This is a genomic window from Lentilactobacillus raoultii, assembly GCF_900411375.1.
GTDB lineage: Bacteria > Bacillota > Bacilli > Lactobacillales > Lactobacillaceae > Lentilactobacillus > Lentilactobacillus raoultii.
The window spans coordinates 115,344-173,014 of record NZ_LS422986.1 but is presented as its reverse complement, the minus strand read 5'-3'; the positions used below and the strand labels follow the sequence as shown (position 1 = coordinate 173,014).

The following is a 57,671-nucleotide window of genomic DNA, read 5'->3' as shown; positions in this document are numbered from 1 at the left end:
CACGTCTTCAAGAGCACTTTTAGCTTGATTTAGTAAACCGATATGTCGGGCATTCGTGACAATCACATCATTTCGACTGCTTGAAATCCCCTCATTGAAAAACATTTTCGAAATTAATAATTCTAAATTCTTTAATCCGTTTGCTTTAATTGCTGACGTCGAAATCAAGTGATCCGTTTTCGCAAGCCGTTTAACTTCATCCAAATTTAACTTCATTGGTAAATCCGTTTTATTCAAAACCACGATCCGTTGTTTATGATTCGTTACTTCAATCAACTGGCGATCTTCTTCAGTTAGTGCCTCACTGGCATTTAAGACAAGTAGCACCAAATCAGCGCTGTTAATTGCCTTACGAGACCGATCAACCCCGATTTTTTCAACCTTATCCGTTGTATTACGAATCCCGGCAGTATCAACCAGCTTCAGCGGCACTCCTTGAACATTGGCATACTCTTCCAAAACATCCCGGGTCGTGCCCGGAACATCGGTTACAATTGCCTTATCTTCATGCAATAAGTGGTTTAAAAGCGAGGACTTACCGACATTGGGTCTGCCAATAATTGACGTTGCCAGTCCGTCACGCAAAATTTTTCCCTGTTTAGCGGTTTGTAGTAGTTGAACAATTCTTCGATGAACATCCGTTGCTTTTTCACGAAGTAATTTACTGGTCATCGTTTCAACATCATCGTATTCAGGATAATCAATATTAACTTCCACCTGAGCCAAGACATCCAAAATATCTTGACGTAAGTGTTTAATTAAGTGTGATAAATTACCGTCTAATTGACTGATGGCCGCTTTCATGGACCGATCCGTTTTGGCTTCGATCAAATCCATTACTGCTTCGGACTGTGATAAATCGATCCGGCCGTTTAAAAAGGCCCGCTTGGTAAATTCGCCGGGCTCAGCCATTCGAGCCCCATTACTTAAAACTAATTGTAAAATCCGGTTAGTTGCCACAATGCCACCATGACAATTTATTTCAACAATGTCTTCTTTTGTGTAGGTGTGTGGTGCCCGCATTACCGACAACATTACTTCATCAACTTCTTGATTTGTAGAAGGATCGACAATATGGCCATAATTGATTGTGTTGGTAGCAACTTTATCCAGGTTCTTACCTCGATAAAGTTTTTTAGCGACATCTAACGCCTCTTCACCACTAACCCGAACAATTGAAATCCCGCCTTCACCAGGTGGTGTCGAAATAGCCGCAATTGTGTCAAATTCAGTTGTTGTCAAAACCATTTTCCAGTTTCCTCCCGCGTAAAATACAGTCGTATCCAAACCATTAAACCATAAAATGCTTTTAAAAGCACAAAAAAAGTGCCTACTCCATGCGTCAAAAGCATGGATAAAGCACTTTGACTACTTTACCTAGTTAAGATAAGAATGATTACCTTCATCATATTTTAAAGTGGGCCATTTGTCAACGCTAAGTTTTTACCATTTACGGCAACCAACTAGAGAAATTTCTCGATTTACACAGTCCAAACAAATTTCTCCTCGTAAACCCAAGCTGGTGACTTTCCAGCAGCCAAAATTATGTGCCTATTAAGTTTCGCGAATAACAATATATTCTTTACCATTCATTAAAAACCGATCACAAAACTAACTGCTGCACCTGATTAAAAACAGCTCACCAGAAAATTGTTTTCACTCTTAATGGTTATCGTTAGTTTTCGATTTGATTTATTTTGGCGCTACAACGATGACTCGATGTGGCTCCTTACCCGTTGAATAGGTGATAACATGCTCATTATCTGCAAGTGCATTATGAATCTGTTTACGTTCAAAAGATGGCATCGGATTTAAATAAACCGGCTTGCCGTTTGCGATTGCATTTCGGGCTGTTTTATCTGCCAACTGAATTAACGCTTCACTTCTTCGATGCCGATAATCGGCAGTATCGAGTTCTACATTGACGTTATTGGCACCTGACCGATTAACGTAAATTTGGCCAAGATTTTGCAGCGCATTAATTGTTCGCCCATGGCGACCAATTAAGCGGCTCTCTTGTTCAGTATCAATATCAATATAAATTGAATGCCGACTTCTAATGTCAAGTTTTAAGGTAAACGAAAAACCCATGGCTTCAAGGACATCGTTTAGATAATCAGCCAACTGTTGTGAAATTTTATCTAAATCAAGGTTTTCGCCTATCTTTTCATTTTTAACTACATCGTTAGGTTTTGAAACCATCTGATCATCGGTTCTCGTTGATTGAGTTGATTTTTTTTGATGAAGCGAGACCCTAGATTGGTTTGTGGTTACTTTTTTAATTAATTCGACTTTAGCCAGTTTTCGACCGATCCCAAGAAAGCCGTTTCTTGGTTGTTGAAGGACTTTTACTTCAACTTGGTCCTCATTGAGTGATAATTCGGCTAAGCCTTCATTTACTGCGTCTTGGATAGTTTTACCAGAGTAAATTGTCATAATAAACTCCCTTTAATGGATTTAACTGATTTATGATAGCATAAATCATTACATTTATAAATGGTTTAAGCAAAAAAACGCAAACTAAACGCAAACCTTAATGATTTTGTGATATTTGCAACCTCCATTTAACACTATTTTGATAAAGCCGATATAATAAACATTGAGGCCCTAATTTGCTCAGTTAAAAGAAAATCCAAAAATTATCAAGTTCTCGTTTTGGGAGGTGAGGACATTGGCAAATATTAATCAATATGATGCTGGCCGAAACATTATTATCGACCGCCAACATCGGCTAAACAAACTAGAGGAAGCTCAGAAAATTACGTATGCTAATCTGAGCGCTTACGCAGCCATTATGACGGCTGAATTAATTATTGGTTATTGGAATCACATTACAGTTTTAATTGCCGATGGACTCAATAATCTAACCGGCGTTTGCGGGGCAGCCATTCTAATTACCGGACTGAAAATTTCCCGGCGACCACCAGATTCAAATCACGTGATGGGTCACTGGCAATACGAGAATATTGCCGCCTTCCTCTCCGCAACCATTATGTTCGCGATTAGTCTTCAAATTTTAGTTGACGGTGCTTTTGCAGTTCGTCGATACTTTGAAGGGATTGCCGTTCAGCCGAACTTTTGGTCACTCGGAATTAGCCTCATTTCAGCACTCACTATTTCAATTTTGGCAAAATATAACGCCATTAAAGGAAACCAACTCAATAATCAGGCCTTAGTTGCTTCTGGGCAAGATTTAAAAAGTGATGCCTGGACCAGTTTTGGGACTTTCTTATCAATTGGTGGCGCTTATTTAGGCGCTCAGTGGCTGGATGGTGCAGCAACAATTATCGTGGGATTCTTGATTCTTCACGCTTCTATCACCATCTTTAGAACGACTATTATGAGACTTACTGAGGGATTTAGTCCAAAGGTCATTGCAGACTATTCCGAAACAATTAACGAAATTCCGGGTGTTTTAGGTGTTCAGGGAATCGAACCCCGTTGGCTTGGCGATCAAATCGTCATGAAGGTTGGCGTTTATTTGGCTGACGATACTTACGTAGCCAAGGCATATGCAATTGGTGAAAAGGTTGAGCATGCATTGATGAAAAAATATGATATTTTAGATGCGGATGTGATGGCTTACCCCGTTAGTTTAAAGAACGATCCACACCATGTTGATTAAATCGTCTAATAGTTCTTTTCTTTATACCGCCATTTCGATAAATAATAATTTTTCTCACCGACTCTCACTTTTCGAGAGCTTTTTTTAATTTACAAGAACGACTATCTTTGCTACTTCAACTATTACTAACTTACAGGTTGTTTATTTCACAGGAAATACTTATACTAAAACCAAGGCTGGGTAACCGCCCTTTTATTAACAACCTCATCATTTAAAATTAGAATAGTCTAAGGATCGCTTCAATTAAGACGATCATCTTCAACTTCATTTAATTTAAATTGATTGGTGACTATTACTACTCAAGAGGTTAATTAACTTAGGAGGCATTAAAATGTCAAGGAAAATCGGAATTATTGGAATGGGAAACGTTGGTGCTGCTGCCGCTCATTATATTGTCTCAACGGGACTTGCCGACGACTTGGTGTTAATTGATTTGCGAGAAGATAAGGTTAACGCAGACGCGTTGGATTTTCGCGATGCGTTAGTCAATCTTCCCTGGCATATCAATATCACAACTAATGATTACAGTGAACTGAAAGACGCTGATGTGATCATTTCAGCCATTGGTAACATTAAATTACAGGATAATGCAAATGATGATCGGTTTGCCGAATTGCCATTTACCAGCAAGCAGGTTCCTCTGGTTGCCAAACAGATTAAAGATTCAGGCTTTAATGGCAAAATCGTCGTCATTACCAATCCAGTCGATGTCATCACTTCCATTTACCAGGAAGTTACCGGTTTACCGAAAGCCCACGTCATTGGAACCGGAACGTTACTTGATTCAGCTCGAATGCGAGCTTCTGTCGCTGATAAGCTTGGTATCGATTCACGTTCTGTCACTGGCTATAATTTAGGAGAGCATGGAAATTCACAATTTACAGCTTGGTCAACGGTTCGTGTGTTGGGTAAACCAATTACTGAGATCGCTAAAGAAAAAGCTTTGGATCTTGATGCGCTTGATCATGAAGCTCGAGTTGGTGGTTATACCGTCTTCCATGCTAAAAAATACACAAACTACGGTGTTTCAACAGCAGCTGTCCGATTAGCTTATACCATCATGAGTGATGCTCGGACAGAATTGCCAGTTTCAAACTACCGAAAGGAATATGGTACTTATCTTTCATATCCGGCAATTGTTGGTCGCGACGGTATTTTGGAACAGCTTCAGCTGGACTTAACAGATGAAGAACTTAAAAAGCTTCAAACCTCGGCTAACTATATTAAAACTAAGTATGCAGAGAGCCGCCAAAACTAAAATCATCAACCTATCATCATAAAAACCCCCACACCGACTTTTAGGTCAGTGTGGGGGTTAATTTTTCAAGTTAAAATCAATTTATTTCCGTTTACTGCGTTTAGCTTTTCGAATCGCCTTTTTAATTGCACGTTGACGCTCACGTTCTGCTCTTTGCTTTTGTTCACGTTCACGACGGATCTTCCAAGGATTTTGAATGACCAAGGTCTGCCCCACTTGAAAGGCATTGGTGATCACCCAATAAAGTGACAAAGCAGATGGCAGACTGACCGCCATAATTAAAATAAAGATCGGCATTCCAATTGTCATCATTGTTGTCATCGAATTAGATTCCGGCTGGCCCTTCATTGCCAACCAAGAAGAAATAAAAGTAAACAGAGCTGCCAGAATCGGCAAAATAAAGATTGGATCCGGATGACCTAGCTGCAACCAGAAGAAAGTCCCACTTCTTAAGATATCAGTTCGCCAGATTGCCTGATACAAGGCAAACAAAATTGGCATCTGGACAATTAATGGTAAACAACCGGCAAGCGGATTGATTCCAGCTTCAGCGTACAATTTCTTTTGTTCAGCCTGAAGCTTTTGCATCGTTTCAGCATCCCTTGAGGAATACTTCTTCTGCAACGCTTTTAATTGTGGCTGAACTTCCTGTGTTTTACGCATACTGCGCGTCTGGTAAATCATTAAAGGTAAAATCACAATTCTCACCAGAATCGTAAAAATAATGATCCCCATGCCATAATTATCACTAAAGAATTTCGATAACCAGATAATTGCCCGTGAAAAGTTTAAAACAACCCAGCCATCCCAAATTCCGGTACTGTGTTCGGTAATCGGTGCATTACTACAAGCAGATAAAATAATTGTCAAACTCAGTAATGACAGCAATACCGATAGTTTCTTTATTCTTTTTTTCAATGTTTCTCCCCACCATCGTAGTTGGAATCTAATAATCCAGCCAGTTTAAATACATGAATCAAACTGGATTTAACCTTCTGCATCGACATCTGATCAGTTGACGGACGTGCTATTACAATGAAGTCGACATCTTGACGTAAATCAGGTTTTAACTCAAAAATTGCCTGTCTAATTCGCCGTTTGACCCAATTTCTATGTACCGCATTTCCAATCTTTTTTCCAACAGAAATCCCGACGCGAAAATGTAATTGATTCGGTTTATCCAACGTATAAACAACGAATTGACGATTAGCAACCGAGTTATGAGTTTCAAAAACTTTTTGAAACTCAGCCTCTTTTTTTACACGATACGATTTTCGCATGATCCATCTCCACACAACTAAAAATAATGAAAAAGACCACTGAATGGTCAGTGGTCTATGCAGACAATACTTTTCTACCTTTTTGACGTCGGCGTGCTAACACTTTACGACCATTGCTGGTACTCATTCGTTTACGGAAACCATGAACACGAGCGCGATGACGCTTCTTTGGTTGATAGGTTCTTTTCATCAGAAATCCTCCTTATCAGATTAATTAATTAGCGTTTAAGCATTGATTTCGGATGTTCAAATGCATTTCCTTAACATACTAACATATTTCTTCGACAAATGGAATATCCATTTCTTGTTTTGCTAAAAAAGACGCCATCTAAAAAATTTGTTTCATGAACAAAAACTGTGGATAAGTCACCCGTTCAATATACTGAACACAGCAAAAATTCACAGGGATATCCACAGGTTCACAGCTTGTTCTTTAAGTTATCCACAGGCTGGGGATAAAATTATTGAGATCTTCCAAAAACTTGATAATATCGGCTTTAGTTATCCACAGTAAGCTGTTAATTCAACTAATTTTTTACCCTTTTTTCCACTTATCCACAAGTTACTTATCCTCACTGTCCACCCCTGTGAAACAATTATACACAGGCAGATTCTGCCTGTGGAAAACTTTGATTTAGAATGCTAGAATTAATTTGCATTTCGAATAACGACTATTTAATTAGGGGGGACATTTAACGTGTTAACAAAAGAGTCACTGTGGCAGAAATTGAGCGCAGAGTTTCGAAAGAACACCACTGATCTTACATATGATACGTGGATTAAACCTGTAACACCTGTTGATTTTGATGGATCAACGCTAACTTTATCCCTTCCTTCCGAGTTACACCGAGATTACTGGAAAGAACAACTGGCACCAAATTTAATCGAATACGCATTCATCATCACCAAGGGGAATATTGAACCAAAATTTGTCTTGGATTCTGATATCAAAAAAGAAGCACCAAAAAAAGAGCCGGTTAAAGCCGACTCTAGCGATGATAACGATGATAATCAGGGCGAAACCTTTTCGTTTAGTAAGGAAAATCATTTAAATCCCAATTACACCTTCGATAATTTTATCATTGGCAAAGGAAATCAAATGGCTCACGCAGCTGCCTTGATTGTTTCCGAAGAACCCGGCAAATTGTATAATCCGCTATTTTTCTACGGCGGCGTTGGCTTGGGAAAAACTCATTTAATGCAGGCAATTGGTAATAAACGACTTGAAGATCATCCCGAAACAAATGTTAAATACGTTACCAGTGAGGCCTTTACCAACGACTTCATCAACGCAATTCAAACCAATCGAACTGAAGAATTTCGACGTGAATATCGAAACGTTGATTTGCTAATGGTGGATGATATTCAATTCTTCGCCCAAAAAGAGGGAACCCAAGAAGAGTTCTTTCACACTTTCAATGATTTGTACAATAACGACAAACAGATCGTCTTGACTTCTGACCGTGTCCCACAAGAGATTCCTAAACTCCAGGAACGCTTAGTATCCCGGTTCGCCTGGGGACTACCAGTAGATATAACGCCCCCAGATTTAGAAACTCGAATTGCCATCTTAAAAAGTAAAGCAAAACTAGATCATCTATCAATTCCAAATGAAACTTTATCCTATATCGCCGGACAGATTAACTCAAATGTCCGGGAATTAGAGGGCGCGCTTTCACGAGTCCAAGCATATTCAAAACTTAAAAATGAGCCCATTACTACCGATTTGGTTTACGAAGCTTTAAAGGGCCTGAAGCTTGCCAAAGCCAATAACGAATTATCAATTATGGACATTCAAACCAAGGTTGCCAGTTACTTTCATGTCACTATCAGCGACCTTAAAGGAAAAAAGCGAATGAAATCAATTGTTATCCCAAGACAAATTGCGATGTACCTTTCAAGAGAGATGACCAGTAATTCACTACCAAAAATTGGTAAAGAATTCGGGGGCAAAGATCACACAACCGTCATCCATGCTTGCGATAAAATTGCAGAAGTTATTAAAATTGATGCTGACATTCGCAAAGAAATCACCGATATCAAAACTGCGTTAAGCTAAATGGTATAATGGGCTGTGGATAAATGTTAAAGAAGCCAGTGAGTTATACACAGTTTTATCCACAGATCTTTTCCTTGCTGGTAAAAGCAGTTTAAATAGTTATCCACAAATCCACAGGAACTACTATTACTGCTTTTTTTATTTTTTGCTTTATTCTTTATATATAACATTCTGGGAGGTCAGCCAACAGTATGAAATTCACAATTAGTAGAACGGCATTCACAAAAGCACTAAACACAGTTTCAAGAGCAATTTCAACCAAAACAACCATTCCAATTTTGACGGGATTGAAATTACAAGCAACTCAGTCAGGACTAATCCTGACTGGTAGCGATGCGGATATTTCAATTGAAACCACCATTAAAACTGAAAACCCAGATAATCTTTTAGCAATTGAATCAGAAGGTGCCATTGTGTTGCCTGCACGATTTTTTACAGATATTGTTAAGAAATTACCGGAGGAAACTTTAACCATTTCAGTCGGCGAGAACTTTCAAACACTAATTACTTCAGGACAGTCCTCATTCACCATTAACGGACTCGACGCAAATAACTATCCACATTTACCAGAAATTGAAACAACCAATTCAATTCCATTAGCTGGAGATCTTTTAAAACAAATAATCAGCCAAACGGTTATTGCCGTATCAACTCAAGAAAGTCGGCCTATTCTAACGGGTGTCCATTTTATTCTGTCAGAAAATAATTTTTTGGCAGTTGCGACTGACAGTCACCGACTTAGTCAACGTAAAGTCACCTTAGAAACGCCCATAAACGGTTCCTTTGATTTTGTGATTCCAGGAAAAAGTTTAACAGAGCTTTCCAGAATGATTGAAGACAACAAAAAAGACATTGTTCTGTCAATCACAGAAAATCAAGCTCTCTTCACTATTGGGGACACATTATTTTATTCACGACTTCTTGAAGGAAATTATCCGGATACCTCACGCCTAATTCCTGATACACATGACACTAGAATTTCATTTGACGCACCAGATTTGTTAGCTTCAATTGAACGTGCCTCTCTGTTATCTCATGAATCTCGAAACAACGTTGTTAAAATTACCGTCAAACCTGAAACTAAAACCGTCACAATTTACGGTAACTCTCCAGATGTTGGTAACGTTGAAGAAGATATGAAACCAAAAACAGCTGAAGGCAACGAATTGGAGATCTCTTTTAACCCTGATTATATGAAAGATGCCTTACGATCATTCAGTCAGGCAACGATCAATATTGATTTCACTTCTTCTTTGCGGCCATTTACATTAACACCAACCGAAGACAGTGACAGCTTTGTGCAATTGATTACGCCAATTAGAACTTTTTAAAACACGTCCACATAACGTTAACTTGATTAATTCACATACCATAAACCGCACGGTTGCTTCAAAAATGCCGCCGCGGTTTTTATTTTTGACTTTATTTGCAAAATTCATGGTTAAAAATCAAACCAAATTACTTAAAAAGAATATCCTTGTAAATTGCCAGTCAGAATTATAAAAACGAGGAGATCACAACATATTTGTCCATATACGTGTTTCTTAGAAGATTTCAGTCCCTTTTAACAAAAGTGCCGAAAAATCAAAAAACAGCTCAGAATGCATATAAACCCCCAAGATCATATACTTTTAAACGAAAAAAGCGTATAATAGATATGTGCAAAAGGTGGGTGAAATTGTGAAAAAAGAGATTTTCATTGATAGACCTTATATAACACTTGGTCAATTACTTAAAGAAGAATCAGTTATTGATAGTGGCGGCCAAGCAAAATGGTACTTAAAAGAACACGTCGTTAATGTTAACGATGAACCGGATAACCGCCGGGGCCGTAAGCTCTATGCAGGCGATCATGTGGAAATTCCAAAGGTCGGCTTATTTTTTATTCGCTCAAAGCAGGGTTCTAAATGAGATTGGAAGACATTTCATTACGTAATTTTCGTAATTACATTGATCAATCACTTAAATTTTCTGCAGGAATTAACGTTTTCTTAGGTAAAAATGCACAGGGCAAGACAAATTTACTTGAAGCTATATATGTATTAGCGCTGACTAGAAGTCATCGAACATCAAATGAAAAAGAGCTGATCAATTGGCAAAGCCAAACAGCGCAGTTAAAAGGCACTATTCAAAAACAGCTGGGAAAGGTACCAATTGAACTGGACCTTGGCCTTAAGGGAAAACGAGCCAAAGTGAATCATTTAGAACAGGCAAAATTATCCAGCTATGTTGGTCAATTAAATGTCATCTTATTTGCACCCGAAGATTTATCTATCGTTAAGGGTGCTCCACAGATTCGGCGTAAATTCATGGATATGGAATTTGGGCAAATGAGTAATCGCTATTTATATAATTCTGCTCAATACAAAAAAATCTTAAAACAGCGAAACCGATATTTACGGGATCTTCAGCATAAAGCTCAATCAGATAGAATCTTTCTGGATGTTCTATCAGATCAATTATCCGCCTATGGTGCCGAAATCATTTATCAGCGAATTAAACTACTAAGAAAACTGGAGCACTTTGCTAAAATCATCCACACAGAAATATCTCAAGGGAAAGAGCAATTGACTTTTGTCTATCAAACGGCTGTTTCAAATAAGCAGCTAGTCTCTGTTGAATCAATTTATCACAGCCTGTTAAGCAAGTTTTCTGATATTAAAGAAAAAGAGATTCAACGCGGAACAACACTTTTGGGACCTCATCGCGACGATCTTAAATTTGCTATTAACCAAAAGGAAGTTCAGTCATTTGGGTCACAAGGCCAACAACGGACTACGGCGCTTTCTGTTAAATTAGCGGAAATTGATTTAATGAAAGAGCAAACAAACGAATATCCAATTTTACTTTTAGATGACGTTTTGTCTGAATTGGATGCTTATCGACAGACCCATTTACTAACAGCTATTCAAAATAAAGTTCAAACATTTTTAACAACAACGAGCTTAAGTGATGTTCAACAAGAACTACTCAGTAATCCAAAAATATTTAAAATTACAAACGGTAAAGTTAGCTTGGAAGAATCGTAAAGGAGATAAAGTATGGCTGATCAAAAAGAAACTAAAAAAGAACTTGCAAATGAATATGATGCCAGTCAAATTCAAGTTCTTGAAGGCCTGGAAGCGGTTCGTAAACGTCCAGGAATGTACATTGGAACGACTTCCTCACAAGGCCTGCACCATCTTGTATGGGAAATTGTTGATAACGGAATTGATGAAGCATTAGCTGGCTTTGCCACTAAAATTACGGTTACGGTTGAAAAAGATAATAGCATCACAGTTACTGATGACGGTCGCGGTATTCCGGTTGATATTCAAAAGAAAACCGGCAAACCGGCTCTGGAAACCGTTTATACAATTCTTCATGCAGGTGGAAAATTTGGCGGTGGCGGCTATAAAGTTTCCGGCGGCTTACACGGGGTAGGTGCGTCAGTTGTTAACGCGCTTTCTAAAGAGTTAGATGTCTCGGTTACTCGAAACGGCAAAGTTTATTACATGGATTTTTCTCGTGGACACGTCACGACCAAAATGAAAGTAATTGATCATGTATCAGATGATTTACATGGGACCAAAGTACATTTCTTGCCTGATCCGGATATCTTTAGAGAAACCACGACTTTTGATATTAAAATTTTAACAGCTCGGCTAAGAGAGTTAGCCTTTTTGAATAAAGGGTTACGAATTATCATTCGAGATTTGAGACCTGAGAAGCCAACTGAACAAGACTTCCTTTACGAAGGCGGTATTCGTCATTACGTTGAGTACCTTGATAAAGATAAAGAAACATTGCTCAAGGAACCAATCTACGTTGAAGGCGTTGAAAATGGTATTACGGTTGAAGTCGCCATTGATTATTCTGAAGATTATCATAGTACATTAATGACCTTCACAAATAATATTCATACGTATGAAGGCGGTACTCATGAAGAAGGCTTCAAACGAGCTTTAACTCGAGTGGTAAATGACTACGCTCGAAAAAACAATTTGCTTAAGGATAATGAGGCTAACCTTTCTGGAGAAGATGTCCGTGAGGGAACCACGGCGGTTGTTAGTATCAAGCATCCCGATCCTCAATTTGAAGGTCAGACCAAAACCAAGCTTGGAAATTCGGATGCCCGGACGGCAACGGATCGAATTTTTAGTGACCATTTTTCAAAATTCTTAATGGAAAATCCTAAATTAGCAAGAAAAATTGTTGATCGTGGGTTATTAGCGTCCAAGGCAAGATCTGCTGCCAAGCGGGCTCGAGAAGTTACCAGGCGTAAAAGTGGTTTGGAAATCAGTAACTTACCCGGTAAACTTGCCGATAACACGAGTAAGGATCCAAATATCTCGGAATTGTTCATTGTCGAGGGTGATTCCGCCGGTGGCTCTGCTAAGCAGGGACGCTCAAGATTAACGCAAGCCATTTTACCAATTCGTGGTAAAATTTTGAACGTTGAAAAAGCCAGCATGGATCGAATCTTAGCTAACGAAGAAATCCGGTCGCTCTTTACCGCAATGGGGACAGGTTTTGGTGAAGATTTTGATCTATCCAAAGTCAATTATCACAAGTTGATTATCATGACCGATGCGGATGTTGATGGGGCCCATATTCAAACGTTGTTGCTGACACTGATTTATCGCTATATGCGGCCCTTAATTGACGCCGGATATGTTTATGTTGCCCAACCACCGCTATACCAGGTTCGACAAGGTAAGATGCAGCGGTACATTGATTCAGACGAAGACCTTAACCAATTTTTAGGGACGCTTCAGCCATCACCAAAACCGGTTATTCAACGATATAAAGGATTGGGTGAAATGGATGCTGAGCAACTTTGGGAAACGACTATGAATCCTGAAAATCGCCATTTATTAAGAGTTGAATCATCAGATGCGGCAGAAGCTAATCATGTTTTCTCCATGTTAATGGGCGATAAGGTTGAACCAAGACGTGAATTTATCGAAAAAAACGCGACATTTGTTGAAAACCTGGATGTATAAAGTTAAAAAACAAAATGATAAGCAAAGAAATAAGACTCGTTTAACTGCTTAAATGTTTCATATGAAACATTTGGGTTCCTTAATTTTGAATGGAGGTAAAAAAGTTTGGCTAATGAAACCAACCAAAATGGAGATTTTCCTGGTCGAATAACTAATGTCGATTTATCCAAGAAAATGCGCACGTCTTTTTTGGATTATGCGATGAGTGTGATTGTTTCACGAGCACTTCCAGACGTTCGTGATGGATTAAAACCGGTTCATCGACGAATCTTGTATGATATGAATGAACTGGGAGTGACCCCTGATAAACCCTATAAAAAGTCAGCCAGAATTGTTGGGGATGTTCTTGGAAAATATCATCCACACGGTGATACGGCTGTTTACGAATCAATGGTCCGAATGGCTCAACCCTTTAGTTATCGTTACATGTTAGTAGATGGCCATGGTAACTTTGGTTCAGTCGATGGTGACGGAGCTGCCGCTATGCGTTACACGGAAGCTCGATTAAGCAAAATTGCGATGGAAATGCTACGGGATATTAACAAAGACACAATCGACTTTGTTCCAAACTATGATGGGACTGAACGCGAACCAAGTGTCTTACCATCTAGATTCCCCAATTTATTGGTAAATGGGGCCTCCGGCATTGCGGTTGGAATGGCTACCAATATTCCACCTCATAATTTATCAGAAGTTATTAGTGCAATTCACGTTTTGATGAATAATCCCGAAGCAACAACTGCAGACTTAATGGAAGTCCTGCCAGGACCTGATTTTCCAACTGGTGGAGTGGTAATGGGTAAATCAGGAATTCGCAAGGCTTATCAGACTGGCCGCGGGACAATTATTTTACGGGCAAAAGTAGAAATTGAAGGTGAAGCTAACGGCAAGCAACGGATTATTGCTACTGAATTGCCTTACATGGTTAACAAAGCCAAGTTAATTGAACGAATCGCTGAATTAGCCAGAGATAAACGGATTGAAGGCATCACGGATATTAATGATGAGTCAGATCGAGAAGGTCTGCGAGTTGTTATTGATGTTCGTCGGGATGCCAGTGCGGAAGTCATTTTAAATAATTTGTACAAACTTACATTAATGCAAACATCGTTTAGTTTTAACATGTTAGCAATTGTAAAAGGAACACCACGGATTTTAAGCTTGAAAGAAATCCTTCAGTACTACTTGGAACACCAAGTTGAAGTAATTACCAGGAGAACCAAATATGAGTTAAAAAAAGCGCAAGCTAGAGCTCATATTTTGGAAGGCTTAAGAATTGCCCTTGATCATATTGATGAAATTATTAAGATTATTCGTGGGTCGCAAACCGGTGAAATTGCTAAGAACCAATTGATTGAAGGATTTGGTTTGAGCGATAAGCAAGCCCAAGCTATTCTGGACATGCGACTGGTTCGTTTAACTGGTTTGGAACGTGAGAAGATTGATAAAGAATATAATCAATTGATGAAAGATATTGAAAACTTCAAAGCCATTTTAGCGAGTCGTGATCGGATCAACCAAATCATTTATGAGGAATTATTGGAAATCCAAAAGAAATTTGGTGATCCGAGACGAACTGAACTTCTAGTCGGTGAAGTTTTGAGCCTAGAAGATGAAGATTTAATTGAAGAAGAAGACGTGATCGTTTCACTAACTCACAACGGCTATATCAAACGGTTACCAACAACTGAATTCAAAGCTCAAAACCGCGGTGGCCGTGGCGTCCAAGGAATGGGTGTCCACAATGATGATTTTGTGGAACAATTAGTTTCAACGTCGACTCATGATGTTTTACTATTCTTTACGGATGCCGGAAAAGTATATCGAATGAAAGGTTATGAAATTCCTGAGTATGGGCGATCAGCCAAGGGAATTCCAATTGTTAACCTGTTGAACATTAATTCCGGCGAAAAGATTGAAGCGGTCATTAATATTTCTGATCGTAAGAATGACGTTCAGAAAGATCTATTGTTTGTGACGCTAGATGGTACTGTTAAGCGAACACCGGTTTCTGAATTTGCAAATATTCGAAGTAATGGTTTGATTGCCATTCATCTTAAAGATGGCGATCAATTAATCAATGCGCTGATTATTGACCCGGATCAAAATATTATTATTGGGACTCATTTAGGATATGCAATGAGTTTTAATGCTTCAGATGTTCGATCAATGGGCCGCTCTGCAACCGGTGTCCGAGGCATTCGATTACGGGATCATGATTATGTTGTCGGTGCAGATGTTTTAAAGCCTGATAATGAGGTCTTTGTGATTTCGGAAAAGGGATTTGGAAAGCGAACACCGGCAGCTGATTACCCAATTAAGGGTCGAGGTGGTAAAGGTGTTAAAACAGCCAATATCACTAAAAAGAATGGTCCACTTGCCGGCTTAACAACGGTTAATGGTAACGAGGACATTATGTTAATCACCGATAAAGGGGTCATGATTCGGTTTGGAATTGAAGATGTTTCGCAAACCGGTCGGGCAACCTTGGGAGTTCATTTAATTAAGATTGATGAGGATTCCAAGGTATCGACAATGGCTAAGGTTGAAAAACAAACAACTGAAAATGAACAACAAACTGATGATCAATCTACATCTGATAATCAATAAGCTGTTCAAGATAAAAGAATTTAATTCAAGTTAGTGGCCGGGACATAAGTCGAAAAATGGTCGCAAATCAAAGGAATCCCGTGTAATCAGCATGATAAATTGTTGATTACATGGGATTTTATTTTTAATATAGATCAAAATTTGAGTGACACCCTTATGTCCCAGCCTCTTTGTGCTAGCTGGTTTTAAAATTAGTCATCTTCTGGTAATTGATTTGGATTATTACCTTTAGATTCGTTAGGATTATGTCCTTTCGTCAAATAGCCACGCCAAACCCAACCGGTGTCGTGTTGACCATCAACTTGGTAGTATACCCGTTTTTTAGAGCCCTTTTGGAGAACCCAAACAACAACCACATTCCAGGTTTCATATGGATACTTATTTAGGTTGGAATGTTTGCTAACTGTTGGTGTATTCCAAAGAATAGCACTCTTTTTTGGGTTTTTAGCATGATAAGGGATTCCTGGATAGGCTCTTCCCTTAATGACCTTCCACCCCGATTTAAGAACGATTCGTTGTTGTGCCGATACAGACATAGTTGTGACTGGGAGTATAAAGCTAATCATAAAGACACTCAAAATTATAGTTAACAGAATTCTTTTTTTCATTCAAGTCCCCTCTTTTCGAATTGATTATAGCTGAAAAGATACAGTAATGATAGTTTTAGAAATTAGTCGAGCTTCCAGCAGTTTCAAGAGAACGAAACTATACTTTGATCAAATAGTGGCTAACTCTGACAATCGCAGTGAGTAAAAGTTCTTTTTTAAGGTCAAACAACAGTGGCCTTAACAGATAGGAAAATTGAAAATCAATCGTGCCATCTTCATATAAATCAATATGATCGAAAAGTTGAGTTAATCGGCCCCCTGACACTGCCGTTCTGTTTTATTTAAAAATTGTTAGTGTAAATCGTTGACTTACTTTTTGTAAGTGATATTGTAAGACTAATAACTTAAGAATAATTTTGGAGGAACTTTAAAATGGCGATTGTGAATGGTTACAAACAAAACGAAAACGAAAATAGTCTTGACATATTAAACTTGGACCAGTTGGAAAAACAGGCTAAGGAAATTATCCCAACCGGTGGCTTTGGCTATATCTCTGGTGGTTCTGAAGATGAATGGACACTGCGGGCTAATCGACAGGCATTTACACACAAACAAATTGTTCCACGGGCATTGACTAATATTGAAAAACCTGAATTGGATACCAATGTCTTTGGCTTGCCATTAAAAACACCTGTTTTTATGGTACCGGCTGCTGCCCAAGGATTAGCTCATGTTAAAGGCGAAGTTGATACAGCGAAGGGCGTGGCTGCAGTTGGTGGTTTAATGGCTCAGAGTACTTATTCTTCAACATCAATTGCCGATACTGCAGCTGCTGGAAATGGCGCACCACAATTTTTCCAGTTATATATGAGTGACGATTGGGACTTCAATGAAGCATTGTTGGATGAAGCTAAAGCCGCCGGTGTTAAAGGAATTATCCTGACAGTTGACGCAACGGTGGATGGCTATCGGGAAGCTGATATTATCAATAACTTCCAATTTCCAATTCCGATGGCTAATTTGACCAAATATAGTGAAGGCGATGGCCAAGGAAAAGGAATTGCTGAAATTTACGCATCTGCAGCTCAAAAAATTGGTCCGGATGACATAGCTAGAATTGCTGATTACACGGATCTACCCGTTATTGTAAAGGGAATTGAATCGCCAGAAGATGCATTATATGCGATCGGTGCTGGGGCTGCTGGCATTTATGTATCCAACCATGGTGGCCGTCAATTAAATGGTGGTCCCGCCTCGTTTGATGTTTTGGAAGACGTCGCCAAAGCTGTTAACGGTAAGGTCCCGATTATTTTTGATTCTGGTGTTCGGCGTGGTTCAGATGTCTTTAAAGCTCTTGCATCCGGTGCTGATTTAGTTGGAATCGGTCGGCCGGTGATTTATGGCTTGGCTCTTGGAGGTGCTGAAGGCGTTCAATCAGTATTTGAGCATCTTGATCATGAATTAGAAATCATTATGCAGTTAGCTGGAACTAAGACAATTGAAGATGTTAAAAAAGCTAAATTGCTTAATTTGCATTATTGAAATTAATAAAGCCTTGATTGAGAAACAGTCATAAAAGTCAAGCAAGTATATAAATGGTAAACGCCCTGGTGAAATTTGAAACGTTTAATTTCACCAGGGCGTTTATCATTTAAAAAATAATCTTTTTGTACCCTTCAAGAAAAAGGGTAACACTTACCGTATATAATAAGTGTACCGTAAATCAACAACTTAGGCGTATTGATGTTTTGACGGAAACATGTTAACATACTTATTTGTGAGTATCTGAGTAAAAGCAGAAACTCTCCTTGCTCTCAGGAAGGGAGCCATAAGCCCATAAGGAGGTGCAATCATGGAAGAAAAGAAATACGAAATCACTTACATCATTCGTCCTGATATCGAAGAAGATGCCAAGTCTTCACTTGTCGAACGATTTGACAAGATCGTCACAGACAATGGTGCTAAGATTCTTGATTCAAAAGACTGGTCAAAACGCCGTTTCGCATACGAAATCGGTGGCTACAACGAAGGCACTTATCACGTTATTACTTTAACGAGTGATAGTGATACGCCTTTAAATGAATTTGATCGTCTATCAAAGATCAATGACGATATTTTACGTCATATGATCGTTGTCCGCGATGACTAATTAATCATTCTAACTATGAGAGGAGCAGATTCAGCATGCTTAATCGAGCAGTTTTAACGGGACGCCTAACCCGTGATGTTGATTTACGATACACACAGAGCGGAACGGCTGTTGGTACTTTCTCGTTAGCAGTAGATCGGTCGTTTACCAATCGTAATGGTGAACGAGAGGCTGATTTCATTAACTGTGTCATCTGGCGTAAATCCGCTGAGAATTTTGCCAACTTTGTTCACAAAGGATCTCTTGTTGGAATTGATGGTCGTATCCAAACACGGAATTACGAAAATCAACAAGGCAACCGAGTTTATGTGACTGAAGTTGTTGTCGATAATTTTGCATTACTTGAACCGCGTTCAGCACGAAACAATAATGCAAATAATCAGCAAAACGGTAATGCTCCTCAACAAAATAACGGAAATAACGGTAATCCATTTGATAACAATTCGAATGGAAACGGGAATGCTAATGCTGGTAGTGCCAGCAGTGGGAATGGCAACAATGGTAATCAGGGTAACCCGAATGATCCATTTGCCAACTCAGGTGATTCGATTGATATTTCCGATGACGATTTACCATTCTAAATTGAACGGTAACGAATTTTTTATGAGGAGGAATTAACATGGCTCAACAAAGACGTGGCGGCCGTCGTCGCCGTAAAGTTGATTTTATCGCTGCTAATCACATCGATTATATCGACTACAAAGATGTTGATTTGTTGAAGCGATTTGTTTCAGAACGGGGAAAGATCCTTCCTCGTCGTGTTACTGGAACAAGTGCTAAAAATCAGCGTAAATTAACAATTGCTATTAAACGAGCACGAATTATGGGCTTAATGCCTTTCGTTGCTGAAGACTAATCAAGTATATTAGGAGGTCTGGATGAAACTTCGGTTTTATCTGGACCTTTATTTTATATGTTTGGCTCATTTTTTAGATGATGAATGGTTAATGTTGGATTTTTATGATGAAGTTTAATTGATTAAATCGTCGGAAAAATCGCTGAAATGAATTCTTCATAAAAATTTAAACTTTATTTTATGTTAAAATAAAAACATTAAGCATAGTAATTCAAGAGGATAAAAAATGAAAAATTGGTTTTCTCATAGTAGTGGTGAATTACCGCCATTTATTCATAATCGTCGTTTGCGGCGAATCATGTTGTTTATTGCACTGATTGTGATTTACGGCATCGTCATTTCATTTTTATATAATATCGTTGTTTCTGCCATTTTGATTGTCATTAGCGTTTTAGGCTTGATTTATACAATTGTGATGATGAACGAAATGAGTACAGATACAAATCAATACATTTCTGATCTTTCTTACAGAATCCATCGTGGTGAGCAAGAAAGTCTATTGGAAATGCCAATTGGTGTGATGATTTTAAATGCGGATGGTTTGATAGAATGGACCAACCCCTATTTAACACGGTATTTTAACAATGAAAACATCCTTGGAAAACGGATCGAAGATGTTGATCATGATTTGCAGCAACTAATCATGAAATATGAAGAATCGGATGAATTTCATACCGTAACTTGGCGTGAACATAAATTTACCATGCTGATTCAAAGTGAATATCATTCAATTTATATGCTTGATATTACACGTTACGCAAATCTAGAAGAGCGTTATGAAGAAGAACAGATTTCTGTCGGTCAAATCTTTTTAGATAATTACGACGAAATTACGCAATCAATGACGGACCAGGAAATTTCCAATTTAAGCAACTATGTCACTAATGAATTGGCAACCTGGTCTAAGAAGTACGGGATGTACTTAAAACAAATTGATGATGACCACTTCTTCTTACTCGCTTACGCAAAGTCATTAACAGCAATTGAAAATGATAAATTCAACATTCTTGATATCGTGCGTGAAAGTACATCAAAACAAAATTTCCCGTTGACCCTGAGTATCGGGATCTCGTATGGTGAAGATGACCTTAACAGCTTAGCTGATCAGGCACAAAGCAACCTTGATTTGGCACTTGGTCGTGGTGGAGATCAGGTTGTTGTAAAATCCCTTGATGGAACAGCCCGATTTTACGGGGGCAAAACTAACCCGATGGAGAAGCGGACCCGTGTTCGTGCTCGGATGATTTCTCAAGCATTAAATGAATTAATGGGTGATGCTGACCAGATCTTTGTTCAAGGGCATACACGGCCAGATATGGACTCCTTGGGGGCTTGCATGGGCATTAGACGGATTGCCCAGATGAATAATAAAAAATGTTGGATTGTTTTGGATAAAGAAAAAGTTCACTCCGATATTCAACGGCTACTGGAAGCTTCTAAGAAGTATCCGGAAATCAGTGATTCAATTATTACGCCTTCAGAGGCCTTGGCCAAAGTAACCGATAGCAGTCTGCTAATCATGGTGGACCATTCTAAACCGTCGATTAGTATTTCACCTGATCTGTATCAACGAATGACCCAAAAAGTCGTCATTATTGACCATCATAGACGAGGTGAAGAATTTCCCGAAAATCCAATGTTGGTTTATATTGAACCCTACGCTTCTTCAACGTGTGAGTTAATTACGGAAATGTTTGAATATCAGCCACATGAGGAAGAACCGATCAATCGAATTGAGGCCACGGCAATGTTGACCGGGATCTTTATCGATACGCAATCCTTCTCAATGCGCACTGGAACCAGAACCTTTGATGCAGCCAGCTATCTTCGTTCTGCCGGAGCTGATTCAACCGAGATGCAGCAATTGATGAAAGAAAATATTGATAATTATTTGCAGCGAAATCATCTTATTTCGATGGTTGAATTTTTCCATAAAGATATGGCGATGATTGTTGGTGAAGAGGATCGAGTATACGATCCGGTAACAGCGGCTCAAGCTTGTGACTCCCTATTAACAATGTCTGGAGTCGATGCATCATTTATTATTACCAAACGTTCTGATGGTAAAATTGGCGTTTCGGCACGCAGCACCGGGTCAATCAATGTCCAAATTATCATGGAGCGAATGGGTGGCGGTGGCCACCTTTCCAGTGGGGCCACCCAAATTGAAAATAAATCGATTGCCGAAGTTAAACAATTACTGCTTGAAACGATCGACTATATCGAAGATAATGAATAAAGAAAATAAATTTTGAGGATAGTAGGAGTGATCTGTTGTGAAAGTGATTTTTCTAGAAGACGTCCGTGGTAAAGGTAAACGCGGTGAAGTTAAAGAAGTTCCAGACGGCTATGCTCAAAACTTTCTGATTAAAAACGGTAAAGCAAAAGTCGCCTCCCGCCAGGCAATGAGCCAGTTGAAGGGGCAACAACGTGCTGAAAAGAAGCGCGAAGAAGAAGAGTTGGCGGAAGCACAAGCCGTAAAGACAAAGCTGGAAGATGATAAAACAGTTGTCGAATTAAAAGCTAAGTCTGGGACTGATGGCCGATTGTTTGGTTCAATTCCAAGTAAGCAGATTGCTTCCGCTTTGGATAAACAATTTGGCATTAAGCTCGATAAACGCAAAATTGAATTGGCAGAACCAATCAAGGTTGCCGGATATACAAATGTCCCCGTCAAATTGCACTCAGATGTTACGGCTCGAATTAGGGTACACGTATCAGAAAAATAAAATTGATAGATGCGCCGAATGAACTGGAAACAAAGCGATTGAAATCATTTGTCTCCAGTTTCTTTTATTTGAATGATGGCTTTTATCAATCTGGATTTAAGATTAAATTGGTGAAAATTAATGAACAATGATTTAATAAGTCAAGTACCGCCACAAAATATCGAAGCTGAAAAAGCGGTATTGGGATCCATTTTTCTTAGTACTGACGCATTGATCGATGCAATGGAGTACTTGGATCCAAGTGATTTTTACAAACATTCCCATCAAATTATTTTTAAAGCGATGGTAGAATTAAACGATCGTGATCAAGCTGTTGATGGTATTACCGTTACAGATACGCTTAAGGATCAGAACAATCTGGATGATGTTGGCGGGTATGAATATATTACTGAATTGGCTAATGCGGTGCCGACCGCTGCCAATGCGAGTTATTATGCCAAAATTGTTAAAGATAAAGCGATCTTAAGGCGTTTAATTCAAACTGCGACAAATATTGTGACGACTGGTTATAATACAGATGATGATGTCACCACCGTGTTGGATAACGCGGAACGCGATATTATGAGCGTGGCGGAAGATCGCAATCAGTCAGGCTTTAAACCTATTAAGGATGTTTTAAACTCAGCGTTTAATAAAATCGATGAGTTGTCTCAGGAGGGGGAAACCGTTACTGGTCTCTCCACTGGATATCCTGAACTCGATAAGATTACTACCGGTCTTCATAATGATGAATTAGTGATCTTGGCAGCCCGGCCAGCTGTTGGTAAAACGGCATTTGCATTAAATGTTGCGCAAAATGTCGGGACTAAGACAGATAAAACCGTTGCAATTTTTAGTTTAGAAATGAGTGCGGAATCGTTGGTTGATCGAATGCTTTGTTCGGAAGGCAGCATTAATGCCAACCATTTGCGAACCGGCCAATTAACTGAGGATGAATGGCAAAATCTGGTAGTCGCAATGGGTAGCTTGTCTCGAGCAAACATTTATATTGATGATACGGCCGGAATTAAGATGTCAGAAATTCGGGCTAAATGTCGACGATTAGCTAAGGAAAATGGTAACCTGGGTTTAATTGTGATTGATTATTTGCAATTAATCGAGGGTGGCCACCAGGAAAACCGTCAGCAGGAAGTTTCTTACATTTCTCGACAGTTAAAAAAATTAGCCAAAGAATTGCACGTTCCGGTAATTTCACTTTCCCAGCTTTCCCGTGGGGTTGAACAGCGACAAGATAAGCGGCCGGTATTATCAGATATCCGTGAGTCCGGCTCTATCGAACAGGATGCTGATATTGTCGCGTTTTTGTATCGGGATGATTATTACGAGCGGGATGATGACGATGATAATAGTAATAATGACGCCCAAGGAACCGATGACGAAAATGATGTCGGTGAAGTCGAAGTCATTATCGAAAAAAATCGATCGGGCCCTCGAGGAACGGTTAAATTATTGTTTGTAAAATCATATAATAAGTTTTCATCCATTTCCTACGCTCAAGAAGGCAGTTAATGGGACCATACAAAAAAGACTGAGAGACAATGATAGCCTCTCAGTCTTTTTTGGATATATGTATAAATTTTGCTAAGGGATGGTTTGATTGATTTAACGATGGCCAATTAGTAAAGTATTATTAGTTATTTTAGTCTATTGATTAGCAGAGAAGATGACCGTTACTTATTACCATCAAAAGAAATATTGGCGCACCGAAAAATAGGTGCCATTCAATTTTAAAACAAAAAACCAGCAACCACGATGTGATTCACATCATGAAAGCTGGTTGATTCGTATTAGTGGGCAGTCAGGGGCTCGAACCCTGGACCCACGGATTAAGAGTCCGTTGCTCTACCAACTGAGCTAACTGCCCATCACTAACCGACTTAAATATAATAACACGGTAAAAAAATTTTTGCAATAGGTTTTTTAACAGCATGGCAAAAGTATTGTTAACGATTTAATGTTTTACGTAATTAGACCTAAGCAGGCCTTACCAGTCGATTTCGGTCGATATCGGACACTGTGTTATAATAGCATCATGTTGGCGTGTGTAAATTTTGAAAAATAACAATATTGAAATCCATGTTAGGAGACATTGTTAATGGCTAAAAAAATATTGGTAGTAGACGATGAAAAACCAATCGTCGACATAGAAAAATTCAATTTAACAAAGGAAGGTTACGAAGTTTTTGTTGCCTATGATGGTGAAGAAGCTTTAAAACAAGTAACCGAAGTTGATCCCGACCTCATCATTTTGGACTTAATGTTACCGAAAATTGATGGACTTGAGGTCGCCCGTGAAATTCGTAAAACCAAAGATACACCAATCATTATGGTAACGGCCAAGGATTCAGAACTCGATAAGGTTTTGGGGCTTGAATTAGGGGCCGATGATTATGTGACAAAACCATTCTCCAACCGTGAACTGGTTGCTAGAGTTAAAGCCAATTTGCGTCGTCAGGGAACTTCAAGTAATAACTCAAATGATGGTGACGAAAATAAGGATATTAAAATTGGTGACCTTGTGATTCATCCCGAAGCTTATTCAGTTTCTAAACGAGGGGAAAATATTGAGTTAACTCATCGAGAATTTGAGCTTTTGCATTATCTGGCACAACATATTGGTCAGGTAATGACTCGAGAACACTTACTGCAGACCGTTTGGGGCTACGATTATTTTGGTGACGTTCGAACCGTTGACGTAACTGTTCGGCGATTACGTGAAAAAGTCGAGGACAGCCCCAGTCATCCAACTTGGCTCGTAACTCGGCGTGGAGTGGGTTATTATTTGAGAAACCCCGAAAATGACCAACAGTGACGTTAAGAGAAAGATAAGTAAGGGGTATTAGCTGGTTGTGAATAACCGAATCAAATTTTACCAATCAATCAAAGTTAAGATCGCGTTGGTTTTTGCATTGGTATTGTTACTGACTTTGGAAATTGTTGGTGCCGTTTTCGTGAGGCAGTTGGAACACCAAAACCTCGCAACATTTACCAGTCAGGTGCAATTACAATCATACGTGAAAAATTCATTAATAACTGAGCTTTCACGTTCCAATAAAACGTTGGCCGATCGACGAATTAAAACCATTTTAAACGATTCTGACAGTGATAATACGGCTCAAATCCAGGTGATTGATAATAAAGGGACCATTCGTGGGACCAATCAAGTTAATAATCAAGCAGTAGTCGGCCAAAAAACAACCGATAACGACGTTAAAAACGCCATTTACAGCAGTCAGAAAGTTGAGAAAAAAACGTTTGACTCTTCAAGTAATACCCGTTATTACACACTGATCTCACCATTAATTAAAAGCTCTGGCAATAACAGCACCCTGGTTGGTGTTGTGTATACAAGAGCTAATCTGGATCAGGTGTACAAGAACATTAACAGTATTACGGTTATCTTTTTGTTTGCGGCATCAATTGCGATTATTCTTGGATTATTAATCTCAATTGTGATTTCCCGGGCAATTACCCGTCCAATTGAGGAAATGAAGAAGCAAACCATTCGAATCGCTCGGGGGGATTACTCAGGTCAGGTTCATGTTTATGGAAATGACGAATTGGGCCAATTGGCCAGTGCTGTTAATAATTTGTCAGTTAGAGTTGAGGAATCTCATGAATCAACCGAATCTGAACGGCGGCGGCTGGATTCCGTGTTGGCTAACATGACAGATGGCGTGTTGGCAACCGATCGCCGTGGGAACGTGATTATCATTAATGAAACTGCTGCCAGCTTTCTTGACCTTGATGAAAGTCAGGCCATGGGAAAGTCGATTTTGGATGTCTTGGATATTCGAAAAGACTATAGTCTGCGGGACTTGCTTGAAAAACCAGATGAATTGATTTTGGATTTTTCAAGTGATGAACACAGTCTGATTTTACATGCTCATTTTTCTTTAATTCAACGAGAATCCGGGTTTATTAGTGGTTTGGTCTGCGTATTAAGGGATATTACTGAGCAGCAAAGAATCGATCAGGATCGAAAACAATTCGTTTCCAACGTTTCTCACGAATTAAGAACACCGTTGACCAGTGTTCGTTCATATATTGAGGCGCTTCATGACGGCGCTTGGAAGGACCCCAAGCTGGCACCCAAATTTTTAAAAGTGACTCAGGATGAAACGGATCGAATGATTCGAATGATTAATGATCTTTTGACATTATCACGAATGGATTCGGGTACGCAGAAGATGGAAGTTGAACTGGTTAATATTAATGAACTATTTAATTACGTTCTGAATCGGTTTGATATGATTCTTAAAAAAGATGAGCATCCTGAAAAAACGTATACGATTAAGCGGTATTTTACTAAACGAGACCTTTGGGTTGATTTGGATACAGATCGTTTTACACAAGTCCTTGATAATCTCATGAACAATGCAATTAAATATTCACCGGATGGCGGCGTCATTACCTGTCGATTGTATGAGACTCGAAATAAGGTCATTTTAAGTATCAGTGACCAAGGTCTGGGGATTCCACGTAAAGATATCCCTCATATCTTTGATCGCTTCTACAGAGTTGATAAGGCCCGTTCTCGTCAACAAGGAGGTAGTGGTCTTGGGTTGGCAATTTCCAAAGAGGTGGTTGAAGCGCTTCATGGCCAATTATGGGCTGAAAGTGTTGAAGGAAAAGGTTCAACCTTTTACATTGCGCTGCCTTATGAACCACTAGAAGAGGAGGACTTATGGGATGAGGTTTAGTAAATACTTGATACCACTCGCATTAACAATTGCGGTTATCATTAGTCTGACACTCTCAGTAGTGATTTGGACCAACCCTGCCAACTATAAGAACCGCCAAAATGCAACTCAGAATACGCAAAATGAAGAGATTACCAAGCCAAAACGGTACGTTTATGCGCCCACCCAAGCTGTCCATACCGATAGCAATGGAAACCAAACCATTTTAGTCAATCGGTTGGTTAATTCAGTTACTGAAATTCAAAAAACGATGCGTGATTATCAAGATGTTCATCTTAAAAAAATCAGCACCCGGTCTCAGGAAGCCTATTTTCAAATCGCAAACCGGCCCGACTCTATCATGCTGAGTTATGTTAGTCCGGTTTCCGTTAAGATCATTAACGAGCTTACCAATAACCGATTTAAAAAATTACCAAATTATCAAGTTTCGCGAATTGTTTTACCAACCAATGATTCTACCCATTTGTATCTGTTGAATGATAAAAACTACGCTGTTTATCGCATTAATGTTAAGAAGCACAGCTTAAAGAGTTTGAATCAAGTTTTGGACATGAACATCAGAAGAATTCCTGCTTCTTTTCAATTATTTAACGGGCAGCCAATGGTATTCGTGAAATCAACGGCCCAGCTTCAACCGTACAGGTATCTGATTGACCGACAGTCAGAAGATTACTATGTCAGCCGGTTGCTTAACAATCACGATTCTCAAAGCAGCATTTCGGTCAAGCGACGCCGAAACGTTGTGACGTATAGTGATCAAAATACACTTCAATTGGCGTTTAATTCGAGAACCAGGATTGGCACCTTTTCCGACTTTCGAAGTAATAAGAATCAACGTCATATAACATCGGTGCTGAGCGACTCATATAATCAGCTAGTTGATTTGGGATTACCACTGGAAAGTGTTCATTTTTTTAATTACAATCCAGCTTCCAGAATTGTTTCTTATCGAACTTTTGTTGAAGGGTTCCCGATTTTTAGAACAACTGGTTTTGGCACAATTTCAACTCAGATTTTGAATTCCAATGCCAAAAGATTACAATTTTCGTTGGATAATCCGGAAGTCCCGATCCCAAATAATGAGGGGTATAGTACATTGCCAACCACTGAAACGGTCATTAGTCGACTGATAAGCAAGGGGTATCATAAGAAAAATATTCAGAATCTGCAAATTGGTTATGGCTGGCGAAGAGACAACTCATCGCAGTTGCTGGTCAATTTAGTGCCGGATTGGTATGTGGACTATAAAGGCAACTGGCACTCCTATACATCACTGATTAACCGGTAGAAAGGAGGGGAGCCGTTTGAATTTTAAACGAATCGAAATTATTTTTTTGGTTACCTTTATCGCCATTGATATTTTCTTGTTTGGCATGTTTGAACAAAATATGAGTATGCAAACCGAAAACGTGGCACAGGGTGATTCCGATTCAAAAATTGTTAAGGAAATGAAGGATGACCAAATCAAAGTAGGTGGCCTCTCCAAGAAAAAAAGTTTTGCCTATTACCTTTCCGGTACTCAAAATGACACGTTACGCAGTCAAATGGGACAATTGCTGAATCAGACTCCCCATTATGCCGGGTACGAGCTGGATAGTGAGTTTAAAAATCCGGTTAAGGTTGACCAGAATAATCCAGAGCAAACAATCGACAAGTTATTGATGGATCCTACCTTTGTGGCCTTTGGTGATCAGTATCAATATAGTAAGGAATTATCAACTCCCAGAAGCATTGTCTACATTCAAAAAGCAATGGGGGGATTGATGTATTCAACAGAGGCTCAGATTCGATTTACGTTGAATGGCAACCATCAGATTATAAGTTATACGCAATCTTATTTGCAGGATATTAAAAGTTTGCGGGAAAAATCAGAGACAATTTCGGAAACTCGTGCTTTAATATGGTTATATCAATACAATGAGATTCCCAATAATACGAAAGTTGCTTGGACAAAACTCGGTTATACCAAACTGTTGTCAATTGATAACGACCGAGTCTTTATTCCAACCTGGATCATTGCCATTAAGCCTCAAAACTCCCCCCAGGTGCAGTTGAAAAAGATTAATGCCTTTACCGGGGGCATCATCAAAGAGACAAACGAAAACTTAAAGAATAGTCAAGGAATTTCTGGAGTTAATTAATGTTGGAAAGAAGAAGCAGTATGGAAAACGATGACATGCAAATTAGTGTCCTTGCCAGTGGCAGCACTGGTAATGTTACTTATATTGAAACGCCGCAGCATAAAGTACTTTTGGATGCCGGTTTAAGCGGTAAAAAAATTGCCCGCTTAATGAGTTCAATCGGGCGAGATATTAATGATGTTGATACCCTGTTAGTCACCCATGAACATTCGGACCACCGTCAAAGTGTTGGTGTATTGGCTCGAAAGTACCACCTTAATGTCTATGCTAATCAGGGAACCTGGGATGCCATGCGACCGCGAATCGGTAAAATTCCGGAAGATGAAATTAATATTTTTCCACCGGATACAGTAATGGATTTTGGCGATTTAGACATTGAAAGTTTCTCAGTATCCCACGATGCGGCCGAACCGCAATTTTACGTTTTTCATCATCGCAACCGATCGTTTGTGGTTTTGACTGATACTGGGTACGTTTCTGATCGGATGGAAGGCGTTATCAAGGACGCGGATGGCTATTTGCTGGAGTGTAATCATGATATTGAAATGTTGGAAAATGGCGATTATTCGTGGCCGTTAAAGCAACGGATTTTGGGATCCCAAGGTCATCTTTCAAATGAAGACGGTGCTAATACAATGTTGGATGTCATTGGTCACCGAACTAAAAAGATTTTTCTGGGCCATCGAAGTCAGCACAATAACATGAAATCTCTTTGTCATCTGACGGTTGCTTCCATTTTAGCTGATCATGATTATGGGGTTGGTAAGGATTTTAAATTGTACGATACAGAACCGGAAACTGCTTCTCCTTTAATGATTATTTAAAGATCCTTTAGAATTTTATAACTTTGAGAACACACTTTTTTCAAGAAAAAAGTATATACTTTAAGAAAACAGAAGGGGGCCCACTCATTGGCACAAAAAAATGGTTTTGGAAAAATTATTGTAACGGCGGTCGTCGCCGGTGCTTTAGGCGGCGGGATCACTTATGGTGGTATGTCATATTTTAACAATAACGATAATGGAACCGGAACCTCTCTGGTTTCCAGTAATCAAAATGGCAACACCAAGATCAGTAATATGAAAGTGAACCTCAATACACAAGCGGAAAAAGCCTTTAATGCAACTAAGAATACGGTTGTATCAGTTATTAATTTACAGCGGGAAAGTTCGAGTGATGATACTCTGGCTGGAATCCTCGGCGGGTTGGAAGGCGGCTCAAGTAGTGGCAGTAAGAAGAGTGGTCAGCTTGAAGCCTCCAGTGAAGGTTCAGGCGTCATTTATAAGAAGAGCGGTAACACCGCTTATATTGTGACCAATAATCACGTGGTTTCCGGTGCCAATGCATTGGAAATTATCCTGAGCGATGGTTCGAAAGCATCTGCCAAGGTAGTTGGTAAGGATGCGGTAACTGATTTAGCCGTGATTAAAATCACTTCAAATAAGGTTAAAGACGTTGCCCAATTTGGTAATTCTGACAACATTAAAGTGGCTGAACCAGTATTGGCAATCGGCTCACCCCTTGGTTCCCAATACGCAACTTCCGTGACCCAGGGAATCATTTCTGCTAAGAAGCGGGAAGTACCGCAAACTTCGGAATCGGGAGCGCAGGTTGGTAACGCAACGGTTATTCAAACAGATGCGGCCATTAACCCCGGGAATTCCGGTGGCCCATTAATCAATTTTGCGGGTCAGGTTGTCGGAATCAATTCTATGAAACTGGCTCAGGATCAACAAGGAACCAGTGTTGAAGGAATGGGCTTTGCGATTCCAAGTAATGAAGTTGTTACGATTATCAATCAATTGATTAAAAATGGCCAGGTTGTTCGACCGGCATTGGGAATTGGTTATACTGATCTTTCAAATATTTCGGAAGAACAACAACGTTCAATTCTTAAATTACCTAAGAGTGTGACTCAAGGCGCCGTTGTCTTGAAAGTAAATGCCAATTCACCAGCACAACGAGCCGGCCTTAAGAAGTACGATGTCATCACTGAATTGGATGGAACTAAGATTACCCAACAGAGCCAATTGAGAGACATTCTTTACAAGCATAAAATCGGTGATAAGATTTCCGTTACTTATTATCACAAAGGGAATAAACAGACCAGCTCAATCACGTTAAATCAAAAGTCATCTAATAAGGTACTAAACGAAGCAAGTAAGTAGTTAATGCGTTGATACTCAGTTGCTGCAGTTCCGCTGCGAGAAAACGATCCAATGATGAATGGGTCGTTTTTTTATTGTAAGTAAAGTGACTACTCAATATCTGAACATTCGGTTGCTAATAGCGGGACGATTTTAAAGGTTTCCGAACGGTTAATGAGATAAATGGCTGATTTGGGGTGACATCTTCACTAAAAAGCGAACTTCTAGCAAATTATTTTTTAAAAGATTCAGTACCAATTGAAAAGTCTGGAAATTGTTCACATTGAGCTTGTGGATAACTCTGTGGATAATCCACAGGGAAAATAAATTCACTGGTATATTACCGTTTTTGATTTATCCCCAAATTTGAAAAGTTATCCACAAAAACTGTGGATAACTTTTTTTGCTTTTGAATTTTGATTTGTTCGGTCAAGTAAATGTTGATATAATAGGGTTTGCGAAGTGAATTTGCGAACGAGTGTTGTCCACAATTCTGTGGATAAAAAAATACCCACTTGACAGATCATAAAAAAATGCGGGGCAAAAAGAAAGCGGTATAAGTTATCAACCTGTGGATAACTCTGTGGACAACTTGTTTATAACCACTATTTTTTACACAGGGAAAAGATTAATTAGGAGTGAACTGAGCGTGAATATTAAATTGGTTGTGGTTGGCAAACTAAAAGAGAAGTATTTCAAGCAAGGAATTGCGGAATACGCCAAACGATTGTCGCGTTTTTGCAAATTTCGGATTGTTGAAGTTCCTGATGAGAAGGCGCCGGAATCACTCAGTCAATCAGAAATGACTGAGGTAATGGATAAAGAAGGTTCGCGAATTTTGAACAAGATAAAAGATCGTGAGTATGTTTATGCCTTAGCGATTTTGGGTAAGGAACGCTCTTCGGAGCAATTTGCAAAGGAACTCGCAGATTTAACCACCTATGGGCATTCTGATATTACATTTGTGATTGGGGGTTCACTTGGGCTATCTAAACATGTTCTTGATCGAGCCGATACGCAAATTTCGTTTGGCAAATTTACATTGCCCCATCAGCTTATGCGGTTGGTTTTGACTGAACAGATTTATCGAGCATTCATGATTAATGAGGGTAGTCCGTATCACAAGTGAAATGAGAGATGAAATAAATGCAAACGGTGGATGACATTTTTAGAGCAATTCAACGAGATCCTCAAAACAGAAACTTTACAAACAAAGGTATTTTACCGCTTTATCACATTGAGCCAGATGCTAAAATTCTGATTATTAGTCAAGCACCTAGTCGAAAAGCCCAAGAGTCAATGACTTTCTGGCATGATCCAAGTGGGGACCGCCTTCGTAACTGGATGGGGATTAGTCAAAATCAATTTTATCATTCCGGAAAGATTGCGGTCATGCCACTGGATTTCTACTACCCTGGTAAAGGGCCACACGGTGACTTGCCACCCAGAAAAGGGTTTGCGGATAAGTGGCACCCACTTTTGTTATCGTTGATGCCACACGTTCAATTAAAACTTTTAATTGGCCAGTACGCTCAAAAATATTACCTTCAAAAGAACCGCCAAAGAAATTTAACGGAAACCGTTCGCCAATTTGAAGACTATCTGCCGGATTACTTTCCGTTGGTTCACCCATCACCGTTGAACTATGGTTGGCTGAAGCAACATCCTTGGTTTCAAACTCAAGTTGTGCCAAGACTACAGGCTGAAGTTGGCAGGTTAATGACTAATTGAATTTAGTAGGTTAGGTTAGCTTGCTTTTCACTGTTATTTAAGCAATAATATAACTATCAAAATCGAATATTGTCTGGGGTGCCATTTTGGCTGAGAAATACCCATTGAACCTGATGCAGTTCGTACTGCCGGAGGAAGACAACCAACCATGAGCTATTTCAGATACAGCTAATGATATGTTGATAAAAGGTCTCCTTTGCCAATGCAGGGGAGGCTTTTTTTGTTGGTTCACAGATAATACCTTTTTGATTGTTGAGCTGTTGATAATTGAAAAAAGGGGAGAAATATTGTGAAAAAGAAGTTTCATTTACAAGATATCATTTTAATCGCGTTAATTGCGATTGCGTTTGGCGCCATTTTTGTCGGCACCGATTGGTTATACAACTTTTTGTATTTAGCGATTGGCCCGTTTGCCAACGAAGCACTTTTTGGACTATGGATTATGGCTGGCCCGCTTACCATGTATCTGGTCCGCGTCCCAGGTTCTGCAGTGATTGGCGAAACCCTGGGTGCCGCTGCTGAAGTTCTCTTTGGCGGAACATTTGGTGCTGCTGCGTTAATTTCTGGAATTGTTCAAGGAGTTGGTAGTGAGTTGGGGTTTGCACTATTACGTTATCGAAACTGGGGCTGGGCAAGTTTATTGAGCTCTTCGATAACGACAACAATTGTAGCTTTTGGATATGAATTGTTCAGATTAGGATATGTTAAGTATTCAATCCCGATGATTATTGCTTTATTTTTAGTTCGTTTGGTTTCCGATCTTGTTTTTGGAACAGTTTTGGTCAAAATGATTTTCGCATTAGTTGAACGCTCATCAGTTTTACATTTTGATGTTTCCAAATAATTGAATTAAATGATGTCTGGGGTGCTCTTTTGAGCTGAGATTATACCCATTGAACCTGACACAGTTTGAACTGTCGGAGGAAGACTGATTTGACAATTCTCAAATGAAAAATCAAATGATCTTTTCTTCGACAAACGTTGGAGGAAGGATTTTTTTATGGAATATTCATTAGTTATCACCAATGGTCATGTTGCAACACCAACCGGCGTCATTGAGAGTGATTTAGCAATTAAAGACGGCCAAATTGCGGCAATTGGTGATGGATTAGTTGCCCAAGCTGATCACGTTATTGACGCTGATGGTCAAATGGTTTTACCCGGCATGGTTGACTCACACGTGCATATCAATGAACCGGGGCGTAGTGACTGGGAAGATTACCGGACGGGCTCTCAAGCCTTAGCTGCCGGCGGGACGACGACTATGTTGGTGATGCCACTAAATGCCTTGCCGGCTCGAACGACTGGCGAAGAATTTCAGCGTCAGAAAAAAATTGCCGAGACTAAATCTTACGTTGATTTTGGCTTTTATGGCGGATTGGTACCGGGAAACTTAGCTGAAATTTCAAAAATGGCTGAACAGGGTGCCATGGGCTATAAGGCGTTTATGGCGACAACGGGATCGGATATCCCAGGTGATTTTAAAAATGTAACCGATTATCAGCTGTTAAAGGGCATGCAGGAAATCGGAAAAACCGGTTTACCGATTTTGGTGCATGCTGAAAATGCAGCTATTACGGATGGTTTGGCAGCCGAAAAAGTTGCTAAAGGTCAAACCGATATCCAAGACTACGTTGATTCGCGACCACCATTTGTTGAAGTTGAAGCAGTTAAACGGGCAATTTATTTAGCGAGTCAAACCAATGTCCATTTGCACTTTGTTCATTTATCAACACCGGAAGCGGTTGCTCAAGTGACTAAGGCAAAAGCAGCCGGTCAAAATGTCACTTGTGAAACCTGTCCGCACTATTTGATCTTAGATCGTGATCAATTTGAAAAGATTGGGCCGTTAGCTAAATGTTCACCGGCGTTGCGGGATCGACAAGTCGTTGAAGGCCTTTGGCAAAAGCTCTTTAGTGGCCAAATTGATACAATTGGTTCGGATCATTCGCCGGCACCGGCTTCAATGAAACAAAGTCCGGATCACAACATTTTTGATATCTGGGGTGGCATCAGTGGCTGTCAGAATAACGTCGATTTGCTGTACGATCAAGCTGTTACGAAGCGTGGCTTACCTGTAACCGACTTCATCAAATTAACGGCAGAAACGCCGGCAAAATTATTTGGCTTGGCAAAGAAAGGTTGCTTAGCGGTCGGTTATGATGCAGATATCACGTTATTGGATCTAAAGCAGCATTATCAGCTAAAACCGGCCGATCTATATTACAAAAACAAAATTAGTGCTTATATGGGGATGATAATTAACGATCGAGTCACCACGACGATTCTTCGTGGTCAAGTGATTTACACGTTAAAAGATGGATTTAAGGGGCAACCAACCGGTCAATTTCTACAAAAACAACTAACTGGAGTTGATGAGTCATGAATTCAGCTAAATCACTTTCAATTTCAGCAGACTTAAAACCGCGAACTCAGTCCCAGCGTCACGTTGGTCAATGGTCGTATATGGCAATGTGGCTGGGGGATGGCTTCAATATCGGTAATGTAACATTAGGATCCTCGATTGTAGTGGCGGGCGTGGCTACCATGAATTTACTGCAAACGATTTTGGCAGCCGGGATTGCGATTGCCATTATCACCGTTATCTTTGTTTTAAACGATCATTTTGGATATTATACCGGTTCACCATACGTGATTCAATTGCGAATGACGTTTGGTATTTTAGGTGCCAAACTTGCCAGCTTACTGAGGGGAATTCCAGCAGTTGTCTGGTATGGGTTTCAAAGTTGGACGGGGAGTTTGGCGTTGAATCAAATTGCTAAAATCACGGTTGGCGTTAATCAGCCGGCACTCTTCTTTGTGGGGTTATTGACTATCCAGACGCTGATTTCAATTAAGGGATTCCGGTCAATCAAAGTCGTTGCCTCAGCAATTTCATTGTTTATGGCGATCCTGCTGGTCGGCATGCTGATTTATTTAGTGACTCAAAGAAATACGGCTTTTTCCAGTCGGATGATTCACGTAAAGGGAACTTGGGGGCCGACGTTCTGGGGATTTATCGTCGCCTTTTTAGGGAATTACACCGCAATTTTTGAATCAGCGGCCGACTATTCTCGTGAATTGCGAACTGGCTTCTCCAATAAACATCGGGCAGCACTCTACTTCCTGCCGATTTTTATAGCTTATGGGATTACGGTCTTGACCGGTGCGCTGTTGGCTGTGGTAACGGGAATTTCAAGTCCGGTCCACGCAATGGCCCGTCTGTTTAATAATGATTTGGTAACGGTAATCGTTTCGGCCTTTATTGTGTTAGGAACCGTTACAACCAATCTGGTTGCGAATATTATACCACCGACCTATGTGTTAAACGCCTGGTTTAATTTATCAGAAAAATGGTCCTTAATCATTGTTGCCATTTTGGCCAGCCTGAGCTTTCCATGGTTGTTGGTTCAGGATAGTTCCTCGACTGGATTGACGGTGTTTATTAAAACCTATTCGGCCTTTCTTGGCCCGATGACGGCAATTGTGTTAAACGAATACTATGTTAAACGACGAAGAAAAGTTGATGTTGCCGCTTTATACGATGATCAAAAAGTAAAGGCGGCACCGCAACCGATTATTGCGTTATTCGCTGGGGCGTTATTAGCCTTAGTCGGCGTTAATTTAAGTTGGCCGATTGGCTTTATAGTATCGTGGCTAACGTTGTGGCTATTGAGATATGATAAAGAAGTGACTGCTGACCTCAAAGCTTAAGGTGGGACTTAAACAACACTAAACAAGCTGGATGCAAAAACCGCTCGCAAAACTCATAGATAATTTCCATGAATTTTGCGAGCGATTTTTATGCTAGAGATAACCATTAGCCTGATGCTAATCTTTTTTCGATGGCAAAAATGTTAAGGCAGCAAAGTAACCCGAAAAGACCGGTAAGAGTAGCCCAGTCATCTCAAAAAAGTTAATAACGACCGGAACAGCTTGGGAAAGGACCGTCATCGCGATTGTAATCACCAGCATTAGGCCATTAATACCCCTGATCAAGTAGCCACTCATGTTTGTGTAAACATAGCTAAATGCCCAGAAAAGCAAGCAGCATAGGACAATGTGAACGATTAGCGTAATGATTGGCGGCACCAAGCTTGTACTAACATGGTAGGGAGTGCCATACATTGCGTGCATTTTGAAATCAAACTCAATAAACGCCAGGCCGATTAATATCGGCGACAACACATCTACGACATAAAGCCATCCTTTTTTCATCATGAACCCCACCCTTGAAATATCAATTTTTAAATTTTTCTCTTAAGAAAAAACGTTTATCTAATGACTCTTGGATGTAGATTGGCCAAGTGTTTTGAAATTATGCTTAAGCCCGGGCCAAATATATTTATCAGCAGTTTGAATAATCAAGCCGTTGAATAGAATTGAGAAAATAGTCCCAATGTTGACGGCATAAAGATTTTTAGTGATCGCAAAAGAAATGATCATGGCAACAATTGGTGGAATGAAGTCGATCAGTTGAGCTGCCACCGCGCTTTCTTGTAGATAAAAGAAACGCAAAATGTTCGTTGTATCGTCGTTGGGGTGCATCAAAATGTTGGCTCGTTGATACAAGGAAATGGCGATGCAGAAGAAAACAATCCCCAAGCATGACAGGATTGCCCGAATTAAATTTGACAAACTACTAATTCCAAGAGAGTTGAACAGTGTCACAAAGAGGCTAACAAAATAGCTGAAAAAACAAACATAGGCAATTTCGCCGACGAATCTTGGCCAATCCCAATATTTAATGAGGATCTGATTAGTGACGGTATTTAGAAACCCGATAATGAAAAGTAGAATGCCGACGTTAACGTTAAACCAATGGCTATAATTAACTGCGGAAGCTGTCCAAACGGCACTCCCCATATTAGCTGAAATGGTTAAAGCATTCCCAAACGCATTTAAAATTAATCCGGCGATTAGCCCCAGCCAGCGTTGTTTAAGCGAATTTTGGATAACAAGTCCCCCTTTTTCAGATATCAATTAGTAGTGTATCATATCTAAATGCATGAATTAGTCTATTTTTGTTTAAATAAGTGCTTTACGCGTATTGCGCCTTCACGTCGCTTTTGCTATACTAATTTGTAATTGATCTGGCGATGAAGTTCGCCAAAACTCGTGTATCCACAAAGAGTTGATGACGTCTACCTTAAATGTGATGGGTAGGCGTTTTTTATAACCGCGAATGCACTTCAAGAATGTAAATTATTGATTCAAGAGGTTCGGTTAATCTTTGATGTATAAATCAGTCAATTCAGAGAAGGAGGTGAAACAATGGCAATCAATTGGTACAAGTTGGGTCAGTTTGCATCAGTGTTTGTTGGTGGAATGATTGGCGGGGTTGGTCGATATGAAATTGGTAATTGGCTGAATGCAAACACCTTCGCGGGGACGACATTCGTCAACGTGGTCGGCTGCTTTTTTCTGACATTTACAATCTACGGATTGGATTTGGTCATTGATTTACCAGACTGGCTGATTTTAGGCCTTGGGACAGGTGTGGTTGGCGCTTTTACAACTTTTTCAACCTTTGCGTTATTGTTTGTACAGGGAATTAGAACTCAGCCGACAGCTGCCCTGCTATTTATGATCATTAACCTGATTGGTGGGTTTGCAACAGCAATTTTAGGATACATAGCAGCAAGATTAATGGATCGAGGTAAGAAAATATGGTAATCATTTGGGTCGCACTTGGTGCCGGTTTTGGTGCGGTTTTAAGATACCTGATCACATTGGTGGGGAAACGGTATTGGCCACAGCTGCCATTTGCGACATTGGTTATTAATGTGATCGGTGCAACATTAGCCGGCTTTTTAGTTGGCATTCAGGTGCCCACGGCTGATGAACTGTTTTTACTAACGGGGATGTGCGGTGGTTTTACGACCTTTTCAACCTTTACGACCGACACGTTTGTTTTATTGCGCAATCGACGATGGACAATTGCGGCTACTTATTATTTTGGGACGATTATGCTAGGATTTTTGGCGGCCTATCTTGGATTGGGCTTAGGGTCTTTGATTAGGTCCTAGCCAGGCAACTGATTTTGAAATGTTACACGTGAAACTTTCTGAGATTTTCGCTGATCATAATTTGAACCGGTTAATCAAAGTGGGTTATGTTAGTAGTAGATAATCAAATGAAAGGGTGACTCAAACGTGAAAATTGGTTTTATTGGTTCAGGAAACATCGGTGGTAATTTGGCCCGCCTGGCAGTCCAAAACGGACATGATGTCATTATGAGTAATTCAAGGGATCCGCAAACGCTTAATAGTTTGATAGCGGAACTCGGGCCGCACGCAACCGCTGCCTGGGCGAAAGATGCAGCTGCCCAAGGAGACATTGTCGTCGTGACCATCCCATTGAAGAATTATCAGCAGGTTCCAGTTGAGCCATTGAAAGGAAAAATCGTCATCGATACAATGAATTATTATCCTGCCAGGGATGGCCACATTAAAGAATTAGATAATGGCACCACCACTACCAGCGAGTTGCTGCAGGCTCATTTACCGGATTCAAAAGTGGTCAAGGCATTTAATTCGATTATTGCCGGTGAGTTATTATCAACCGGCCAGCCTAAAAATGAGCCAAATCGACGCGCACTGCCAATTGCGGGCAATGATGCTGAAGCAAAGGCAGTTGTCAGCTCATTAATGGATCAATTTGGTTTTGATGCCTACGATGCTGGTCCCCTTCACGAGGGGTTCCGGTTTCAAAATGGCACACCAGCCTATATTATGCGGGCTAATCATGACCAGTTGGCAGCAGCTTTAAAGAAAGCCTAAGATTTTTTGCAATTTAAAACGGTTGGGTAATGCTAACCCAGCCGTTTAATATTGATCAGATTTTAATGATTACTCTCGCCAACGCCAGGCACCAACTAATTCGACAACTGCGGTGACTACTAATAATGCGCCAAATAATTGGAGGATGAAAAGGACGGTTCCAAATGGGTGAAACACCAGAATGCCGCCCAAAATCATCAGTAAGATGCCGTAGCTGATAAACGGCCAAGGCGAGACGTTGACAAACTCACGATGACCAATTGCATCGATGATTTGGGATAATCCGACCAGCACCAAGACGATGCCAATAACTAACGGTAGCGCCGCTAGAATTGGTTTGGCAAAGATTAGAATAAAAATTGCCAAAATCAACTGAAAGACACCAACTGGTAGGCTGTAGTCGAGAACATCTCCCTGATTACGTTGAATAAACCATGAAACCAAGTTAATAATTCCGAAAAGTGCGAAGAAACTCGCTAAAATGTTTATAAAAACGTTAATGGTTGCTTCCGGTTCAAATAGGAAAAAGAGTCCAAAAATAATGTATATGATACTTTCAAGCCAAAGGTATCGGCGAATTTGACTTAAAAATTGCGTCATCTGAATCAACCCCTTTAAACAGATTAAGTAATCAGTCACACTACCTTTATCATACAGGCAGATCGGTAAAAGGAACAGAAAGAAGTTCATTTCTTTGACTAGTAACTATCAATAAAAGGGATACTCAGTGCTCAATTAATAACGATGTGTTTTTAAAATGATTGGTAATTTAAATTCGAAAGGATGGCGTTTGATGCAATACCCTAACTATCAGTTGGCACGCTTTATTGATCGGCCGAACCGCTTCATTGCGCACTGCCGGTTGATTGAAACCGGTGAAGTAGTAACCGTTCACGTTAAGAATACAGGAAGAACGACTATTTTACAGCCGAATGTCACGACAGCGTTAGTTGAGAGTCATAACCCAACTCGCAAAACCAAGTATGATCTGGTGGCAGCTAAAAAGTACGATCAGTTTTGGATTAATATTGATTCCCAGGCTCCCAACAAGCTTGTGAAAGCAGGATTACGTGATAACCGGATTCAGTTACCAGAGATTGATCAAATTACGCAGGTGACTCCCGAAGTGACCTTTCTGGATTCTCGGCTGGATTTTTCAGGAATCGGTGATGAACAAAAAAAGTTTTTCTTGGAGGTGAAAGGAGTTACATTGGAGAATGCCGGTATTGCGGCATTTCCAGACGCCCCAACCACACGAGGATTAAAACACGTGAAAACTTTACAAAAAGCCCTTGACAAAGGGTACCTTTCCTATCTATTATTTACTATTCAGATGGAGAAAATCAAAGCAGTGACAATTGACAGAGATATTTTCGAGCCCCTTGCAATTGAAATTTCCAAGGCGCAAAGAAGAGGGGTTCATGTGCTTGCTTATGATTGCCGGGTGACACCTGATTCATTAATCCTGAATCACCCGGTTCCATTTGATTTGACGCAGCCATTTATCAGTGATGGTTTGCCGTCATCAATTCAAACCAGAACTCAAGAATATAAGAGGTAATAAATTAATGCTCCAAACATCGAGACAAAAACCAATTGATAGTCCATTTAACAATACCACGACTGCTGAAAAAGTCATGAAAGGCATTGACCTTCGCGGGAAAAATGCAATTGTGACCGGTGGCTACAGCGGCATCGGACTAAAAGTCACTGAAATGTTAACAAATGCAGGTGCTCACGTCATTGTACCAGCTAGAACTGTTGCCAAAGCGCTCCCGGTAGTTGAACATTTAAAAAATGCTGAATTGGGGTTGCTGGATTTAATGGATCCTGATTCAATTGATCGATTTGCCAAGGGATTTTTAGCGTCCAATCGACAATTAGATCTATTAATTGAATGTGCCGGCATTATGTTTCCACCGTTGAAGCGGGATCGTCGGGGAAACGAGTCGCAATTGTCAACCAACTTTTTGGGGCATTTCCAACTAACTGCTAAGCTATATCCGGCCCTTAAAAAAGCCGGTCATGCCCGAGTGGTTTTAATGTCTTCCAGAGCACAAGGCTGGAATGGGGTTGATTTTAATGATCCGAATTTCACCCATCACCAATATGATGCACGCAGTGCTTATGCGCAATCTAAAGCAGCCGATGCTTTATTTGCCGTTGGCTTGGATAAACGCGGTCAAAAAGACGGTGTGCGCGCCTTTGCCGTTCATCCGGGATTGGTCCCAGGGACGGGCTTAAACCGATACGTTCGTCATGAACCCTTAAAGAGAGCCTCTTCCTTTGCTTTAAACCAACTTGAATTGACCCATATTATCAATGCCGGTCATTCACTTAAAGCCCGGTTTCACCGCCAGGAAGAATATGACTATTTCAAAACGGTTAGTCAGGGAGCTGCCAGCACATTATGGGCCGCAACCAGTCGCCAGTTAAACGACTTGGGTGGCGTCTTTATTGAAGATTGTAATATCAGTCATGTTGTGGCCGCTAACAGTCATTCTAAATTTGGTGTTCGACCATGGTCAATTGACGATCAGGATGCGGATCGGATTTGGCAATTGGGTGAAAAACTGACCGGGACGAATTTCAACATTTAATTAATCCGGTTTGTTATAATTAGTAAACAAAACGTAATTAAAAAGATGCTGGTTTAGCCTTGAAACTTTCAAGTAACCTGCTAGTATAGTGGTTACACAATGAAAATAATTGAAAACTGATTTTTACTCAGAACTTGTTTTTGGAAGGAAGCAATTTATAAATACTATGTTAAAGAAAACATTGATCTTCGGTCACCGCGGCTATCCCCATAAGTTTCCAGAAAACTCATTAGCTGGATTTAAATATGCGATTAGTCATGGGATTGACGGGTTGGAGTTTGACGTTCATCTGACAAAGGATGATGTGCCGGTGATTATGCACGACGAAAAGATTGATCGGACCACTAATGGTACCGGCAAAATTCGTTCGTATACATTCGCTGAATTGCGTCAATTTCAACTGAGCGATGGTCAACGCATTCCAACATTAAAAGAACTTTTGTCACTTGCCGAAAACCAACCGGTTCATCTGAACTTGGAGTTTAAGACCAATGAGATTCACTATCGAAATATTGAACGAATTGTGTTGAAGATGGTGAAAAATTATCATTTAGTTTATCCAGTGATTTATTCTTCTTTCAATCTGGATTCACTAAAGATTGCTTATCAACTTGACCCAACCCAACAGTATTGTTTCTTATCCGAACACGATATTAAGAACCCACGTGAGCTAATGGCCAAGGAGCACTTGGTTGGCTTGCATTTGAGTCATTACGTTCCAATGAGAAACATTAAAGAACGAATCTGGACTGTTGATGATCCAAAGATTCAAAAGCACTTATTTGCTCAAAATGTTGCAGGAATTTTTACCAACAATTTTGAAGCGGCCGAAAAGATTCAGGCTGGGTCACCAGCTTAATGATAGCCGGTTACTTAATAATTTAAATCGTAGATGACGAGTGGTACTGAAAATCGAACTGGTTTTAGTGCCACTCTTTTTTTACGCAATTTTTCAATTATGCGCTATAATGGCGAAAAGTGGGGTGATTAAATTGAATAAACCAGTTAAAGTGTTGCAATTTCTTCTAATCTATGTGGTGATGTTTATTGGATGCATTTTAATTGCTCGATTATTACTGGGGTCAATAGTTGATAGTCGCTTTATCATTGGTGCTTTTGTGATTGGGTTTTGTTCTTGGCTGCTGTCATTAATTATTGCGCGGTTGATATCGAAGAAGTAGAATATTTCAGCTATCACTTTTCAACTAAGAAAGTAATAAAAAGCTAAATGAATCGCTGTTTCCAAATTAATATTATGTGTATGCCGCCGAATAGCTGCTAAAATTACCGTTGTTGCAAGAATAAACACCATTCCAAGGTTAGTAACCACCACTAAGAACAGTGATAGTAGTTAGGATCATGGGCATTATTAGGCTTTTTCATGTTGATTCATTTTCTTTACCAAAAATGGATTAAAAAGAGGGCTTATAAATTTATATTTTATATTGAACCCGTGAAGTATCAACCCGATTTACAATATTTTTACAGTTAATTCTTTAGAGATTATCCAAGAGAATAATTCTCAATTTTTAAATTTAACGCTTAATCAGGTATACTGAGGGCAAATGAGGAGGATATTCATGAAAAACCGCATCGTTTTAACTTTTATTTCAGCCTTAATGGTCTTTTCAGGCCTATTGGTTTCTTCGGATAAATCAGCTTTAGCCAAACAAACTGGTCTTCATAGGGTTAGTAGCAGTTATATTAATAAGATTGGCCTAAAATCACCATATTACCGATTAAATCAAAACACTAAATTTAATTTTTTTGGTAATAAAGTTACTTTACCAAAGGGAACGATTCTTGCCGCCTCCGTCAGTATTGATAGTGGTAGTAAAGCCAAGAGTGGAGAAGCCCTAATTAGCTCTCACATTGATCTTAGTTATGCCCTGAAAAAAAGGGTGGGCTTTAAAAAACCATCTCACTTTATTCCAATCTTGCTTTCCTATTATCCGAGTAAATATACCCGAGTGAAACGGCCAGCCTACGTTCTACCTTATGGCGAAAACGTTCTCTATTCTGGTGGTATTGACGCCTTTAAAGAACGAGCTGCCAATTATTTCTATAATCCCCATTTCACTAGCAATGCTTTAAAAATCACTTCTGATGGTTATTTAGAGTTTTATAAGTATCATCAAAAACCTTTAGCCGACGGAGGCCTTCATTGGCAGTACGTCCAGAAGCCAACCTCCTACGTTAAGATTAGGCATACGCTTAAACGAGGATCCAAAACCTTTTTATACTATCAGCATAAACTTCAAGGAGTAAGCGCCACTCATTTAAACAAAGGGAAGTATCGTTACCGTTTGACGATTAATAATCAACATACACCCTATCAATATACTGGCAAGGTATATGCAATGTGGGCTAGTTTCTATACAGTAGGCGGTGCCAAATATTTCACACCCCCACAGAACGATGCTAATTATGGCGACTGATAATCACTTTTAAGGTTTTGAATACTAGGAGCCATAAGAAGCCGCACAAAGTTGATTTAAACCAATTTTGTGCGGCTTCTCAGACCGAATTCGACTTAGTATTTACATCTACGTCGATCCCTAATCCCAGTTACTCTAATTAGTAAAAGCATCCTTAGAGATACTGTAGATGTAATGTTCGTTAAGTTTCCCACTAGCCGGCTTCTTTTCCTCAACGCCAAAGTAAACATTATTTCCATACAATTGAGGAGCTTCAGTTTCGTGCTCATGCGAACCCAAATCGGTGATCTTTGCAGTAATATTTTGTGGTGCAGGACTTACGAAGTTCCAAGGTGCCCGGACGATTACTGATGGATTCACTTTTTGACCACTCGTTAGATAAACCCAGTTATAACCCGCGCTAGTTTTATTGGATAACTCCATACCTTGCCAAGAACTTTGAGGATAACTGTAACTGCTTATGTCACGAGTGGCTACGTAAGCTGATCCGCCCTTCGTCATGCGAGGGTCAGTGCATTTAATATTTCCTTCGGCATCCATAATTTGATTTAATACGTTAGCGTTAAATGCGGTAACCCGTTTTTTAGTTCCTGTTTGAGATTGTTGAGTCCAAACCGCTAAACGAGACTTGTCTGAAGATAATGCCGCATCCGCACGATATAAGGTCAGATTCTTTTTGCCAGTACCCATATAGTTCAAGTAAGTGATGGAGTTGACATCAGCGGGCGTTTTCGAATTACCATCAATTGGTAAACGAGCAACCCGAGTTGCCCAATAGTCCCCATCCGTACTTGCATTGCCGCCAGCATAAGTCATAACCCAAGCATACAATTGATTGTTCCAGTTAAACAATTCAAAAGTCTGGCCATGACCAAAGTTAGTTAAATGCATCTGAGTAGGATTGCTTGAAAGATTGATCTCTGAATTACTTGGATCAAAACTTCCATAAGTTAAAGTCATATCTTTAGCACTACCAGCAGCCATTTGCAAAAAGTAAGCCATTTTGTTTGGAAAATCCAAATAGAACTTTTGGATCACTTTGCTGCTTGGTAAGGTTACGTGATATCTTTGTGTTGCATCTGTCATGATAAAAATCTTCTTTCTTTAAATTTATTTTGTTTTGCCAATTTAATTCCGGCATTAAATTAGCGATTGATGTATCAAATCGATTTGACGCTTATAGCATATCGCCGATTGAGCTTTTAAAACCGACCGCTATCGGACGACTAACCGCCAAAACACCGCCACTTAACCGCCAATCACAAAAAGCGCCCCGTCAAATGAATGACGAGACGTTTTTTGTAATGGCGATGTTCTAACTATTTAAAGTGCTAATGACAATCCCTTTATCGGTGTGTACTTGCCGGATTCCCATTTACTAACCAAGGCGACACATTTTCGCTTCAGTTGATGAACCGATTTGGTTTAAATGCTGCGGTTTTTAAGGCGTACCGCTATTTTTCGTATAGATGTTCCATTGACCCCACTTAGGGCGGGAATTTTCCAAAGGTAAGCACTTGTAATAACTTTGTAATTACGATATACTTAATTCAAATTTTACGAGGAGGGACTAATAATGAATAGCTTAAAAATTGCGGACACCAAAACGCATAAAACTGGTAACTCGGTCAGTGTCACCTTACCTAAAAGCACCGGCTTTTCGAGTAATGAGCCGGTCATAATTGAAAAGGTTGATGAAGATACCTTGATTATCCGGCGCGCTAACAGCCATAAAAACCCCTGGACGTCGGGCGCATATGATAATGTTGATTTTCGTGGTCAGCTGGATAAGATTGGTTTTAATGTTGGCAACGAACCAAGGAAGGGTCGAGAACTATGACAACGACTTTTCCTAACCAAGGCGCTATTATTCTCTTAGACTTTGAACCCCATAGTGGGCACGAAATGGGCGGCCACACGGCTAGCCAACCGCGACGTTCAGCCGTCGTTGTATCAAACTCTCAATACAATCGGCTAACCGGATTCGTTGTCGCCATGCCCATCACTCATGGCACCAGTCAAATTCAAAAGGGCTTCGAACCGATCCTTGACCCCAACAGTCATACCAACGGCTATATTGTGACTTGGCAAACGCCCAATTATGATTACGTTGCCCGTAATGGCGAAATAATTGGTCAAGTTCCTGATAAACTTCGCAACCGTCTATGTGCCCTAGCCGGCGACATTGTGGCTGCCAACTAAATGTAATCTGCCTCAATAGGTGAAAACATCATATATGTACGTCTAAGTAGTGCAGTCTAAAAAAGGTGATTGATAGGGTCAGAATTGAAACTAGAATCGATGATGAAACTAAGAAAAAAGCGATTGCCGAATTGCAAAATCCCCAAATTACTTTGTCCGAGTTTGTCAGAGCCCGGGGAGCTATGGTTGCTTCAGATAGGCTACCACCTTATCCGATGCCAAATGTTAACCAAGAAAGCGCCATTCATGCTCGGCTAATTCGTCTTCCTACCGCTGTTTCGTATGGATGTTCCATTGACCTCTACCGGCATTTCGAATCATAGTCAAAAACTGTTAGTTTCTGACGAACTTCCTTTGATTAATTTTGGTTTTGGTTTTAACATGGTCTTCAGAAAAGTTAAGATTAAGGGTAAAGGTAAATTCGGGATTTGTGAGATTCGTGCTAATACAGGTGCTTAGAAGGAGAGCAATGTGATATTGACCTAAAATTTACGTTACCTACGAGGACAACATCACTTCAAAACAGAGCTTAGTATTAGGAGTATAAAGAAAAAATGAAAAAATTACTTTGGTTACTAATTGGTATAATCATCGGCACTGGTATTTACACTGGCTCCCAAGCCTTTGCAAGCACTTCGTACAAGTTGGTCAGTGTTAAATATGACAGTTCAAAAACACCGGGCTACACGCTAAAACATAACGGCCCTTTATACTATGCAAAAAATCCCAAAAGATCAGCCGTAATTTGGAATTCGACTCATAGTAAAGTTAAGCACAATCTGAAAAACTATCCCAATACAACTTGGTCTCGAGACGCAGTTGCAATTTTTAAACATAATGGAAAAAAATCCGTTTATTATCATATCAGCCAGGTAGTTGCTGATGACAAACCCGTTAAAGCGTTTGGCTACGTTTGGCATGGCTATTTAAAGCAGGGTCACAATCCTAACTTTCAAAATATTGGTACGGTTGATATTTTGAACTTTTATAATAATCACGAGTATCAGCGATACGTTAAACTATCCCCATCTCAAGTACTGACCCGCAAAATAATGGCTTTATTTCCAAATAGTACCGTTTCACTCGATTTAGCCAAGGCCGGTTTGGGGTTAAATTCAGCCACATACGACATTAGCAATATCATTTCACCATACGACAAACTTCCCACATTAAATGACTTTTTGAACCTGCATTCCTACAACCTATCGATCAATCAACGATATACACAAATTAAGCAGCTCCTGAATGCAAATGGGTATGGCGCCAAACGACGCCAGCAAAAGTTTATCATTGGGATATACTTATCAAACAAATATCTGCCAGTTAGCGATGAGCTTAATGGTCAAACAATTGTCATTGGAACATCGAAATAGCCTGGAAGTCAATCAATCATAAAACCGTTCATTAAAAGCTCCCATAGATATGGTGTTCTCTGGCATCATATCCATGGGAGCTTCCATTTACGTTAAAAACTAAAGATCTAAATTCCTTGAAGACCAATCTGGTAACACAGCCTATACGGTGAATTCGCTCTTTTTAAATACCTGAATTGTATGTCTAGCTTCACCAGTTCCATTTTCATGAAATTCTACACCAACATACACATAATCTCCATAAAGCTGAATTCCTTCTGTTTCAGCATATTGGACATTATCAACTTGTAAGGAAACCGTTTCATATTTACTCCAATCCCAATTTCCTTTTAAAACATGTGGTGCTTCGCCTTTTCCTCCTGCAATCCACTGGCCTCCAGTAAGATAAACCTTTAGATCATTTGAAAATTCCATACCTTGCATGGAATCCCAAGGGAAGTGGCGTGTAAACGCAACTGAGCTGACCAAGGCGCCTCCATCAGCACCATGTCGAGTTCGCATTTCAGTTTGACCGCAACTAATATAATTCGTTGTTGATTCATTTAACAACCTATCAATAACATTGGTTTCATAGCACGTAATTTGCCATTTTCCATTCGTCCCCTCTGCTAGAATCGTTAGATAGCGACCATTACTCGAAAGAGCAGCATCTACTCGTCGTAATGGGAACCGCGCCTTATCTCCATCAGCTAATTTCCCAGCATGACTGATACTAGCTAAACGTTTCAAAGAAGAAAAGCCAATGGAACCACCGTTAGGGTCAAATTGTAGCTTTCCAATCTGCGTTCCCCAATAATCTCCTTTGTAAGGTTTATCTGCTGCATGCATTGTAATCCAAAAAGTTGGATTAACGCCACTATTAGGAACCATATCTAAAGTTTCCCCATGCCCAAAATCTGATAAAATCATTTTTTCAGCACCATGTTGAAAATCGATAGTCCCTTCTGAAATATGAGCACGTGAAAGTACCGCTTGCTTTGTTGGCCGCTCTCCGTATAATTGTAAAGCATATACGTAGTTATTTGGAATATCAAAGTAGGCCTTCTGAATAACGTGAGTGCTTGGTAAATTGATAAACGTATACTCCTTTTCTGGTGTTACATTCTTTACTGCCATTTTAATTACTTCTTTCTTTAAATTTATTTTGGTTGGCCAATTTAACTCCGGCATTAAATCAGCGATTGATGTATCAAATCGATTTGATGCTTATAGCATATCGCCGATTGAGCTTTTAAAACCGACCACTATCGGACGACTAACCGCCAAAACACCGCCACTTAACCGCCAATCACAAAAAGCGCCCCGTCAGATGAATGACGAGACGTTTTTTGTAATGGCGATGTTCTAACTATTTTAAAGTGCTAATGACGATCCCTTTATCGGTGTGTACTTGCCGGATTTCCATTCACTAACCAAGGCGACACATTTTCGTATGGATGTTCCATTGACCTCAAACATGCCACTAACCTCCCTTAGTGACCTGTAGTATAACGTAAATTTCAAAAATACCGAATTTTCCTTGATTTTAGTTATTCCGAAGACTCTATTAAAGGTAGAGCCGAAATTAATCAACGATGTTCATCCAAAACCCAGGATTAATTAAACTCGGAAGGAGGGAATTATGGATGCCATTAATGAACCCGCGACGATTCAACGGGCTAAACAATTTCTCAAGGATTATCACCAATGGCAGCTTCGGAAACAAAGCTTTTCGCAATGGGTAACGCAACCTACCAAAACCATGCCCCAAGCTGCCAGACAGGCCGACTTTGAATGTCAATTACGGTTAAAAACCCTGGCTGCCATGCGCGAAGTCGATCAATCTACCGCGTTATTGGCTGATTTACTGACTGACCGCTATATTAACCGCCTAACGATTCCGCAAACCGTTGCCGACCTATCCGCCAAATACCATCAGGGCTATCTGGCCGAACGGACGGTGAACCGTTACCAAAATCGGGCTTTATTAAGCTTTGCGTACGCGTGCCCGCGAAATTTAATCGTCCGATAATGGCGGTTAAGTGGCCGTAAGTCGTCGGTTATTGCGTCTCAAGTTGCAGTATCCTCAAGATGACAAAGTTAGCTAACTTTAGTTTTATCTTGAGGAGGTGAAAAAAATGCTTAATCAAGTCATGCATTGGCTGCAATCAGCCGACACCACGGGCTTACTCACTTTCCTGGCCACCATGTTGTTAGCGAGTTATCGTCTGCTTCACCCACTGATTCAAGCGCGGCTACAAACCATTAAGAACACGCAGGTTTTGCAAGCGCTGCAGCTAGCTGATGAACTAGCCGGCGCGATTATCCCGGAGTTAGCCAAAATGGCCGAACTTGAGCCGGACCAGCGTAAAGAGGCCGCTATCAAGTTTGTTGAGCAACACTTACAGGCTCTGGGCTTATCCTTAACCGAGCAAATGATTGCGGCTAAAGTGGCCTAAGCCGATCGTAACTACCACCGACCACCTAACAAATAATGGTGGTTACGAAGTTAGAATAATTCGTCACTGGGCAAACTGGTGATGGATTTTTTATTTATCCTGAAACGAAGATGCTGGCCTTCGTCTGCTTCATTAAAGACCCCCCATGGTCACCATGAAATTTACGCCCTATCTTTTTCAAGTTGGTCGGGTAACGTTGCTTCGTGAGATTTTGGCTACCGTTTGGTAATTCAGCGAGCACCAAATATGGTGTGGTACGTTACGTGACCAAGGGGAGTATCACTCGCCGATTTTGCTTTGAATCTGGTTAACGCAAAAAAGAGAAATGCCGTATTAACAACACTTCTCTTTTTTTATTTTGATTAAATGTTCGTCCTTGCTCTATACCGATATCGGTTTCGTATAGATATTCCATTGACCTCCATGGGCATTTTATTTATTACGCAGGATTCTTATTTTTAGATCAAGGCATTTTTAAATTTAAAACCAGCAATTGTTTATATTAATGGATAAAAATGTTTAATTTCGAACACTTTTAATACTTGATTAAAACAAATTAAAAATTTAAAACATTTCCTAAACCCGATTGTTTTCAATAATTATTTCGCAGCCAACTTATTTTATGTTTAGTCAGCTGCCTAGTATACTGAAGGTAAATTATCTAAGGAGCGTTAACATGTTAAATAAATTAGTGAAGGGGTTATTGGTTTGTGGATTGGCTTGGGGGATCGGATTCACAACTCAGGTCCATGCAGCAGGACCTTATCACACCATTAAGAGCAAAAGCTATGCGAATGTTTTACCAACCTATCGTGCTAAAACCAACAGCTCTAAGGCCGTTATTTGGAATAATAATCTTACTCAGGAAAAGTTTTCATTAAGTAATTACTCTAAAACTAATTGGTACGTTTACAAAAGTTATAAAATGACTAATGGCAAGAAAACGGGGATCTTTTACCGGATTAAGAATCCTGAGAATACTGTCTCAGGATTAGTTTGGCGGGGGTATCTGCGACGGATTAACCATTTGAGCATTAAACAACAGACACTAAATGCTTTACCTGGAACCATCTATAGTCCCTATTTACAACGGATTGTTAATCAACTAAAAAACCACCCCGGTGATAGTGGCGGCGAGTATCTTCAAAAAATTCTAGGCTCACAATACAAGCAACTAAAAGCTATCGGGCTTCCCGATATTGGTAGGACGACATCCTTAAAGCAATTACAATCCGGCCAAATTTCTTATAATGCGTTCTTACAAAAAGAACTTCCCTTTAGTATTAAAGGTTCTTATCGTTTTAAGGACGGATTAGCGGGCGTCCAGACGGTCAAGGATCTTACTGGGTGGCAAGTTGCCTTTACTATAGCAGGGAAAAATAGTAAAGACTATGGAAATGGTATTATTTATTTTTTAAAACCTGAATAAACTATCACTTAATTATAGATGAATCTCACACTCAATTGAATCTAAAGAGCAAAAAGAGGGAGAGGCTGGGACATAAAGGTGTCACTCAAAATTTTGACCTATTTTTAAAAATAAAAATCCCGTGTAATCAACAATTTATCGTGCTGATTACACGGGATTCCTTTGATTTGCGACCATTTTTCGACTTATGTCCCAGCCACTCCTACTTAATTACCAGGATGCTTTTGTCGTGGTGTAGAGACGATTCTCAGTTGTTGCTGTTCCCTCTACATTATGATAGGAAATGCCAACATATAAATCACTGGCAATTTGGATTCCTTCAGCTTCAGTGTTAACTCCCGACCAATTTGTATTGCGCAAGTTATGGTTGACGATCTTAGAATTGCTCCAATAAAATTTTGATACTCCAGGTTGGTCAATTTTATGATCATCGTGCTTAGGCTGTCCGCTTGAGATATAGATTGCCCGGCCATCAGAGATATCATATCCCTGAACCGAATTACTGGTTAGCTTTGATGCTAAGTTGGCTACCTGACGGTATGGATCTGAAACCAACGCTGATTTCAGTTTGCTGCAAGGAATATGACCGTGGTTAGCATCTACCGTATCAAGCATGGCGTTTACTTTATCATTATCGTAAAGGGTAAAGTGCCCATTATTGTTGGTATCAATTCCAGCTAACAATAACAATCGGTCGGTTGTTCCTCCCGAAACTGGGGCATTCGTTGAAGATAAAGCGGCCTCAACTCGCTTAATGTGACCATAGGCTTTGCCAGTGGTCGTCGCCGTACTGAGCGCTGATAAACGGGTAATACTGGTATTCCCATTATAGGTTGTGGTGTCTTCAGTATTGGGTTCAAACTGAATCCGCCCGACCTGCGTGCCCCAATTCTCTGAATCGCCGGCTCCCTTGGTCACAATCCACCAGTAGGCCTGACCATTGTAACTGAAGTATTCAAACGTTTGGCCGTGACCAAAGTTTTTGAGATACATCTTCTCTGCGTTTGAGAAGTCGAGGTTAAAGCCACTGGCAGAATCTTTTCTAACTCGTGAAATGACCACATCCGTGTTGGCGTTGAACAATTGGAGGGCGTACACATAAGTTGAGCCAACATAGACTTTTTGAACTACGTTCTTCTTGGGGAGTCCTTTAAACCGATATTTCAAATGTGCATCGACGTTACTTGACATAATAATGACTTCTTTCTTTAAATTTATTTTGGTTGGCCAATTTAACTCCGGTATTAAATCAGCGGTTATTGCATCAAATCGATTTGACACTGATAGCATATCGTCTTTATCGCGCTTAAAACCGACCACTTCCGGACAACTTACCGCCAAACCACCGCCACTTTTCCGCCAATGAAAAAAAGCCTCATCAATAAATGACGAGACGAATGATCTTTGAGAAATTGTTTAGTGCGTTGAATTGGAGCGTGTTTATTAATTGGGCCCATTAGCTGACTCCCTTCAAATTTAGTGAGTTTTGCATTTTAAACTAAGTCGCTTTGGATGATTTTTACTAACTGTCTTTAATATAAGCTTCGGTAAAACTAAGACCAAGGAAAACATTCGGTATTTGCGAAATTATGATATAATATAACTACTTAGAAGGAGGCTGATCGGATGTTTGCCCAAAATTTACGCTACTTACGAAAACAGCACCATTTGAACCAAACCGAATTAGCTCACCGACTGGGACGCAAAAGTGTCGCCTCGGTGAGTGAATGGGAAGCGGGGAAATATACCCCTAAATTACCTATTATTGAAAAGATTGCGACTTTATTTGCCGTTGATGCAACGGATTTGCTCCAACGTGATCTGAGTCAATTGAACCAAGGTCCTAGTATCATGCCAATTTATGCTCAGCTGACCCCGGCTCATCAGCAACGCGTTTATCAACTGGCCCAGCGTCTCAAGACTGAACAAACGCGTTCAGTTGCTCAATTGCCCGCTCAAATCTTGCAACTGGATGGGGTTGTCTCGGCGGGAACCGGGGAAGAACTCGCCGCCGATGAACGTGATGAAATCAATTATCAGGGTAAACTGCCCCGCTTTGACTATGCCGTTAAAATTAACGGTGATTCCATGGAACCGCAATTTCACGATCAGCAGGTCGCCCTGGCAAAGGCCGCGGTGGATGCTGATAATGGCCAAATCGTGATTGCCTATGTCGATGGCCGCAGTTACCTTAAAAAGTTGAAAAAGACTGCTCAAGATTGTCAGCTGATTAGTCTAAATCCTAAGTATGCCCCAATTGATGTCCAAGGAAATGAAACCTTTGCGATCAAGGGGGTCGTGATTGGGACTTTAAACAACTAACTATTTTATTCATTTCCAGTGTTTAAAAAGCGTTTCGTCAACTTAATGGCGAGACGCTTTTTAAATTCAAATAATAATTCCGCAATTACCCCTTCAACTAAATGCGCCAAATTTTGTTGCATATTATTTAACAAATGCTAGTTGGGTGGAATTCCCTCAGTGTCCATTACTGATGGCAACTTTCAACTAATTTTAATTCGATTCATCGTTTGTCTAAAAGCTAGTTGATTGGATTTGCTTAGTAATAGGAGAATCGCGCAACTTATTTCTATCCCGGCAACAATTAACATAAAGCCTGTTTCGAAAAGATTCGGTGTCTGAGAGAACACGCTGGAAACACTGGTTGTGGAGACTAAATCCATCAAGCTGTGAAGAATAACGCCAATCCAGATTGTACCAGTATATAAACAGATGGTTGCCAAGATAAAGCCTGTCCCAATTGCACTAGCGACCTGCAAGAGTGTGGCTGTCAAGCCGTTAGTTTGAAGATTTGTGAAGTGCCAAAAACTAAACAAAAGACTGCTTATGAGAATGCCGCTGGTCATCTGAGAAAAGCTGGCCGGTCGTTTATTCGTCTGCGATAAGGGCCATAATAGGGCGTACCGAAAAATGATTTCTTCGTAGCAGCAAACCGTTATGATAATAACAATCAGGTAAGTTATGGGGCCGCTTACAACATGGGGCGTTAAATGGTGCAATAAGCCTTGCCAACTTCTGGCGGGTTCCGTTAATTCTAAGAGAGTTGGGGCGATTATTAATATAAGCCAGCCAAAATTGACTTTGGAATTGAGCTTGAGTTTTGGCAGACTGAATCCCCAGCGGATCATGATGTAAAAAGTCGAAGCAAAAAGAAAGAGGTACGCTAGAATTAAAAGGGTAATGGTCGGGTTAAAGGTTATCCAGACGTTAAATTGATCGCTAACATCATACCCTAAGATTTCTAACTGGTTAAAAGCAGTTGGGAAATAAAATAGGTAACTGAAAATAAACATCATTCTGGTGATTGAACGCGGTTCACTGGCTGATAACAATTTTAAGTATGGAATTAAGTTAATAAGACTCATTAAAAATGCGAGATAGATAATCGGCATCTTGGTGAGATGAACCTGAGTAATTAGTGGGTGGAGTAATAATGCAATACTGGCGAATGCAGCAGTTGGGAAAAAGGCCGTTACAATTAAGCGGACAACTGTTTTAGTGATCTGATTAAGGAGTGAGTTGGTTGCCGGTTGGCTAATCTTTGGAATTAAGAATCCTAATAGGGCAGTCAATATCAAAATAACAATGGTAGAAAAGCCGCCAAAATCACTTAAGCTATTTTGAAAATTCAACCAAAGGTTCCCAGTTAAAGTAATGAAAATCAATAGACACTGCACTTTAAAAATCAGCGATAGTGTCCGATCACGATTGGTTGTCAAAGTTTTCATGTTGATGAATCACTCCTTAAATTTGTGTGTTTCACTATATTTCAATGCCTATTTAATTATAGATCATCTTTTTCTGAAAACAATTCATAAGATTGCTTTTTAACGCCATGTTGTACATAAACGCCAAGTATTTTCATTAGAACATATGGGGATGCTTGGCATCTTTTCAACTCTTTACATCACTTTTACACTCTTTCAACATAGGTTTTACATTGAACTGCCACAATGATGATGTAGTTAAAATAACTAAGTTGAGGTGAGTCAATGTGTCAATTTCGTTGAGAAATGTTCGAAAAGATTATGATCAACAAACGAAAGTATTGGAAAATGTTTCAGCCGAGGTTCAAACCGGCGAGTTTTTCGTGATTGTTGGACCCTCTGGTTGTGGAAAAAGTACGTTGTTACGAATGATCGCCGGCTTGACGCCAATTACGGATGGCGAGGTGCGAATCAATGATCAGGTTGTCAATGAATTACCACCAAAAGCCCGAAAATTAACCATGGTATTTCAAAATTACGCATTATATCCGTTTCTAAGTGTTTGGGATAACGTGGCCTTTGGGTTGAAGGCCCGAAAGCTGAGCCAGTCCGATGTCCAGCAGCGGGTGGAACATGCTTTGAAAATGGTTAATCTAACTGACTTTAGCAAACGAAAACCGCGTGAATTGTCAGGTGGTCAACGTCAACGGGTTGCTTTGGCCCGAGCAGTTGCCAGTGATGCAGAAATTTGTTTGATGGACGAACCGCTGTCGAACTTGGATGCGCAACTTCGGATTAAAATGCGTCAGGAGATTTATCAGTTGCAGCGGAAATTAGGTTTAACGTTGATTTACGTGACACACGACCAGGTCGAAGCGATGACCATGGCCGATCACATCATGGTATTAAATGATCAGCATGTTCAACAGATTGGGACGCCTTCGGAAATTTATCAAAATCCAGAAAACGAATTTGTGGCGCAATTCTTTGGCACCCCACAAATCAATATTTTGTCGGCCAAACGCTCAGCAAAAAATCATCATTTATTAACCATCGGTTCAAATGATCTGCAATTGGCTTTGGATGAAGAAGTTCCCCGTGATCAATTGCGAGTTGGCGTTCGACCGGATGAGATGACCGTTTCATCAGCAGCCTCATCAGTAGATGCCAATGCGGTGGTGAAAAATACTGAATTTTTAGGAAATGAAACGATTGTTTACGCCACCCCTAAATAGCGGTGGTGATGTCCGCATTGTACTACCCGGTCAAGTCAGTTTCCGGGGGTATGAGCCAGTTAAAGTCGGCATCGGTTCTCACCTATTATTCTTTGATGATCAGGGTCAACGAATTGATTTGGCGAAGGAGGCGGTTGCCAATGCTTAAATCACCTGCCACTCATTCTTCAACAACCCCAGTTGCTTCTCATAAAACGAATTCAAAAGCGGCAAAAAGTGAAGCCGGCTTTTGGTTAAATGCGAAGGATAAATATTATGCATGGATCTTTTTAGGACCCTCACTGCTAATTCTGGGTGTTTTCATATTTTATCCAATGTTTCGAACCCTTTACTTAAGTCTATTTTTGACAAACACGGTTGGTAAACCAACGGTCTTTGTTGGCTTGTCAAACTACATTAGTTTGTTAACGTCGGCCGATTATCTTTCCAGTTTGGGCGTGACTATGGTCTATGTTTTGGCCGTTACGGCAATTACGATTGTTCTTGGACTAATTTTGGCCAATTACGCGAATAAGCAACTTGCCGGCATTGGAATCTTCCGGACGCTATTCTCAGCCACCATGGGGGTTTCGGTTTCAGTAGCGGCAATCTTCTGGCTATTTATTTTTAACCCATCAACCGGATT

At 40.0% G+C, this 57,671-nt stretch carries 55 protein-coding genes, 1 tRNA gene, 1 pseudogene and 3 riboswitches (2 of these 60 cut by a window edge); of the genes and pseudogenes, 43 read left to right on the top strand and 14 right to left on the bottom strand.

The window, feature by feature from the left end; genetic code table 11:
- A protein-coding gene (gene mnmE / locus ED605_RS06505) for a tRNA uridine-5-carboxymethylaminomethyl(34) synthesis GTPase MnmE (protein ID WP_121978084.1) crosses the window boundary here: on the bottom strand, positions 1-1,248 show its 5' portion. It extends 147 nt beyond the left edge of the window; the window shows 1,248 of its 1,395 coding nt (coding positions 1-1,248); the start codon lies at positions 1,246-1,248; its stop codon lies off the left edge, out of view.
- A 444-nt stretch (positions 1,249-1,692) separates the two neighbouring features.
- Positions 1,693-2,436, bottom strand: coding sequence for an RNA-binding cell elongation regulator Jag/EloR (gene jag / locus ED605_RS06500; protein WP_121978083.1), 744 nt, complete (start codon positions 2,434-2,436; stop codon positions 1,693-1,695).
- Between the two features lie 226 nt (positions 2,437-2,662).
- Here jag and ED605_RS06495 point away from each other — a divergent pair, with 226 nt between their 5' ends.
- Positions 2,663-3,625: a cation diffusion facilitator family transporter gene (locus tag ED605_RS06495; RefSeq protein ID WP_121978082.1), complete on the top strand. Its 963-nt coding sequence runs from the start codon at positions 2,663-2,665 to the stop codon at positions 3,623-3,625.
- Positions 3,626-3,956: 331 nt separating this feature from the next.
- A complete protein-coding gene (locus tag ED605_RS06490) occupies positions 3,957-4,883 on the top strand; it encodes an L-lactate dehydrogenase (RefSeq protein ID WP_121978081.1) in 927 nt (308 codons plus the stop codon).
- A gap of 81 nt (positions 4,884-4,964) precedes the next feature.
- Here ED605_RS06490 and yidC read toward each other — a convergent pair whose 3' ends face one another.
- Genes yidC through rpmH form a run of 3 tightly spaced genes read right to left on the bottom strand, consistent with a single transcriptional unit; the run spans position 4,965 to position 6,353 of the window.
- Complete coding sequence (gene yidC, locus ED605_RS06485) at positions 4,965-5,801, bottom strand: membrane protein insertase YidC (RefSeq protein ID WP_121978080.1); 837 nt, start codon at positions 5,799-5,801, stop codon at positions 4,965-4,967.
- Entirely contained in the window at positions 5,798-6,163 is a 366-nt protein-coding gene (gene rnpA / locus ED605_RS06480; protein ID WP_121978079.1) for a ribonuclease P protein component, read from the bottom strand. Before rnpA ends, yidC begins: the two co-directional genes overlap by 4 nt.
- Positions 6,164-6,218: 55 nt before the next feature.
- Positions 6,219-6,353, bottom strand: a complete 135-nt coding sequence (gene rpmH / locus ED605_RS06475) for a 50S ribosomal protein L34 (protein ID WP_003550985.1) — start codon at positions 6,351-6,353, stop codon at positions 6,219-6,221.
- Between the two features lie 507 nt (positions 6,354-6,860).
- Between rpmH and dnaA the strand changes: the two genes are divergently transcribed.
- From dnaA to gyrA, 6 genes are all read left to right on the top strand, one after another.
- Positions 6,861-8,222 carry a chromosomal replication initiator protein DnaA gene (gene dnaA, locus ED605_RS06470; protein ID WP_121978078.1) on the top strand — a complete coding sequence of 454 codons (1,362 nt, stop codon included), beginning with the start codon at positions 6,861-6,863 and terminating at the stop codon, positions 8,220-8,222.
- A gap of 191 nt (positions 8,223-8,413) precedes the next feature.
- The gene (gene dnaN / locus ED605_RS06465) at positions 8,414-9,553 is read left to right on the top strand and encodes a DNA polymerase III subunit beta (protein ID WP_121978077.1); all 1,140 of its coding nucleotides are present in this window, start codon (positions 8,414-8,416) and stop codon (positions 9,551-9,553) included.
- Between the two features lie 349 nt (positions 9,554-9,902).
- Positions 9,903-10,133: a S4 domain-containing protein YaaA gene (gene yaaA / locus ED605_RS06460; RefSeq protein ID WP_191981351.1), complete on the top strand. Its 231-nt coding sequence runs from the start codon at positions 9,903-9,905 to the stop codon at positions 10,131-10,133.
- On the top strand, positions 10,130-11,251 hold the full coding sequence (gene recF, locus ED605_RS06455) for a DNA replication/repair protein RecF (protein WP_121978076.1): 1,122 nt from the start codon (positions 10,130-10,132) through the stop codon (positions 11,249-11,251). The genes yaaA and recF overlap by 4 nt, the downstream gene beginning before the upstream one ends.
- A 12-nt stretch (positions 11,252-11,263) precedes the next feature.
- Positions 11,264-13,207, top strand: a complete 1,944-nt coding sequence (gyrB, locus tag ED605_RS06450) for a DNA topoisomerase (ATP-hydrolyzing) subunit B (protein ID WP_121978075.1) — start codon at positions 11,264-11,266, stop codon at positions 13,205-13,207.
- Positions 13,208-13,312: 105 nt separating this feature from the next.
- Entirely contained in the window at positions 13,313-15,817 is a 2,505-nt protein-coding gene (gene gyrA / locus ED605_RS06445) for a DNA gyrase subunit A (RefSeq protein ID WP_121978074.1), read from the top strand.
- Positions 15,818-16,008: 191 nt separating this feature from the next.
- Here the strand turns inward: gyrA and ED605_RS06440 are convergent, their stop codons facing one another.
- Positions 16,009-16,425: a hypothetical protein gene (locus ED605_RS06440; protein ID WP_121978073.1), complete on the bottom strand. Its 417-nt coding sequence runs from the start codon at positions 16,423-16,425 to the stop codon at positions 16,009-16,011.
- A gap of 372 nt (positions 16,426-16,797) precedes the next feature.
- On the opposite strand from ED605_RS06440, the gene ED605_RS06435 reads away from it, so the two are divergent.
- From ED605_RS06435 to dnaB, 7 genes are all read left to right on the top strand, one after another.
- Positions 16,798-17,907 carry a lactate oxidase gene (locus ED605_RS06435; protein WP_121978072.1) on the top strand — a complete coding sequence of 370 codons (1,110 nt, stop codon included), beginning with the start codon at positions 16,798-16,800 and terminating at the stop codon, positions 17,905-17,907.
- Between the two features lie 310 nt (positions 17,908-18,217).
- Positions 18,218-18,514, top strand: a complete 297-nt coding sequence (gene rpsF / locus ED605_RS06430) for a 30S ribosomal protein S6 (protein WP_121978071.1) — start codon at positions 18,218-18,220, stop codon at positions 18,512-18,514.
- 35 nt (positions 18,515-18,549) lie between these two features.
- Entirely contained in the window at positions 18,550-19,095 is a 546-nt protein-coding gene (gene ssb / locus ED605_RS06425; RefSeq protein WP_121978070.1) for a single-stranded DNA-binding protein, read from the top strand.
- A gap of 38 nt (positions 19,096-19,133) precedes the next feature.
- The gene (rpsR, locus tag ED605_RS06420; RefSeq protein WP_121978069.1) at positions 19,134-19,370 is read left to right on the top strand and encodes a 30S ribosomal protein S18; all 237 of its coding nucleotides are present in this window, start codon (positions 19,134-19,136) and stop codon (positions 19,368-19,370) included.
- 226 nt (positions 19,371-19,596) lie between these two features.
- Entirely contained in the window at positions 19,597-21,609 is a 2,013-nt protein-coding gene (locus ED605_RS06415; protein WP_191981350.1) for a DHH family phosphoesterase, read from the top strand.
- A 37-nt stretch (positions 21,610-21,646) separates the two neighbouring features.
- A complete protein-coding gene (gene rplI, locus ED605_RS06410; protein ID WP_121978068.1) occupies positions 21,647-22,099 on the top strand; it encodes a 50S ribosomal protein L9 in 453 nt (150 codons plus the stop codon).
- Between the two features lie 120 nt (positions 22,100-22,219).
- Positions 22,220-23,608, top strand: coding sequence for a replicative DNA helicase (gene dnaB, locus ED605_RS06405; RefSeq protein ID WP_121978067.1), 1,389 nt, complete (start codon positions 22,220-22,222; stop codon positions 23,606-23,608).
- Between the two features lie 282 nt (positions 23,609-23,890).
- Here the strand turns inward: dnaB and ED605_RS06400 are convergent.
- Positions 23,891-23,963 (bottom strand) — tRNA-Lys (locus ED605_RS06400).
- A gap of 231 nt (positions 23,964-24,194) precedes the next feature.
- On the opposite strand from ED605_RS06400, the gene yycF reads away from it, so the two are divergent.
- The 11 genes from yycF to ED605_RS06345 all read left to right on the top strand — a co-directional run bounded on the left by yycF (position 24,195) and on the right by ED605_RS06345 (position 36,535).
- On the top strand, positions 24,195-24,911 hold the full coding sequence (yycF, locus tag ED605_RS06395; RefSeq protein WP_121978066.1) for a response regulator YycF: 717 nt from the start codon (positions 24,195-24,197) through the stop codon (positions 24,909-24,911).
- Between the two features lie 37 nt (positions 24,912-24,948).
- Positions 24,949-26,802 (top strand): cell wall metabolism sensor histidine kinase WalK, encoded by a 1,854-nt coding sequence (walK, locus tag ED605_RS06390; protein WP_121978065.1) that lies wholly within the window; start codon positions 24,949-24,951, stop codon positions 26,800-26,802.
- On the top strand, positions 26,792-28,090 hold the full coding sequence (locus tag ED605_RS06385) for a YycH family regulatory protein (RefSeq protein WP_121978064.1): 1,299 nt from the start codon (positions 26,792-26,794) through the stop codon (positions 28,088-28,090). Before walK ends, ED605_RS06385 begins: the two co-directional genes overlap by 11 nt.
- A 16-nt stretch (positions 28,091-28,106) precedes the next feature.
- Positions 28,107-28,943 carry a two-component system regulatory protein YycI gene (locus ED605_RS06380; protein WP_191981349.1) on the top strand — a complete coding sequence of 279 codons (837 nt, stop codon included), beginning with the start codon at positions 28,107-28,109 and terminating at the stop codon, positions 28,941-28,943.
- 20 nt (positions 28,944-28,963) lie between these two features.
- Positions 28,964-29,767: an MBL fold metallo-hydrolase gene (locus tag ED605_RS06375; RefSeq protein WP_191981355.1), complete on the top strand. Its 804-nt coding sequence runs from the start codon at positions 28,964-28,966 to the stop codon at positions 29,765-29,767.
- 87 nt (positions 29,768-29,854) lie between these two features.
- Positions 29,855-31,111: a S1C family serine protease gene (locus ED605_RS06370; RefSeq protein WP_121978062.1), complete on the top strand. Its 1,257-nt coding sequence runs from the start codon at positions 29,855-29,857 to the stop codon at positions 31,109-31,111.
- A gap of 628 nt (positions 31,112-31,739) precedes the next feature.
- A complete protein-coding gene (gene rlmH / locus ED605_RS06365; RefSeq protein ID WP_121978061.1) occupies positions 31,740-32,219 on the top strand; it encodes a 23S rRNA (pseudouridine(1915)-N(3))-methyltransferase RlmH in 480 nt (159 codons plus the stop codon).
- A gap of 17 nt (positions 32,220-32,236) precedes the next feature.
- Positions 32,237-32,821 (top strand): uracil-DNA glycosylase family protein, encoded by a 585-nt coding sequence (locus ED605_RS06360; RefSeq protein WP_121978060.1) that lies wholly within the window; start codon positions 32,237-32,239, stop codon positions 32,819-32,821.
- A 64-nt stretch (positions 32,822-32,885) separates the two neighbouring features.
- A riboswitch (TPP riboswitch) is annotated at positions 32,886-32,975 on the top strand.
- Between the two features lie 135 nt (positions 32,976-33,110).
- The gene (locus ED605_RS06355) at positions 33,111-33,665 is read left to right on the top strand and encodes an ECF transporter S component (protein WP_121978059.1); all 555 of its coding nucleotides are present in this window, start codon (positions 33,111-33,113) and stop codon (positions 33,663-33,665) included.
- A gap of 7 nt (positions 33,666-33,672) precedes the next feature.
- Positions 33,673-33,764: riboswitch (TPP riboswitch) on the top strand.
- 57 nt (positions 33,765-33,821) lie between these two features.
- Positions 33,822-35,207, top strand: a complete 1,386-nt coding sequence (gene allB, locus ED605_RS06350; RefSeq protein WP_121978058.1) for an allantoinase AllB — start codon at positions 33,822-33,824, stop codon at positions 35,205-35,207.
- Complete coding sequence (locus ED605_RS06345; protein WP_121978057.1) at positions 35,204-36,535, top strand: NCS1 family transporter; 1,332 nt, start codon at positions 35,204-35,206, stop codon at positions 36,533-36,535. Before allB ends, ED605_RS06345 begins: the two co-directional genes overlap by 4 nt.
- A 117-nt stretch (positions 36,536-36,652) precedes the next feature.
- On the opposite strand, the gene ED605_RS06340 is transcribed toward ED605_RS06345, so the two are convergent.
- Together ED605_RS06340 and ED605_RS06335 are read right to left on the bottom strand one after the other, a co-directional pair.
- A complete protein-coding gene (locus tag ED605_RS06340) occupies positions 36,653-37,039 on the bottom strand; it encodes a hypothetical protein (protein ID WP_121978056.1) in 387 nt (128 codons plus the stop codon).
- Positions 37,040-37,099: 60 nt separating this feature from the next.
- Positions 37,100-37,750 carry a DUF6198 family protein gene (locus ED605_RS06335; protein WP_121978317.1) on the bottom strand — a complete coding sequence of 217 codons (651 nt, stop codon included), beginning with the start codon at positions 37,748-37,750 and terminating at the stop codon, positions 37,100-37,102.
- 157 nt (positions 37,751-37,907) lie between these two features.
- Positions 37,908-37,975, top strand: a riboswitch (Fluoride riboswitch).
- Between the two features lie 120 nt (positions 37,976-38,095).
- Between ED605_RS06335 and ED605_RS06330 the strand changes: the two genes are divergently transcribed.
- The 3 genes from ED605_RS06330 (at position 38,096) to ED605_RS06320 (ending at position 39,603) form a co-directional block, all read left to right on the top strand.
- The gene (locus ED605_RS06330; protein ID WP_121978055.1) at positions 38,096-38,497 is read left to right on the top strand and encodes a fluoride efflux transporter FluC; all 402 of its coding nucleotides are present in this window, start codon (positions 38,096-38,098) and stop codon (positions 38,495-38,497) included.
- Positions 38,491-38,850 (top strand): fluoride efflux transporter FluC, encoded by a 360-nt coding sequence (locus tag ED605_RS06325; RefSeq protein WP_121978054.1) that lies wholly within the window; start codon positions 38,491-38,493, stop codon positions 38,848-38,850. The genes ED605_RS06330 and ED605_RS06325 overlap by 7 nt, the downstream gene beginning before the upstream one ends.
- A 126-nt stretch (positions 38,851-38,976) precedes the next feature.
- Positions 38,977-39,603, top strand: a complete 627-nt coding sequence (locus tag ED605_RS06320) for an NADPH-dependent F420 reductase (protein ID WP_121978053.1) — start codon at positions 38,977-38,979, stop codon at positions 39,601-39,603.
- A 69-nt stretch (positions 39,604-39,672) separates the two neighbouring features.
- Here ED605_RS06320 and ED605_RS06315 read toward each other — a convergent pair whose 3' ends face one another.
- On the bottom strand, positions 39,673-40,203 hold the full coding sequence (locus ED605_RS06315) for an HdeD family acid-resistance protein (RefSeq protein WP_121978052.1): 531 nt from the start codon (positions 40,201-40,203) through the stop codon (positions 39,673-39,675).
- Between the two features lie 193 nt (positions 40,204-40,396).
- On the opposite strand from ED605_RS06315, the gene sfsA reads away from it, so the two are divergent.
- The 5 genes from sfsA (at position 40,397) to ED605_RS06290 (ending at position 44,641) form a co-directional block, all read left to right on the top strand.
- Positions 40,397-41,164: a DNA/RNA nuclease SfsA gene (sfsA, locus tag ED605_RS06310; RefSeq protein ID WP_121978051.1), complete on the top strand. Its 768-nt coding sequence runs from the start codon at positions 40,397-40,399 to the stop codon at positions 41,162-41,164.
- Between the two features lie 7 nt (positions 41,165-41,171).
- Entirely contained in the window at positions 41,172-42,203 is a 1,032-nt protein-coding gene (locus ED605_RS06305; protein ID WP_121978050.1) for an SDR family NAD(P)-dependent oxidoreductase, read from the top strand.
- 166 nt (positions 42,204-42,369) lie between these two features.
- Complete coding sequence (locus ED605_RS06300) at positions 42,370-43,062, top strand: glycerophosphodiester phosphodiesterase (protein WP_121978049.1); 693 nt, start codon at positions 42,370-42,372, stop codon at positions 43,060-43,062.
- A gap of 133 nt (positions 43,063-43,195) precedes the next feature.
- Positions 43,196-43,384, top strand: a complete 189-nt coding sequence (locus ED605_RS06295; protein WP_121978048.1) for a hypothetical protein — start codon at positions 43,196-43,198, stop codon at positions 43,382-43,384.
- A 399-nt stretch (positions 43,385-43,783) separates the two neighbouring features.
- A complete protein-coding gene (locus tag ED605_RS06290) occupies positions 43,784-44,641 on the top strand; it encodes a hypothetical protein (protein WP_225419063.1) in 858 nt (285 codons plus the stop codon).
- A 135-nt stretch (positions 44,642-44,776) separates the two neighbouring features.
- Here ED605_RS06290 and ED605_RS06285 read toward each other — a convergent pair whose 3' ends face one another.
- Entirely contained in the window at positions 44,777-45,727 is a 951-nt protein-coding gene (locus ED605_RS06285) for a helveticin J family class III bacteriocin (RefSeq protein WP_121978046.1), read from the bottom strand.
- A 490-nt stretch (positions 45,728-46,217) separates the two neighbouring features.
- Here ED605_RS06285 and ED605_RS06280 point away from each other — a divergent pair, with 490 nt between their 5' ends.
- From ED605_RS06280 to ED605_RS06270, 3 genes are all read left to right on the top strand, one after another.
- On the top strand, positions 46,218-46,481 hold the full coding sequence (locus ED605_RS06280; RefSeq protein ID WP_121978045.1) for an antitoxin: 264 nt from the start codon (positions 46,218-46,220) through the stop codon (positions 46,479-46,481).
- Complete coding sequence (locus tag ED605_RS06275; RefSeq protein ID WP_121978044.1) at positions 46,478-46,843, top strand: type II toxin-antitoxin system PemK/MazF family toxin; 366 nt, start codon at positions 46,478-46,480, stop codon at positions 46,841-46,843. The genes ED605_RS06280 and ED605_RS06275 overlap by 4 nt, the downstream gene beginning before the upstream one ends.
- Before the next feature lie 554 nt (positions 46,844-47,397).
- Positions 47,398-48,216 (top strand): hypothetical protein, encoded by an 819-nt coding sequence (locus ED605_RS06270; RefSeq protein ID WP_121978043.1) that lies wholly within the window; start codon positions 47,398-47,400, stop codon positions 48,214-48,216.
- A 141-nt stretch (positions 48,217-48,357) separates the two neighbouring features.
- Here ED605_RS06270 and ED605_RS06265 read toward each other — a convergent pair whose 3' ends face one another.
- Entirely contained in the window at positions 48,358-49,332 is a 975-nt protein-coding gene (locus tag ED605_RS06265; protein ID WP_121978042.1) for a helveticin J family class III bacteriocin, read from the bottom strand.
- A gap of 505 nt (positions 49,333-49,837) precedes the next feature.
- Between ED605_RS06265 and ED605_RS06255 the strand changes: the two genes are divergently transcribed.
- The 3 genes from ED605_RS06255 to ED605_RS06245 all read left to right on the top strand — a co-directional run bounded on the left by ED605_RS06255 (position 49,838) and on the right by ED605_RS06245 (position 52,083).
- Positions 49,838-50,227: a hypothetical protein gene (locus ED605_RS06255; protein ID WP_121978040.1), complete on the top strand. Its 390-nt coding sequence runs from the start codon at positions 49,838-49,840 to the stop codon at positions 50,225-50,227.
- 106 nt (positions 50,228-50,333) lie between these two features.
- On the top strand, positions 50,334-50,654 hold the full coding sequence (locus tag ED605_RS06250) for a hypothetical protein (RefSeq protein WP_121978039.1): 321 nt from the start codon (positions 50,334-50,336) through the stop codon (positions 50,652-50,654).
- A gap of 676 nt (positions 50,655-51,330) precedes the next feature.
- The gene (locus tag ED605_RS06245; protein WP_121978038.1) at positions 51,331-52,083 is read left to right on the top strand and encodes a hypothetical protein; all 753 of its coding nucleotides are present in this window, start codon (positions 51,331-51,333) and stop codon (positions 52,081-52,083) included.
- 210 nt (positions 52,084-52,293) lie between these two features.
- Here ED605_RS06245 and ED605_RS06240 read toward each other — a convergent pair whose 3' ends face one another.
- Complete coding sequence (locus tag ED605_RS06240; protein ID WP_121978037.1) at positions 52,294-53,424, bottom strand: helveticin J family class III bacteriocin; 1,131 nt, start codon at positions 53,422-53,424, stop codon at positions 52,294-52,296.
- Positions 53,425-53,709: 285 nt separating this feature from the next.
- Between ED605_RS06240 and ED605_RS06235 the strand changes: the two genes are divergently transcribed.
- Positions 53,710-54,405, top strand: coding sequence for an XRE family transcriptional regulator (locus ED605_RS06235; protein ID WP_121978036.1), 696 nt, complete (start codon positions 53,710-53,712; stop codon positions 54,403-54,405).
- A 182-nt stretch (positions 54,406-54,587) separates the two neighbouring features.
- Here the strand turns inward: ED605_RS06235 and ED605_RS06230 are convergent, their stop codons facing one another.
- Positions 54,588-55,832 carry a CPBP family intramembrane glutamic endopeptidase gene (locus tag ED605_RS06230; RefSeq protein ID WP_121978035.1) on the bottom strand — a complete coding sequence of 415 codons (1,245 nt, stop codon included), beginning with the start codon at positions 55,830-55,832 and terminating at the stop codon, positions 54,588-54,590.
- A 266-nt stretch (positions 55,833-56,098) separates the two neighbouring features.
- Between ED605_RS06230 and ED605_RS06225 the strand changes: the two are divergent.
- Together ED605_RS06225 and ED605_RS06220 are read left to right on the top strand one after the other, a co-directional pair.
- Positions 56,099-57,194 (top strand): annotated as a pseudogene (locus ED605_RS06225) (ABC transporter ATP-binding protein).
- Positions 57,187-57,671 carry the 5' portion of a carbohydrate ABC transporter permease gene (locus tag ED605_RS06220; RefSeq protein ID WP_121978034.1) on the top strand. 478 nt of this gene lie beyond the right edge of the window, so the window shows 485 of its 963 coding nt (coding positions 1-485); it begins with the start codon at positions 57,187-57,189; its stop codon lies beyond the right edge, outside the window. Before ED605_RS06225 ends, ED605_RS06220 begins: the two are co-directional and overlap by 8 nt.

Coding starts and splice junctions, on each gene's coding strand:
- ED605_RS06280 (WP_121978045.1), top strand. CDS start 46,218: ATGAATAGCTTAAAAATTGCGGACACCAAAACGCATAAAACTGGTAAC.
- ED605_RS06315 (WP_121978052.1), bottom strand. CDS start 40,203: ATGACGCAATTTTTAAGTCAAATTCGCCGATACCTTTGGCTTGAAAGT.
- ED605_RS06265 (WP_121978042.1), bottom strand. CDS start 49,332: ATGGCAGTAAAGAATGTAACACCAGAAAAGGAGTATACGTTTATCAAT.
- ED605_RS06250 (WP_121978039.1), top strand. CDS start 50,334: ATGCTTAATCAAGTCATGCATTGGCTGCAATCAGCCGACACCACGGGC.
- ED605_RS06230 (WP_121978035.1), bottom strand. CDS start 55,832: ATGAAAACTTTGACAACCAATCGTGATCGGACACTATCGCTGATTTTT.
- ED605_RS06270 (WP_121978043.1), top strand. CDS start 47,398: ATGAAAAAATTACTTTGGTTACTAATTGGTATAATCATCGGCACTGGT.
- recF (WP_121978076.1), top strand. CDS start 10,130: ATGAGATTGGAAGACATTTCATTACGTAATTTTCGTAATTACATTGAT.
- ED605_RS06235 (WP_121978036.1), top strand. CDS start 53,710: ATGTTTGCCCAAAATTTACGCTACTTACGAAAACAGCACCATTTGAAC.
- ED605_RS06385 (WP_121978064.1), top strand. CDS start 26,792: ATGAGGTTTAGTAAATACTTGATACCACTCGCATTAACAATTGCGGTT.
- allB (WP_121978058.1), top strand. CDS start 33,822: ATGGAATATTCATTAGTTATCACCAATGGTCATGTTGCAACACCAACC.
- ED605_RS06340 (WP_121978056.1), bottom strand. CDS start 37,039: ATGAAAAAAGGATGGCTTTATGTCGTAGATGTGTTGTCGCCGATATTA.
- ED605_RS06435 (WP_121978072.1), top strand. CDS start 16,798: ATGGCGATTGTGAATGGTTACAAACAAAACGAAAACGAAAATAGTCTT.
- jag (WP_121978083.1), bottom strand. CDS start 2,436: ATGACAATTTACTCTGGTAAAACTATCCAAGACGCAGTAAATGAAGGC.
- ED605_RS06375 (WP_191981355.1), top strand. CDS start 28,964: ATGGAAAACGATGACATGCAAATTAGTGTCCTTGCCAGTGGCAGCACT.
- ED605_RS06360 (WP_121978060.1), top strand. CDS start 32,237: ATGCAAACGGTGGATGACATTTTTAGAGCAATTCAACGAGATCCTCAA.
- rpsR (WP_121978069.1), top strand. CDS start 19,134: ATGGCTCAACAAAGACGTGGCGGCCGTCGTCGCCGTAAAGTTGATTTT.
- yycF (WP_121978066.1), top strand. CDS start 24,195: ATGGCTAAAAAAATATTGGTAGTAGACGATGAAAAACCAATCGTCGAC.
- ED605_RS06300 (WP_121978049.1), top strand. CDS start 42,370: ATGTTAAAGAAAACATTGATCTTCGGTCACCGCGGCTATCCCCATAAG.
- dnaB (WP_121978067.1), top strand. CDS start 22,220: ATGAACAATGATTTAATAAGTCAAGTACCGCCACAAAATATCGAAGCT.
- ED605_RS06285 (WP_121978046.1), bottom strand. CDS start 45,727: ATGACAGATGCAACACAAAGATATCACGTAACCTTACCAAGCAGCAAA.
- ED605_RS06490 (WP_121978081.1), top strand. CDS start 3,957: ATGTCAAGGAAAATCGGAATTATTGGAATGGGAAACGTTGGTGCTGCT.
- rpmH (WP_003550985.1), bottom strand. CDS start 6,353: ATGAAAAGAACCTATCAACCAAAGAAGCGTCATCGCGCTCGTGTTCAT.
- rpsF (WP_121978071.1), top strand. CDS start 18,218: ATGGAAGAAAAGAAATACGAAATCACTTACATCATTCGTCCTGATATC.
- sfsA (WP_121978051.1), top strand. CDS start 40,397: ATGCAATACCCTAACTATCAGTTGGCACGCTTTATTGATCGGCCGAAC.
- ED605_RS06290 (WP_225419063.1), top strand. CDS start 43,784: ATGAAAAACCGCATCGTTTTAACTTTTATTTCAGCCTTAATGGTCTTT.
- dnaN (WP_121978077.1), top strand. CDS start 8,414: ATGAAATTCACAATTAGTAGAACGGCATTCACAAAAGCACTAAACACA.
- ED605_RS06330 (WP_121978055.1), top strand. CDS start 38,096: ATGGCAATCAATTGGTACAAGTTGGGTCAGTTTGCATCAGTGTTTGTT.
- ssb (WP_121978070.1), top strand. CDS start 18,550: ATGCTTAATCGAGCAGTTTTAACGGGACGCCTAACCCGTGATGTTGAT.
- ED605_RS06255 (WP_121978040.1), top strand. CDS start 49,838: ATGGATGCCATTAATGAACCCGCGACGATTCAACGGGCTAAACAATTT.
- gyrB (WP_121978075.1), top strand. CDS start 11,264: ATGGCTGATCAAAAAGAAACTAAAAAAGAACTTGCAAATGAATATGAT.
- ED605_RS06440 (WP_121978073.1), bottom strand. CDS start 16,425: ATGAAAAAAAGAATTCTGTTAACTATAATTTTGAGTGTCTTTATGATT.
- ED605_RS06305 (WP_121978050.1), top strand. CDS start 41,172: ATGCTCCAAACATCGAGACAAAAACCAATTGATAGTCCATTTAACAAT.
- ED605_RS06275 (WP_121978044.1), top strand. CDS start 46,478: ATGACAACGACTTTTCCTAACCAAGGCGCTATTATTCTCTTAGACTTT.
- ED605_RS06345 (WP_121978057.1), top strand. CDS start 35,204: ATGAATTCAGCTAAATCACTTTCAATTTCAGCAGACTTAAAACCGCGA.
- ED605_RS06325 (WP_121978054.1), top strand. CDS start 38,491: ATGGTAATCATTTGGGTCGCACTTGGTGCCGGTTTTGGTGCGGTTTTA.
- ED605_RS06245 (WP_121978038.1), top strand. CDS start 51,331: ATGTTAAATAAATTAGTGAAGGGGTTATTGGTTTGTGGATTGGCTTGG.
- rnpA (WP_121978079.1), bottom strand. CDS start 6,163: ATGCGAAAATCGTATCGTGTAAAAAAAGAGGCTGAGTTTCAAAAAGTT.
- ED605_RS06415 (WP_191981350.1), top strand. CDS start 19,597: ATGAAAAATTGGTTTTCTCATAGTAGTGGTGAATTACCGCCATTTATT.